We start from the raw sequence: 57,440 nt of genomic DNA, 5'->3' as shown, positions 1-57,440 counted from the left end.
CAGGGCACTTGGACGGGTCGGCCTCCAGTATTCCTGGTAGCTGGTCCTGAATGCGAAGGCGCCACCCGGACGATCGACTTGACGTCCGGGTGGCGCAGATATCGAGAGCGAAGGGAAGGGCGGCCTAGACGATTTCGAGATAGTCCGGGCCGGGCAGCTGCGGAAACGGCGCTGTCGGCAGCGTCTGATACCAGAACGCGACCGAGGCGATGTCGTCCTGCAGCGGAAGATACCTTGCCTCTTTGACGCCGGGCAGCCAGCCCAGTGCCTGGATCGTCACGCGTAGATCAGAGCGGAAGCGTATGGGGTCGGGGATGTGCCAGCGGTACATACCGAAACGCTGCTGCGACTTGTAGACGCCGTCTGGGCGGATCACCTGCGGCAGGCCGGCATAGGGCGTGGTGAATTCCTGGTAGCGCGATTGCCCTTGACCGCCATGCGCGACATGGGGATCGAAATTATAGGCGCCGCAAAAATAGTCCTCGGTGCCGGTGCCGCAGATGGTCGGGAATTCGCCGTCGCCGTCGAGGAAGAACTTGATCTCGCCTTCGCCCCACCAGCCATTGTTGTTGACGCCCCAGGCCATGTAGGTGCCGACATAATGACCCGCGCCCTGGACGCCGTCGAGGATGGTGTAGACCTCCTTGTAAGGCAGCGGATTGGTGCGCCGGAACTGCGCATGGAAATAGCCGCAATCGTCGGGCACGTCGGTCAGCGCATAGTTGATCTGGTAGTAGACGGTGAGGGCCTCCTCGCTGCGGTTCTCCAGCGTGAAGCGCGCGCGCTTGCGGAACGGCATCTCCCAATAACAGTTGAAGGCGCGGCCGGGATTGACGCAGACCGCGAGCGAGGACACTTGCGCGAACTCCTCCCAGCCGCAGGCGAAGAAATCGCCGGCCGGGCATTCGACGCTCGGCAGCGTCTGGTCGTCCCAGTAGACGCGCAGGATCGAATGGCGCAGCCGCCCGCGCGCCAGCGTCATCCAGATCTGCTGGATCGCACCCTGGCCTTCGATGTCGGCGAGCGTGAAGGTCGTTCCCGGCTCGATCACGACATAGGGCGAGACCTTCCAGCCCCGGCCGAGGTCGCGGGCCTGCCGTGCGGCGGCACCGTCGATCGCCATGCCGCCCTTGCCCTTCTCGCCGGTGAAGTTCTCGGGGCTGATCGAGCGCGTCTGCGCGTTCGACAGGCGCGACAGATTGCCGAGATGCAGGCCCAGTCCGGAAAACGCCATGGTATCCTCAACATGAAGTTGGCGACGTTCCGGTATATCGTCCCCGAATTGACCAAAAGATGAAGATGATCGCGTAAGGAGGGGCCTTTGCACGACCGCGCGTCGTCAACCCACGCGATACTCCCTGAATTTCTCGCGCAGCGCGGATTTGAGTACCTTGCCGGTGCCGGTCATCGGGAATTCATCCAGAAACTCGACAGCATCCGGCATCCACCAGCTCGCGATCTTCGGGCGCATGTGGTCGAGCAGCGTCTTGCCGTCGACCGTCGCGCCCTTCTTGCGGACGACGAGAAGCAGGGGACGTTCCTGCCATTTCTCGTGGTTGATCGCGACCACCGCGGCCTGCAGCACGTCGGGATGAGACAGGGCGACGTCCTCAAGCTGGATCGAGGAGATCCATTCGCCGCCGGACTTGATGACGTCCTTGGAACGGTCGGTCAGCGTCACGTGGCCTTGGCTGTCGATCACGGCCATGTCGCCGGTGATCAGCCAGCCGTCGGGGTCGAGGCCTTCCTCGAGCTTCATGTAGCCGGAGGCGACCCACGGGCCACGCGCGCGCAGATGTCCGACGGTCTTGCCGTCGCGCGGCAGCTCAACGCCGCCGTCGTCGACGATGCGTAGCGCAGTGCCGAAACAGGCGCGGCCCGACACCTGGCGCCGGTCGAATTTCTCGATGTCGCTGAGATGCTCCGAGCCGGGCCTCAAGCCCGGCATCGAGCAGCCCAGCGCCTCGGTCATGCCCCAGGCCTGGATATAGTCGATGCCATAGTCGCGCTTGAGCTTCTCGACCATCGCGCGCGGTGGCGCGGAGCCCGACGAGAGCGTCGCGCGCAGGGTGGAGAATTTGTTGCCGGTGCGGCCCAGCCAGTCGAGCAGGATCAGCCAGAAGCTCGGCACGCCCGCCGACAGCGTCACCTTCTCGCCTTCGAGCAGTTCGTAGAGCTTGTCGGGTTCGTAGTTGCGGCCGGGCAGCACCAGCTTGGAGCCGGTATAGGGCGCGGTGAACGGCATGTTCCAGCCGTTGCCGTGGAACAGCGGCGCCATCGGCATCATCACCTCGCGCACGCCTTCGACGTGTCCGGGCAGGAAATCGAAACTGCTGCAGGTCATCGTCTGCAGGATCGCCGCGCGGTGCGAGTAGATCACGCCCTTCGGATTGCCCGTCGTGCCCGAAGTGTAGCAGATGGTGGAGGCCGACTTTTCGTCGAACTCCGGCCAGGCGAAGCCGGCGTCGTTCTCCTTTTCCAGCAGCTCCTCGTAGCAATGCACGTTCGCAAGATTCGTCTCCGGCATCCGCTCGCGCGATGACATGATCACGTAGGCCTCGACCGTCTTGAGCTGCGGCGCGATCGCTTCGACCAGCGGCAGCGTGGCGCGGTCGACGAACAGCAGCCGGTCCTCGGCGTGATTGATGATGTAGACGAGCTGCTCGGGAAACAGCCGAGGATTGACGGTGTGCAGCACATAGCCCATGCCCGGCGCGGCATAGAACATCTCGAAATGACGATGGGTATTCCAGGCCAGCGTGCCGACGCGATCGCCTTGCTTCATGCCGAGCCGCTTGAGCGCCAGCGCCATGCGCTTGATGCGCGGGTGGGCGTCGGCGTAGGTGGTGCGATGGATGTCGCCTTCGATCTCGCGCGCGACGATCTCCGCTTCGCCGTGATAGTCGGCGGCATACTGGATCAGGCCGCTGATCAGAAGCGGCATGTCCATCATCAATCCCTGCATCGTCTCCTCCAGTCCGCCGCGTCGTTGCGCTGCGTATGCTTGTGATTTGCGCGGAAGGTTAGCGGAACGCCACGCGGCGTTCACGCGAAAAACGAGGGGCGCGATTGCGTGGGGCGCTTTTTCGAGGCTAACTGATCCGAGCTGCCGGCGAAGCAGCGTTCGCGGTGGAGGAATCGATGTCAGCGGAAAGACACAAGACCGGTGCGGCCGGCGAATCTAAGGTCGACATTGCCGCACTCCGCGCGCGCTATCGCGACGAGCGCGACCGCCGTCTGCGTGCCGAAGGCAAGGCGCAATATGTCGAAGTAACCGGCGACTTCGGTCGCTATCTCGACGATCCCTGGGCCGATCCCGCATTTGCGCGCGAAGCTGTCAGCGAAGAGACCGAGGTGCTCGTCGTCGGCGGCGGCTTCGGCGGTCTGCTCTGCGGCGCGCGCCTGCGCGAAGCCGGCATCGACGATTTTCGCATGGTGGAAAAGGCCGCGGATTTCGGCGGCACCTGGTACTGGAATCGCTATCCCGGTGCGGCTTGCGACACCGAGAGCTACATCTATCTGCCGCTGCTGGAAGAGACCGGCTACATGCCGGTGCGCAAATATGCGCGGGCGCCCGAGATCTACGAACATTCCCGACGCATCGGCCGTCACTTCGGCCTCTACGAACGTGCGCTGTTTCAGACCGTCATCGCGCGCATGGAATGGCAGGAGACGGAGGGGCGCTGGCTGGTCGAGACCGATCGCGGCGATCGCATCCGCGCGCGCTTCGTCATCCTGGCCGGAGGCCCGCTGAGCCGTCCGAAGCTGCCGGGCATCCCCGGCATCGAGACGTTCAAGGGCCACAGCTTTCACACCAGCCGCTGGGATTACGGCTACACCGGTGGGACCGCCGAAGGCGGTCTCACCGGTCTTGCGGACAAGCGCGTCGGCATCATCGGCACCGGCGCCACCGCCGTGCAATGCGTGCCGCATCTCGGCCGCTCCGCGAAAGAGCTCTACGTCTTCCAGCGTACGCCATCGGCGATCGGCGTCCGCGACGACCGGCCGACGGACCAGAACTGGGCGCAAAGCCTCAAGCCCGGCTGGCAGCGCGAGCGCATGGACAATTTCACCGCCGTCATCTCCGGCGAGCCGTTCGAGCAGGATCTGGTGCAGGACGGCTGGACCGGCTTGCTCGGCGAGATCTTGCTGGCGCCGCGCCGTCAGCCTCAGCCGGTGACCTCGATGGAGGAGGCGTTGAAGGTGATCGAGCAGGCCGACTATCGCAAGATGGAGGAGATCCGCGCCCGCGTCGATGCCGTGGTGAAGGACGATGCGGCCGCGGCGGCGCTAAAACCCTGGTACAAGGCGTTCTGCAAGCGGCCGTGCTTCCACGACGAATATCTCGACACCTTCAATCGCCCCAACGTGCATCTCGTCGACACCAAAGGGCAGGGCGTCGAGCGGATCACCGAGAACGCCGTCGTCGTTGACGGCAAGGCCTATGAGCTCGACTGCCTGATCTATGCCAGCGGCTTCGAGGTGGGCACCGATTATGGCCGGCGCATGGGCTTCGAGGTTTACGGCCGCGGCGGCACGAGTCTGTCGGAACGCTGGCGCGATGGCGTCAAGACGATCCATGGCTTCTACAGCCGCGGCTTCCCGAACTGCTTTCTGATCGTCACCGTGCAGGCCGGCCAGAGCGCCAATTTTCCGCACATCATCGATGAGCAGTCGCAGCACATCGCCTACGTCATCAAGGAGGCGCGCAAGCGCAAAGCGCGAACGCTCGAGCCGACGCTCGCCGCCGAGAACGCCTGGGTCGACGAAGTCGTCAAGGCCGCGCTTGGCCGCCAGACCTATCTGGCCGAATGCACGCCCGGTTATTACAACAATGAAGGCGTGTTCGATCCGATCGCGGCCAGAAACAGCCAATATTGGCGCGGGCCGGTGGCGTTCCTGAGGCTGCTCGACAAGTGGCGCAAGGAGGGCAATCTGGAAGGACTCGAACTGTCGTATGATCACGCCATGGAGTCGGCGCCTTCGTCCGGGTAAGCTCGGGCATCGGATTGCCGCAGACAGAGAGGACGTTGGACATGATCAGGGGCAGGACTGTAGCCGGGGCGGTTTTTGGCGCGATGGCGTTGCTCGGTTGCCTGGCGCCCGCGGCGCACGCCGCCACCTGCGGCAGCTCGCCAGCGGGGTTTGAAGCCTGGAAGCGCGAGTTCAGCGCGGAGGCTCAGGGCAAGGGCGTCGGGCAGACCGCGCTGTCGGCGCTGATGCAGGCCAATTACGCCAGCGCCACGATTGCGGCCGACCGCGGCCAGCGCAGCTTCTCGCTGACGCTCGACCAGTTCCTTGCCAAGCGCGGCGCTACCACCATCGTAGCCAAGGGCCGGCAGCTCAAGCAATCGCAGGCCGCCTTGTTCGCCTCGATCCAGCAACGCTATGGCGTGCCGCCCGGGCCGCTGATCGCGATCTGGGGCATGGAGACCGGTTTCGGCAGCCAGCGCGGCAACCAGAACATGCTGTCGTCGATCGCAACCCTTGCCTATGACTGCCGCCGTCCCGAATTCTTCACCGACCAGCTCTATGCCGCCCTGAAGCTGATCGACCGCGGCACGCTGTCGGGATCAACCCGCGGCTCCATGCATGGCGAGGTCGGCCAGACCCAGTTCATGCCGAAGAACATCCTGGCCTATGGCACCGGCAATCTCGAGGTCGCCGCCAACGCGCTGAACTCGACCGCGAATTTCCTCAAGGCCCATGGCTGGAAGGCGGGAGCGGGTTACCAGCCGGGCGAGCCGAACTTCGTTGCCATCGAGGCCTGGAACGCGGCAGGCGTCTATCAGAAGGCGATCGCGCTGATGGGACGGCAGATCGACGAAGGAGGTGCGGCCGCGTCGCGTTAGCGCTCTTGTTCAGCAAGGCGTGATGCGCCGGCACAAGAAAGTTGTTGCCATCAGGAACCGACGGCACGAGGCTTGCTTGATCAGGGCAGGGCTGGGCATGAGGAGACTCAACATGGCTACCCAGATCGTGATGGACCAGACTGGCGACACGCGCCACGAGTTTGATCCCGACAATGCCGAAGCGCTGGCACGGGCCGAAAAGCGCTTTCGGGAGCTGACCGGAGCCGGCTTCACCGCCGCTTTCCGGACCGGGCCCGGCGAAGTGACCCGTATCAAATCATTCGATCCGACCGCACAGGAAACACTGTTCTATCCCCGTCTGGTCGGCGGCTGATCCGAGCTGCTCATGTTCGCGGCATACTGGTTCCGCACGCCGGCGCGTGCGCGTCTTAATGCGCTGCGCGAACTCTATCGACGCTTCTTCGGCGAGAACACGCCGGATGCGCGGGGCCGCCGCCTTTTGGCCGAATGGCTGTCGCCGGCGCAACGCGCGCAGTTTGAGCAGCATCGCTATTTCGATGTCATCGGCTGCGACACCGGCAGGACCTATCGCATTCACTACGGCACCGCCGCCAACGTCCACGAGACTGACCGCGACGGGCACCCGACGATGGGCTGGTGCTTCGTCCCGTCGGGCTTCCTGGTGCCGGGCGACGTGATGCTGGCGCAAAAGATAGCGCTCGAGACGGATGAAAAGGGCGCACTCGCGCTCGCCAACCGGTTTCCGCCGGCGACACATTCGGAACACTTCTACCGGCGCCCATTCTAGCGCCTGGGATGATCACAAGTGGGTGGTGCGATAGGCGTCCAGCGCATGTGCCGCAAAGATACCGATGCTGCAGAGGACGAGGAGGGCGGAGATCAGCTCGATCATGACTCGTCCTCCCGCAGCGGCTCTGCGACGAGGTTCCGGCAGCAGGAAAAATCATAGATCAGCTCGAGGAGGAATTGCATGGTGGCCGTCCCTGTACTTATTTTGACAACCACTTAACCGGCCATCTGTTTCAGGCGTGTTTCGTCGTTTAGGGAAACGGGTTTCGCGGGGAACTCCGGGGCTGGTTTGTGCGCTGCGGACCCGCTACATCCCGCTTCCAATCCGTCCCTTCGGCCGCGCTCCCCGCGGGCCGCATGTTACGTTGCGAGGCAAGATCATGGCGCAGGTCGAGTGGTTCGACGATCTCACCATCGGAATGCGGTTCAGATCGCCTGAGGTCGAGATCACCGAGGCCGACATCAAGCGCTTCGCGGCCGAATTCGATCCGCAGCCGATGCATCTCGACCATGAGGCCGCCAAGGAGACCCTGTTCAAGGGGCTGGCCGCGTCCGGGTGGCATACCGCTGCGATCGCCATGAACCTCGCGATCCAGGCCCGCCCGTTCGGCCCGCATCCGCTGATCGGCGCCGGCGTCGACGGCCTGCGCTGGACCATCCCGGTGCGACCGAACGACCGCCTGCATCTGGTCGGCGAAGTCATGAGCCTGACGCCGTCGAAATCGAAGCCGCAGGGCGTCGCGCTGGTGAAATGGACGATGTTCAACCAGAACGACGAGGAGGTTTACACCTTCACCCCTATCGCCATCATCCCCAGGCGGATGTAGGGCGGTCGCCGTCGGACCCGGTCAGCCTCCTCAAACCCTTGCGGGCCACCGGCAGAGGTGGTCATCTCCACGTGGGGAACACGCTGGAGGCAAAGATAAAGATGAAGAGAGTCCTTTTCGCCGCTGTGCTGGCCGCGGGCGCCTTGGCCGCCGGGCCAGCGCTCGCGCAACAATCCAGGGTCGGCGACTGGACCATCGAGAAGCGTACGCAGGACACGCATTGCAATGCGAGCCGCGGCTACAAGGACAAGGACGACGAGAACCGCGACTACGTCATCGTCATCACTTATTCCGAGAAAGCCATCGTGATCGTGATGATCTATGGCGGCTGGGAGTGGGACAAGGTCGGCGAGGTCCTGCGCGCCGATGTCGGCACCGATGACGCCGACATCATGAAGAAGGCGAAGTGGGAGGTCATGGACAAGACCACCGTGCGCGGCATCTTCGAATACGACCAGTCGATGATGGATCGCCTCTCGAAGGCCAGGCGCCTGTCGCTCGATTTCGAGGAGGATGACGAGGACAGCATCGAGATGCAGATCCCGCGCGCCGGCGAAGCGCTTGCCGCGCTGAAGTTCTGCGAGGAGAACCGGAAGTAAATTGCCGGTGCCGGCCGTGAGATCGGGAATATCTGGCAGCTCTGACTGATGGCAGTAGCGGGGGCGTGACACATCGCATACAGCGCGCGCGCTGTTCGTATTTATCCTAGTCTTTGGTGAAAACGTCCAAGCCGCACCCTGCGGTTGACGTTACGCAAGGACGATGTTCGATACTCCAGCATCTCGCTGCACTGCATTTTCCTCGTCGAAGGCGACGGTTGAAGGCCCTGTTTCCTTCGCCAACTCCGGATGCGCGCGCCCGCTCTACCATCGGGGTAACACACCGCTCGCATCGTTTCTCCGATGACAATCCTCCAGGCAAATCGATTTTCCTCGCTCGTCGGCGAGATCTACGATGCGGCGGCCGACCCCGCGCTGCGTAGCGGCGTATTGGAGCAGGTTTCGAACTTCGTCGGCGGGTGTGCCGCGACCATCCTGTCCCGTGATGCCGCCAGGCTCTCGATCGAGATTCACCAGCATTTTGGCACCGAATCCCGCTTCCGCCAGCTCTATCGTGACCGCTATGTCGAGCAGGATCCCTTGCTCGATCGTCATCTCGATCTCGCCGCCGAGCAGACGATCGGTGTCACCGACATCATGCCCCACGCGGAGTTTCTGGCGACGAGCTTCTATCGCGAGTGGGTCGAGCCGCAGGAAGCGATCGACCTCGCCACGATCGCGATCGAGAAGTCGGGGGCGCGCACTACGATCCTCCAGGTGCTGCGTCACCGGTCGCGCGGGACGGTCGACGAGCCGATGCGCGAGCGCATGCGGCTGCTCGCGCCGCACATCCAGCGTTCAATGATCATGGGCCGGCAGATCAGGGCACGTTCTCATACCGTGGACGATCTCGCTGATGTCCTCGACGGTCTGAGCACGGCGATCTGCCTGCTCGACGCGGACGGCCGGGTGGTCCATGCCAACGCGGCGTGCCGCGAGCTGTTCGTCGATGGCAGTCTGTTGTCGATGGTCGGCGACAGGATCGTCGCGCGCAACACCCAGACAGACAGGATATTCCGCAGCCTGTTCGAAATTGCCGCAGATGATGGAACTGATGTGCCCGGTCCGCGCCGGATCGAGCTCGTGACATCGGCGGCCGGTCAACACTATCTCCTCTGCGCCTCGCCATTGAAGCGGGAACGGCTCCAGCCGAGAGACAGCACCGCAGCGGTGCTGCTCGTTCAAAAGGCAACGATGGCGCCGTCGCTCGTGCCCGACGCAATTGCCACCGCCTTCAGGCTGACGCCGTCCGAATTGCGCGTGTTGATGGCGATCGTCGAGATTGGCGGCGTTCCCGACATCGCAGCGAAGCTCGGAATCGCCGAGACCACGGTGAAGACGCATCTTGGCCGGCTGTTCGAGAAGACCGGTGCCGGAAGGCAGGCAGATCTCGTGAAGATCGCGGCAGGATTCTCCGCGCCGTTTGCGCAGCGAGCGAGCAGCAACGACGACGCCGTGTGATTCATTTCACAGCGCACGCCGTCGGACGATGCAATCTCAATCCATTGTGATGACCAGGACTATCGGGTCCTCCGAACGTAGGACGCATGCCGCTTGAGACTTTCGTATATGGCGCGGCTTGAAATGAGAAGGGCAGCGTGTGCCACGGAACGGAGCGCACCGGCACCGAACAGGTGCGGGGATGCAACGGCGCATGGCCAGGCTTGCTCGTCGGTTGGAGAAATTGCAGTGAGCGGCAAGGAAGAAGTTTCCATTCTCGACGTTTCGACGGACCATATTCCCGAGGACGAGCGCGTGCCGCTGCTGCGCGAGTTCTACTGCCGCGGCGTGCTGAAAGCCGAGGTCGAGGCGACCGAGGGCAAGCTGTTCGCAGCGAGCCTCATATCTCACGGTGTGCCGGACGCTCAGCTCGTGATCGGCGGGCTGATCGGAGCGCGCGTCATCCGGACCAGGCAACTGGTGATCGACGGCGACGACAGCCTCGGCCTGATGGTCAATCGTTCCGGCGTCGTCCGGATATCCGCGCGAGGGCGAGATCTCCAGCTTCATCCGGGTGATGCGGTCTTGACGAGTGCGGAAGACGTGACGACCTACGAACGGTTCTCGCTGGGAAATTGCCTCTCGCTGCGCGTGCCACGGCGGGTGCTGGCGCCCATGATCGTGGATATCGACGACGCGGTGATGCGCGTCATTCCGGAGCGCGCCGCCGGGCTTCGCCTGCTCGTCGACTATGCGGCGGCCCTGGTGCGGGAGCGCGCGTTCTCGGTGCCTGCACTGCGCCAGCTCGGCGTGACGCATCTGCATGATCTGATGGCGCGCGTTCTCGGCGCAACGGATGACGTGCACGAGGAGGCCGGGCGGCGAGGCGTCAGGGCGGCGCGGCTGCGCAAGGTGAAATCCTTCATCGTCAACAATTGCTGGCAGCAGGATCTTTCGGTCGCAACCGTGGCGCAGGAATTCGGTGTGACCACGCGCTATCTCCAGCGCTTGTTCGAGGCGGACGGCAAGACCTTCTCGTCCTTCCTGACCGAGCAGCGTCTCAAGCGCGCCCATCGCATGCTGCGCGAGCCCGATTTCGCCGGGCGGCCGGTGAGCTCGATCGCCTACGACGTCGGCTTCGGCGATCTCTCCTATTTCAACCGCTGCTTCCGGCGGGCCTATGGCGCGACGCCGAGCGGCGTCAGGAGCGGCGAGGCGTTGTGACCGCGCCCAACTGAATTTCAGCGAAATATCGGTTCAAGCAGGGAATGATTTGACATGATCCTTGATCGCAGACTCATGGCCATGGCGCAGTGCTTTTGCCGCAGTCTCAGTCTTGCAGGCCTTCTATATGGAGCCCCGGCGCTGGCGGGCACGCCCGACGAGATCCGGGTGCCCGGCGAGATTCCGGGTATCGCGCTGCATGCCGAGGGCGCGCAGATCTACGAATGCCAGCCTGATGCGGCCAAGCAACTGGTCTGGCAGCCGCGTGAGCCCGCAGCGACCCTGATGGAGGGCGGCAACTCGGTCGGTCGCCATTATGTGGCGCTGCATTGGGAGGCGGTCGATGCGAGCACGCTGGTCTGGGAGCACAAGGACGGGAGCTCGGTGAAAGCGAGGATCGTCGCGCGCGTTGCGGGCCGCGCCGCGGATGATCTTCCCTGGCTGAAGCTGAAGGTCGTCGCACAGACGGGCAACGGCCTGTTCTACGGGGTCACCCACGTCCAGCGCATCGACACCCAAGGCGGCCTGCTGCGCGGCTCCTGCGAGCAAGCCGGCGCCTATCGCAGCGTACCGTATTCGGCCGACTACGTGTTCTGGCGTGCGGAGTAGTTTGTACCGCCGCCTTCGGGGCGGCGCCGTGAGTGGAGTTTGGAATGCACCGTTTCTTCTTTGATCTGTTGGTCGACAATGTCGTGAAGATCGATCCCGGCGGCATGGTGTTCGAGCAGGCCAAGGCGACGGTCGTCGTCGCCGACGAGATGGCGCGGCATCTGTTCGTCTGGCGCGACGATTTGCGCGATCGCGATGCCTGGATCCGCGTCAGGGATGCCGGCGGACGCGAGATCTACCGCGCCGCGGTCTGGGCGGAGAGCGAGGAGAAGGTCGGCTGGGACCAGGCGTAATCCAATTGGGGGATGAAATTGTCGCGGCTGTGCATCAGTGCAGCACGAAGCGGCTGCCGGTGCGCTCGAAGCGAAGTCGCGGTCGCTTCCGTCCAAGTCGGTGACGAGAGCCCTTTCTACCTTGGCGTTCAGCGAAACCTTCGCTTGAGCGTGCGTCCTCCGATTGGAGGAGCCGCCAACAACCAGCACCCCGCTTGGGGCGGGATGGCGGCGACCGAGGAACTGGAAATGAATGTGACGGCTTTTGGCGGCATTGCACGAACGAGTCTGGCTTGGCGGTCCCGGCGCCTTCTTGCATCGGCGGCTCTTGTTGCGCCGCTGTTGATGATCGAGCGAGCCGAGGCGGCGTGTACGCCGACGGCACCGGTCAGCAACGTGACGGTGGTGTGTGCGAGCGACACCGATAACCAGCAGGGCGGCAATGTCGGCTACGGTTCACAGGATGACGACAACAATACCTACAACGTCAACGCGGGCGTCACGGTCAGGGGAGGCAATTTCGGCTTCAAGACCGGAGCGAACAGCGTCTTCATCAACGCCGGCACGATAACTGGAGTAAGCGCTACGGCCATTCGTGCCGATGATACGAACATCACCAACCTGAACGGCGCGACAATCTCGGGCTTTAATGGCATGACGGTATCGAGCCTTGTCCTCAGTAATGCCGGAACGATTCGCGGTGAGGATCGCAGCATTTCTGTGGCGGGCGATGCGACCATCTCCAACTTCGGCACCGGCGTCATCACGCAGACCTTGGCAACCGGTGGCGCAATTACGTCCGCGGGCCTTGCGACGGTGAACAACGCCGGCGCGATCTCCGGCCACGCGTTCGGCATCAGCGCGAAGAATGTCAACCTGACGAATCTCGCGGGGGGCACCATCAGCGGCGGTATCGCTGTGTTTGCGGACCAATCCGTGATCGTCAGCAACGCAGGACTGATCCAGTCCAACAGCGCATTTGGCGTTGCCATTCAGGGCAATAGCGCAACGGTCGCCAACACCGGCGCGATTACAGGGTGGCGTGGCGTCTCGGGCGATGAGGTCTCCGTCTCCAACTCAGGCACGATATTCGGTGGGTCCACGGGGATATTTGCCAACAATGCGAAGGTCATCAACTCCGGTTCGATCACGAGCGCCGACAGTGGATATGGGATAGTGGCGACGAGCGGGATCGATTTGACTAACTCGGGAACGATCAGTTCCACCGGCGCCTCTTCAGGTGGCCTCCGCATCGGGATCGGTGGAACGATCTTTAATTCAGGGAGAATCGTGGCGGATGGAGCAGCGATAGTCTTTGCTGCCGGCGGCGACAAGGACCTGGCAGTAACGAATACGGCGTCCGGGTCGATCGTCGGAGGCGATGCAATAGTTTCAGGCGGAACCGTGAACATCACCAATCTCGGTACCATTCGCGGGACGCTGGCGGACGGCGTCGGCGTGTTTACGAATGGCGTCAACCTCAACAACAGTGGTTCAATCATCAGCACCATCGGCGTTCAATCCTCGGGCTCGGCAAACATCACCAACTCAGGCACCATTACTGGCACCGGCGGCACCGCGATCAAGCTTTCCAGCAACGCCGACACGCTGACGCTGCTGCCGGGCTCGAAGATCAACGGTGTGGTCGATTTCGGCTTCGGCAATGACGTCGTCAATCTCAATCTCGCCCCGAGCAGCCGGGTGTCGTCGCTGACGACCATCGACATGCCGACCTTCGTCAACTTCAACGGCACCATCAACACCACCTCGTCGGGTGGTGTCTTCAGCGGTCCGTTGGTCGTTGCTGGCTCCACGCTCGCAACTCTCGATCCCACCGCGCTGGCGCAAACCGATCGAACACTGATGGACTTCACCGGCGGCGCCTCTTCGCTGGTGCAGGGCCGTCTGAACGGCGGCGCCGGTCCTGGTGGCAGCAACATGATGGCGATGGCCTATGCGCCTGAGACGGCGCAAGTCGGTCCCTTCGCCAAGGCGCCGCGCAGCCTCTGGACCGATCCGGCGCCGATCACGGTCTGGGTCAACAGCTTTGGCGGTCAGCGCATTCAGGACGAGACGGCGGCAACCTTGCGCGCGACCTCGACGGCGTGGGGCGGCGCGATCGGCATCGACCGCAAGGTGCAGCCGAACTGGCTCGTTGGCGCCTTCCTCGGCGGCGGGCAGGGCGGCCTCTCGGTCGATCTCAATTCGCAATCGGTCGACACCAATTACGTGTTCGCGGGCGTCTACAGCCGCTTCGAATGGGCCTCGCAATTCTTCGACTTCACCTTTCAGGGCGGCAATGCCGACAACAGGTCGCGCCGTCTGGTGCTGAACAGCGCCGCCGCCGGCGGCATGGAAACGGCGACCGCGAATTACAGCGGCTGGTACGTCAGCCCGGAGGTGGCCTACGGCTACAAGCTTGCAATCGGCAACGGCTATCTGCTGACGCCGACGGCGCGGCTGCGCTACGTCGCGGGCCGGTTCGATGGCTACAGCGAGACCGGCTCGGCACAGGGCCTCTCGGTCGGCGGCCGCACGCTGCAGGATTTCGAGGAGCGCGGCGAGGTTGATCTATCGCGGGTGACGAGTCTGGCCGGCGGCGAGCTCAAGGCCAACGTCCATGGCGGCGTCATCGCGCTCCAGCGCGCCGGCGACAGCAATATCAATGCGGTGCTCATTGGCCAGAATCTGTCCTTCGTCACGCCCGGCAGCCGCAGCACCGTCGGCGCCGTCGCCGGCTTCGGCTTCGACTATCGCACCAGCGGCAACGTGTCCGTGTTCGGCGCGGTCGAGGGCATGATGATGTCGGACCAGAGCCGGACAGGTACGGCGAAGGGTGGCGTTCGCGTCGCGTTCTGAGCCGGCACCCAGCCCTGGCGGCTTTGAGCACGACGCTGGCCGGCCGGGCCCCTCCGCCCGGCCGGCGCCTCATCCGATCGGAGGATGTTGCATGCTGCGGTTGTGCTATGTTGGGTGATATTGATCACTCAGGCCAGTGACAGCCATGCACGGACCTCGGAAGCTGCCGGAATTGGTCGAGTCCATCTATGACGCCGGGCTCGATCCCACGCTATGGAACAACGCCGTCGCCGGCATCCGCGATTTCGTCGGCGGGCAGGCCTGCGGCCTGTTTTCGAAGGATTCGATCAGCAAATTCGGCGTCACACACTATTATTGCGGGGCGGACCCGCATTACATCCAGCTCTATTCCGAGACCCACTCGAAGTTCGATCCGCTGAGCGTCCTGCCGCCGCAGGGCGAGATCGTCAGCATCCCCGATCTCGTCAATTTTGACGAATACCGCAGAGGGCGCTTTTACCAGGAATGGATGCAGCCGCAGGGCTGCAGCGATGCGGCCAACGTCGTGCTCGACAAGTCGAATGCGAGCTGCCCCGTGATGATGACGGTGCTGTCGGGCCGGCGCATGGTCGATCCCGCGATGAAGCAGCGACTCTCGCTCATCGTCCCCCACGCCAGCCGCGCGCTGCTGATCAACCGTGCCATCACCTCGCAGCTGACCCTGGCGACGGCGCTGGCGGACGTCCTGGACAATCTGGCCTCCGGCATCTTCCTGCTCGATGCCGCCTGCCGGGTGGTGCATGCGAATTCCGCAGGGCACGCCCTGTTGGCGGCCGACGACGTGGTCCGATCCGTCGCTGGGCAACTCGTGACCAGCAGCACTGAAGCCAATCAGACCCTGCGCGAGGCGTTTACGGCCGGAAGCGACATTGCCCTGCTGGCTGCAAGGGGCCACGCGATTCCGCTGCTGTCGCCCAGCGGCGAGCGCTACGTCGCGCATGTCCTGCCGCTGTCGTCGGTGCTTCGCAATGGCAACGAGCGGGTCGTCGACGCCGCCGGCGCGCTGCTGCTGCGTAGGGTGTCGCTCGGCGGCCAGTCCTATGGCGAGCTGATCGCGCGGACCTTCGACCTGACGCCGGCTGAACTGCGCGTATTCCTGTCGATCGTCGAAGTCGGCGGCGTCCCGGAGACGGCGGCTGCGCTCGGAATCGCGGAAACGACAACGAAAACACATCTGCATCGCGTCTTCGCCAAGACCGGCGTGTCCCGGCAGGCCGATCTCGTCAAGCTCGCCGCGGGATTCTCCAATCCGCTCGTGAACTGACCGGTCAATCACTGCCTCCTTTGAACCTTTTGCTTGCGTGGCAGACTCACAGGAGCCGCAAGGCATGAACGAGATTTCGCAATCTTCGTGTGTGATGATTGGCTGTTCCGATGCCCCGATCTCCAAGACAGTCCGAGTTGATCGAGAGCATCTATGATGCCGGTCTCCACCCGGAGTCGTGGAGCGACGTCATCGTCATGCTCAATGCGTTCATCGGCAGCCGCGCCTGCGGCCTGATTTCGAAGGACCCCGTCAACAAGTCCGGCGCTACGCACTATTACTGCGGTGTCGATCCGGGCTACATCAAGCTCTATGCCGAGACCTACGCCCGGTACGATCCGCTTGCCAGGCTTCCGCGATATGGCGAGGTGCGGAACATCCCCGATCTCGTGAACTACGACGCGTATCGCCGTGGTCGCTTCTATCAGGAATGGTTGCGCCCCCAGGGCAGCGTCGATGTCGCCAACGTGGTGCTGGAGCAGTCGAAGTCACCCAGTCCGATGTTGATGACCGTCATTCCGGGCAGGGACATGCTCGATGCCGAGAAGCGCGCGCGAATGCAGTTCCTCGTTCCGCATGTCAGCAGGGCGCTGCTGATCAACCGGGCGATCGAGCGAAAGCAGCGACGGGCGATCGCACTCGCCGACGTCGTCGATCAGCTGAATGCCGGTGTCATCCTGCTCGACACGGCCTGCCGCATCGTCCACAGCAATCCGGCTGCGGAGACGCTGCTCGGCGCCGATGATGTCCTGCGGTCCGTCGCGGGCCGGCTGGTGGCGAGATCCACTGCGGCAAATGCGGACCTGCGCAATATCTTCCGTGATACAGGAGAGGTTGCCCTCGCCGCAGCGGCGGGGCGGAAGATCTCGCTGATGTCGCATGACGGTTCCCACTACATCGCGCACGTCATCGCACTGCCGTCGCTGTTGCGTGAGGCCGCGGCCGAGCGCACGTCGGCCGTGGGTGCCTTGTTCGTCTGGAAGGCGGAACTCGACGGCCGCTCATGTGCCGATGCCCTCGACCGCACGTTCGAGCTGACGCCTGCGGAGCTCAGGGTCATGCAGTCGATCGTCGACGTCGGCGGCGTGCCGGATACGGCGGTTGCGCTCGGCATCGCCGAGACGACGGTGAAGACGCATCTGCATCGCGTGTTCGCCAAGACCGGCGTCTCGCGTCAGGCCGATCTCGTCAAGCTCGCCGCGGGATTCTCCAATCCGCTCGTGCACTGACGCGCGCGCCAAGGCGCGCGAGGCGAGTCGCTCCAGCTCGCAATAGGTTCAATCAGAAGCATCATTAGAAAGTTATCGCGCGTCGTTCGATCGAATGACGCGATCATTCACGTTCTCTCTTACGAGAGCGTCACACGGCTTCTTGTTCGACGCGTTCGATTGTCGTGTGAAGCAACTCACAGCAAGCGGAAGCGAATCCCAGCAATCTCTCGTACAGGTTGAGAGGAGATTGTCATGCGAACGGCATCATCAGTCCTGTCGGGCAGGTTCCGCGACATCGTCATCCGTATCGGCGCGGCATTCTGCGCGCAGCGCGAGATCGATGCGCAGCGCGCGTTGCAACGCTATCGCGAACTGCTGGAGCAGCCGCACGAAGCGCCGCATGTGAGTGAAATGAGTCCCGTCGCCAGTGAAGAGGATACATCCAGAAATGCCAACCGAGTTGATCCGCGCGAGCGCGCGGCCGGGCAGTCCACGTTCGAACGCGCGTAGCGGCAACATTGTCGCCATCGCGCTGACCGCCGCACTGGTGATGCTTCAACTGGTCGGGCTGGCAATGCTGGAGCGCTCGCACGCGCAATCGGTTCCGCCATCGCTGGTGAAGTCGCCCCAGACGAGTTGCGCCGAGAGCGCCGAAATTTCCCCAACACAGACGCCCTACGATTGAGCGGAGAGACATGGTGCCTGACATCACGACCAGCCTTCTGCTCAGCGTCGCCGTCTTTGCCGGAGCCTTCGTCTCCGGGCTCTCGGGTTTTGCCTTCTCCGCGGTGGCCGGCGCCATTCTGCTCCGCGTGTTTCAGCCGCTGGAGGCGGTACCGCTGATGATGGCGTGCAGCATCGGCGTGCAGGCCACGAATCTGTGGGCGCTTCGGCGCAGCATCCGCTGGGAGGGCAGCCTGCTGCTGATCGTCGGTGGATTGATCGGCGTTCCCATCGCGGTGTCGCTGTTGCAGAGCACGGATACGCATCTGCTGCGCCGCGGCTTCGGCATCATCGTCGCGCTCTATGCCGCCTACATGCTGCTGCGGCCGACGCTGGTCACGGCCGGCGAGGCCGTCGGCCGACACTGGGTGGCGCTGATTGGATTCGGCGGAGGGCTGGTCGGCGGCCTCACCGCTATGCCCGGCGCGATCCCGACGATCTGGTGCGACATGCGCGGCATGCCCAAGAGCGAGCAGCGCGGCCTGGTGCAGCCCTTTATCGCCGCGATGCAGATTTTCGCGATCGCGCTTCTGGTCGGACACCAGGACCTGTCGTCGAAGGTCTTCGTCGACCTCGCGATCAGCCTGCCGGCGCTGTTCGCTGGCTCCGCGCTCGGCGTGATCGCCTTTCACCGGGTCAACGAGACGGTCTTTCGCAAGACCGTGCTCGTCCTGTTGTTGCTGTCGGGGATTTCCCTGATCTGACGGCCTGCTCTAATGACCAGCGCCCCCGTGATGAAGTCCCTGGACCGGCGCCGCGCTGATGTCGCTGCCGTGATGCACCAGAGGCTTGTTGCCGGTGACGGTCCGCAGCAGCACGTAGAACACCGGCGTCAGGAACAGGCCGAACACGGTGACGCCGATCATGCCGGAGAACACGGCGACGCCCATGGCGCGTCGCATCTCCGAGCCTGCGCCGGTCGAGAGCACCAGCGGCAGCACGCCCATGATGAACGCCATCGACGTCATCAGGATCGGGCGTAGCCGCAGGCGGCTCGCCTCGATCGCGGCCCGGATCGGCGTGCGCCCGGCGAATTCGAGCTCGCGTGCGAATTCGACGATCAGGATCGCGTTCTTGGCGGAGAGGCCGACCAGCACGATCAAGCCGATCTGGGTGAAGACGTTGTTGTCGCCCTTCGAGATCCAGACGCCGAACATCGCAGCCAACAATCCCATCGGCACGATCATGATGATCGACAACGGCAAGGTCAGGCTCTCGTAGAGCGCTGCCAGAACCAGGAACACCAGGAGGATCGCCAGAGGGAATACCCAGAGGCCGGAATTGCCGGCGATGAACTCCTGATAGGTCAGGTCGGTCCATTCGAAAGCAAAGCCGGGCGGCAACGTCTCCGCCGCGATCCGCGTCGCGACTTCCTGCGCCTGGCCGGAGGAGAAACCGGGGGCCGCCGCCGCGTTGATGTCGGAGGACAGGAAGCCGTTGTAGCGGATCGCCCGCTCAGGACCCGCGCTCTGCCGGATCGTGAGCAGCGCCGACAATGGCACCATGTCGCCCGAGGACGAGCGCACCTTCAAGTGCCTGATGTCGTCGGCGCGGGCGCGGAACGGCGCGTCGGCCTGGACATAGACGGAGTAGGTGCGGCCAAACTTGTTGAAGTCGTTGACGTAGTAGGAGCCGAGATAGATCTGAAGCGTGTTGAACACCTCCGTCACGGGGACGCCGAGTTGCAGCGCTTTGGTGCGGTCGATGTCGGCGAACAGCTGGGGCACGTTGACCTGGAAGCTCGAGAACACGCCGGCGATTTCCGGTGCCTTCTGCATCGCCGCCGTAAATGCCTTGGTCGCCTCGTTCAGCGCCTCATAGCCGAGACCGGCCCGATCCTCGATCTGAAGCTTGAAGCCTCCGATGGTGCCGAGGCCGTTGACCGGCGGCGGCGGGAACATGGCGATGAAGGCTTCCTGGATGCCGGCGTACTTCTTGTTGAGGTCGGCGGCGATGGCATTTCCGCTCAGGGCCGGACCCTTGCGCTCGTCGAACGGCTTCAGCGTCGAGAACACGATGCCGGCGTTGGAGGAGTTGGTGAAGCCGGCGATCGACAGGCCCGGAAAGGCAACGGAGCTCTCGACACCGGGCTGGGTCAGCGCGATGTCGCTCATCTTGCGGATCACCTCTTCGGTACGGTCGAGCGCGGCTCCATCGGGCAGCCGCGAGAAGCCGACCAGATATTGCTTGTCCTGGCCCGGCACGAAACCGCTCGGCACCTGCTGGAACAGCAGGGCGGTGAGGCCGACCAGCACCACATAGAGACCCATCACCGCCGCCTTGCCCGAGATCACCTTGGTGACGGTGCCGCTGTAATTCTCCGACGAGCGCGTGAACGCCTTGTTGAATCCGCGGAAGAACCAGCCAAGGCTCTTCTCCATGATGATCGTCAGCCTGTCCTTCGGCTCATTGTGTCCTTTGAGCAGCAGCGCCGACAGCGCCGGCGACAAGGTCAGCGAGTTGACGGCGGAGATCACGGTCGAGATCGCGATCGTCAGCGCGAACTGCTTGTAGAACTGCCCGGTGAGGCCGGAGATGAAGGCGAGCGGCACGAACACCGCGATCAGGACCATCGCGATGGCGATGATCGGTCCGGAGACTTCGCGCATGGCCTGATAGGTGGCGTCGCGCGGCGACAGCCCGCCCTCGATGTTGCGCTCGACGTTCTCGACCACGACGATCGCGTCGTCGACGACGATGCCGATCGCAAGCACCAGGCCGAACAGGCTGAGCGCGTTGATGGAGAAGCCGAACAGATGCATCACGGCGAAGGTGCCGACGATCGACACCGGCACGGCCAGCAGCGGAATGATCGACGCCCGCCAGGTCTGCAGGAACAGGATCACGACCAGCACCACCAGCGCGATCGCCTCCAGCAGCGTATGGATGACGGCCTCGATCGAGGAACGCACGAACTGGGTGGGATCGTAGACGATCTGGTAGGACACGCCTTCCGGCATGTTCTTCTTGATCTCGGCCATGGTGGCGCGAACGTGGTCGGAAATCTCGAGCGCATTGGAGCCCGGCGCCTGGAAGATCGGAATCGCCACCGCCTGCTTGTTGTCGAGCAGCGAGCGGAGGCCGTATTCGGAAGCCCCGAGCTCGATGCGTGCGACGTCGCGCAGCCGCACCACTTCGCCACGCGTGCCGGTCTTGACGACGATGTCGCCGAACTGGTCCTCGTTCGCAAGCCGCCCTTCCGCGTTGACGGACATTTGCAGGTCGATACCCCTGACGTTCGGGGAGGAGCCGACCACGCCGGCGGCCGCCTCGACGTTCTGCGCCTGGATCGATTTGACGATGTCGCTCGCGGTCAGGCCGTGCTCGGCCGCCTTCTGCGGATCGACCCAGACCCGCATCGAATAGTCGCCGGCGCCGTAAAGCTGGACATCGCCGACGCCGTCGATCCGCGCCAGCCGGTCCTTGACGTTGAGCACCGCGTAGTTGCGCAAATACGTCATGTCGTAGCGGCCGTTCGGCGACAACAGATGCACGACCATGGTGAGGTCGGGCGAGGACTTCTTGGTGATGATGCCGAGCTGGCGCACCACGGCCGGCAGGCGTGGCTCGGCCTGCTGCACGCGGTTCTGCACCAGCTGGGTCGCCTTGTCGGGATCGGTGCCGAGGCGGAACGTCACCGTCAGCGTCATCGCGCCGTCGGTGGTTGCCTGGCTCGACATGTACAACATGCCTTCGACGCCGTTGATCTGCTCCTCGATCGGCGTCGCCACCGTCTCGGCAATCACCTTCGGATTGGCGCCGGGATAGGTCGCGCGCACCAGCACCGAGGGCGGCACCACGTCGGGATATTCCGAGATCGGCATCGCGAATAGCGAGATCAGCCCCGCGAGGAAGATCAGGACCGACAGCACCCCGGCGAAAATCGGACGATCAATGAAGAATTTCGAGAGATTCATGGCTTCGCCCCTGGGCAATATCTTGGTCGTCTCCACACAGCTCCGCTGTCATTCCGGGGCGCGCAGAGCGCGAACCCGGAATCCAGAAGTGATGTGCTCGGAGTTTCGAGACTTGATCATTCCGGGCGCGGCCCGGAATGAAGTAACTAACGTTGCACCACGTCCTGGTTGCTATGGTTCGATGCCTGCTGCGGCCCGCGCGCACCCATCGCGGCGATCTCCGTCTTGAGGAGCGCGCCTGGACGGACGCGCTGCAGGCCGTTGACCACGATGCGGTCGCCGGGCTTCAGGCCCGCGGTGACGATGCGAAGGCCATCGACCGAACCGCCGAGCGTGATCGGCCGGTAGACTGCGCGGCTGTCGTCACCGACCCCCATCACGAACTTCTTGTCCTGGTCGGTGCCGATCGCGCGCTCGTCGATCATCACCAGCGACTGCTGCTTCGGCTGGCCCATGCGCACGCGGGCGAACTGGCCGGGGATGAGACGCCCGTCTTCATTCCTGAACACGGCGCGGACGCGGATGGTGCCGCTCTGGCCGTTGACCTGGTTGTCGATGAGCTGGATGTGGCCCTTGGCCGAAAGACCGCCTGACGTCGCCATCTCGACCGGGATCTGGTCGAGCTTGCCGCGCTGGCCGGAGGCATCCGCGATCGAGTTCAGCGCGCGCAGCACAACCTCTTCATCGGCGTCGAACGAGGCGTAGATCGGGTTGACCGAGACCAGCGAGGTCAGCACCGGGGAACCGGTGCCGGCGGCGACGAGATTGCCGACGGTGATCTCGAACTTGCCGACGCGGCCATCCACCGGCGCGCGCACCTCGGTGTAGTCGAGGTTGAGCTTTGCGGTCTGGAGCGTTGCTTCGGCGGCCTTCACGTTGGCGATCGCTTCGCGATTGGCGTTGTCGCGCTGGTCGTAGTCGCGCCGCGTGACCACGGCATTGCCGACCAGCTGCGCGCCACGCTCGAGCTCGCTCTGCGTGAACACCACGCGGGCCTTGGCGGCCTCGAGCTGGGCGTTGGCCTTGTCGACCTCTGCCGCGTAAGGCGCCGGATCGATCTTGAACAGCACGTCGCCGGCCTTCACCAGCGCGCCTTCGGTGAAGTTGGTCGCAAGGATCGCGCCCGCGACGCGCGGTCGAAGCTCGACCCGGTTGATGGCCTCGAGCCGGCCGGAGAAATCGTCCCACAGCACGGTCTGCTTTGGCTCGATCAGCGCGACTGTGACGGGGACGGCCTGCTCGGCCGCGGCGGCCGTTGCAGTGGCCTGCGCGGAACGAAAATAATGGCCGGTCGCGATCGAGCCGGCCACGGCGAGGGCGCCTACGACCGCGACGCCGCCAAGAAGGCGGCGGAAACGGCCGGTGCGGGGGGAGTTTTGCGAGGGATGCATTTGCGCGCTCCAGATATGTAGTGTTCACTACAGATGTGGAGCTGGATGTCGCAGTGCAAGATACTTATGTACCATTCACTAAGAAAATTGTAGCCGCTTACCGCAAGAATGGGAAGGCGGAAGAGAAAAGAAAGACAGAACAAATAGATAGGATCAGGCGTTAGATTGAGGAACGCCGCCGATTCCGAGGAGAACAGGCACATGGGCATGGGACGCCCCCGCGAATTCGACGCCGAAACGGCGTTGGACCAGGCGATGGAAGTGTTTTGGCGCCATGGCTATGAGGGCGCCACCATTGCCCAGCTCACCGAGGCCATGGGCATCAATCCGCCCAGCCTCTATGCCTGTTTCGGCAACAAGGAAGGCCTGCTCAAGGCCGCGCTCGACCGCTACACCAAACTGCGCAATGTCTGGATGAACGAGGTGGTGGCGGCTCCGACTGCACGCGATGTCGCCGAACGAATGCTGATGGGCATCGCCGAGAAACAGACCGATCCCGCCAATCCGCCCGGCTGCCTGCTCGTGCAGGGCGGCATCGCCTGCGGCAGCGGCTCCGAGAACGTCCCCTTCGAGCTCGCGGCCCGCCGCGCCGAAAATGAAGCCCAGCTCCGCGACCGTTTCGTTCGCGCCAAGGCCGAAGGCGATCTCAAGCCGACCTCCGATCCCGCCGCGCTTGCGCGCTACGTCTCCGCGGTGTCGGTCGGCATGGGCGTGATGGCGTCCTCGGGCTCGGATCGCGAGGCCTTGCGCCAAGTGGCGAGCGTTGCCGTGCAGGCGGTCGAGGCGCAGTCGACCGACCGAACCTGACGGCTGGCGGCCGTTGTCATTTTGAGGATTGGAGCGACGACGGCGGCACGAAGCCGCCATACTCGCGTTCGATCAGTCCGGCCAGGGCCATCGTCGTGCGATCTTCGAGATAAGGCCCGATGATCTGGACGCCGATCGGCAGGCCTGTCGGCGTGCGCTCGATCGGAACGGCGGTTGCCGGCAGACCGCAAGTCGAGGCGGGATCGGCCCAGATGAAGCAGGCATCGGAGTAGTTGTAGAGCTTTCCGTCGATGTCGAGCTGCCGCGCATCGAACGGCTCGGAATGGTCGTGCGGGAAGGCCGGTACGGCGGCAGCCGGGTAGATCACCGCGTCGAACTCGCGGAAGAAGAGCTGCCACCGCTGCTGCAACTGCAAGCGGGCCGCATCCATCGCAAGCCACTCGCGATGGATCATCCCCCAGCCGCGGGCGCGCTCGGCCTGCAGGCTGCGATCGTCGGGCGAGAGAGCTGCGGCAACGCCTTGTGCCTCGGCGAGGGCGGCCGGTGTCAGGCGCGGGCTGCGCGCTGCGTTCAACAGCTTCATGTAGAGCCGCGCTGACTCGGCGAGATCGGGCAGCGATGTGCTTGAGCGCGCGACCCGTGCGCCTGTTCGTTCGAGCCGTTCCGCCAGCCGTCCGATCGCAGAACGCACGGCATCACCCGTCGGCATCAGCGGATGGGTATCGATGACGAGGATCCTGAAATCCCTGAGATGGTCATGGCGCGAGGTGGGCAGTGCAAGGCGATAGCCGATCCCGTCGCGCGTCTCGTCGGGGCCGGCGATCACGTCGAGCGCCAGCGCAAGGTCCGCGGCAGTGCGCGCCATCGGTCCGACGACAGCGAGATCGCCCTGGCCGGGGACAGGCGGTGCCGGCGGCAGGCTGTATCCGCGCAGTGGGACCAGACCGTGGCTCGGCTTGTGTCCAAACACACCGCAGAAATGCGCCGGCACCCGGATCGAGCCGCCGATATCCGAGCCGATCGAGAGCGGACCGAAACCGGCGGCCAGCGCCGCCCCCGATCCGCCCGAGGAGCCGCCGGGCGATCGGTCGAGATCCCACGGATTGTTCGTTGTCCCGTAAATCTCGTTGTAGCTCTGGAAATCCCGCAAGCCGATCGGGATGTTGGTCTTGCCGATGATGACGGCGCCCGCCGCCTTCAACCGCGAGACGACGAGAGCATCTTCCGCCGGTTGAAAATCCCTGAAGTGTAGAAAGCCCCACGTGGTCGGCAGGCCGGCCACGTTGAACGGCTCTTTCATGGTGACGGGGATGCCCAGCAGCGGCAGCCGCTCGCTACGGCCAAGCGCGGCATCGGCGGCGCGCGCGGCGTCCCTGGCGCGATCGAAATCGCGAACGATGATCGCGTTGATCGGTCCGTCCAGTGCCTCGATACGCGCGATCGTGTGTTCGAGCAATTCCGACGCCGACACCTTGCGCGCGCGCAGGGCGCTCAGCAGTGCGCTGATCGAGCCGTAGTTCAAGTCAGCGGCCTCTGCGGTCATCACGAACTCCATTGTGTCTCATCGCGGTGTCGAGCCTATCCCCGTTGCCGATTGCTGGGGGCGCCGAACGTGCGATTTTGAAAGGGGATCAGGAGGCGGTGCAGCGGGCACCAGACCTGCTTGCCGACTGGGGCGCGTCATCCGAAGTGGCGATGGCTTCCGAACGGTTAATGGCCCGGAGCGGCGGCGAGCTCCCGATCGGCGATCATGCAATTCTGCGCCTGTTTTGCCCGACGTGTCAAACGTGCCCGGAGCGCTGGGCTTGCACCACGTGGGGCGAAATACTTCAATGATTTGTACTGTGCATGGGGTTGTTTTCGCATCTTTTGTCGGAGCGTCGTCACGCCGCAGGGTTCGCAGCGTGAGCCGCCTGCATTGAGCGGAGATCCCTAAGGGTTTTTACACACAGTTCTGGCACGTTGCCGCGCGTCAAGACCTGCAATCCGCATCGTCGCGTCTCAACGCGTGCACGAAAAGACGGGGTGGGCACTGAGGGGGCGTTGCTTTATGACTGCACTTGCTTCGGACGCCGGTTGCGCGAAGCGCGGGATCGTGCCGATCCTGCTGTGCGTCGTGCCGTTCAGCCAGATCCCTCTCGACGCCTATACGCCCGGCCTGCCGCAGATGGTGGTGGACCTCGCCACCGATTCAGCGTCGATGCAGAACACCGTCACCGCTTACATGCTCGGCATGAGTCTGGCGCTGGTGCCGGTCGGAATCGCCTCCGACACGCTCGGCCGCCGCAGCGTCCTGCTCGCGGGCCTGACGGTGCTCATCGCGATGAGCATTGCCTGCGCGCTCGCCACCAGCGCCTCGCTGCTGCTGGCGTTGCGGTTCCTGCAGGGCATCGGCGGCTGCACCTGCCTCGTGGTGGCCTATGCGGTCGCGGCTGACTGTTTTCGCGGGCGTGAGCTCACCGCGATCTCCGGCCTGTTGGGTGCGGCCTGGGGGCTCGCGCCCGTGCTGGCTCCGGCGGCCGGGGGCTTCATTGTCGAACTGACGTCCTGGCGCGGCGTCTTCATCATCATCGCCATCGCCGCAGCCATCGTCGCCGCGGTGGTCGTGCTGTTTCTGCCCGAAACTCTGCCCGCCGAGCGGCGCGCACCGTTCGATCCGTATCGCACGGCAGGCATTTTGCGCGAGGCGCTGATGCGACCGGGCTTCCTGGCCTTCGTGCTGGTGTTTGCCGCGGCGGCAAGTGCACAGCTGGCATTCGGCGTTGTCGCGCCGTTCTTCTACCAGACCGGTCTCGGCCATTCGGCGGCCATCTACGGCCTCGTCGCGCTCGGCCTTGGTGGTGTGAACCTCGCCGGCGAGCTCGGCTGCGCGCATTTCGCGCGCTTCATGCTGGCCCGCGTGATGGGCCTTGGCGCCTTCGCGCTGTTTCTCGCCGGGGCTGCGGTCTTGACTGCGACCGGCATGATCCTGGGTCTCGACTTTGCGTCGATCACGATCGGCGGCGCGCTGGTGCTCGGCGGCTGCGGCGTGCTGTGTCCGATGATGTACGGCATGGCGCTCGGCTTGTTCGAGCGCGACCACGGCTTGATCGGCGGTCTCATCAGCGCGCTCTGCTATCTCGCGGTGAGCGGTGCCATGGCGATCGCGGCGGTGCTGCCTGAAGCGACGCAGGCGCCGATCGGCTGGCTCTATCTCGGCCTCTGCGCCGTCGCCGGCGCGCTGCTCGCCATCTCGCTGCCTGCGCCACGCCGCGCGACACAGACTTGAGGAAGGAATCAATCATGACCACCGTCGGTATTCGCGGCACGTTCTTCGACTTCGTCGACGATCCCTGGAGGCACGTCGGCAACGAGCAGGCCGCCGCGCGCTTTCATCAGGACGGCCTCATGATCGTCACTGACGGCGTCATCAAGGCGTTCGGTCCTTATGACAAGATCTCCGCTGCGCATCCGGGCGTGCAGATCACCCACATCAAGGACCGCATCATCGTCCCGGGCTTCATCGACGGTCACATCCATCTGCCGCAGACCCGGGTGCTAGGTGCCTATGGCGAGCAGCTGCTGCCATGGCTGCAAATGTGGATCTATCCCGAAGAGCTCAAATACAAGGATCGCAACTATGCGCGCGAGGGCGTGAAGCGCTTCCTCGACGCGCTGCTGGCGTCCGGAACCACCACCTGCCAGGCGTTCACGAGCTCCTCGCCGGTCTCGACCGAAGAATTGTTCGAGGAAGCCGCCCGCCGCAACATGCGCGTGATCGCGGGCCTCACCGGCATCGATCGCAACGCGCCGGCCGACTATGTCGACACGCCCGAGAATTTCTATCGCGACAGCAAGCGGCTGATCGCGCAGTATCACAACAAGGGCCGCAACCTCTACGCCATCACGCCGCGCTTCGCCTTCGGCGCCTCGCCTGAGCTGCTCAAGGCGTGTCAGCGCCTCAAGCACGAGCATCCGGACTGCTGGGTCAACACCCATATCTCCGAAAATCCGGCCGAGTGCAGTGGCGTGCTCGTCGAGCATCCGGATTGCCAGGACTACCTCGGCGTCTACGAGAAGTTCGGCCTGGTCGGCCCGAAGTTCTCGGGCGGCCACGGCGTCTATCTCTCCAACAACGAGTTCCGCCGCATGTCGAAGCAGGGCGCGGCGGTGGTGTTCTGCCCGTGCTCGAACCTGTTCCTCGGCAGCGGCCTGTTCCGGCTCGGCCGCGCCACCGATCCGGAGCACCGCGTGAAAATGTCGTTCGGCACCGATGTCGGCGGCGGCAATCGCTTCTCGATGATCCATGTGCTCGATGACGCCTACAAGGTCGGCATGTGCAACAACACCCTGCTCGACGGCAGCATCGATCCCGTGCGCAAGGACCTCGCCGAAGCCGAGCGCAACAAGCTTTCGCCCTATCGCGGCTTCTGGTCGATCACGCTCGGCGGTGCCGAGGGCCTCTACATCGACGACAAGCTCGGTAATTTCGAGCCGGGCAAGGAAGCCGATTTCGTCGCGCTCGATCCGAACGGCGGCCCGGCAGCGCAGCCCTGGCACCAGTCGCTGATCGCCGACGGCGCCGGCCCGCGCACGATGGACGAGGCCGCGAGCATGCTGTTTGCCGTCATGATGGTCGGCGACGATCGCTGCGTCGACGAGACCTGGGTGATGGGCAAGCGCCTCTACAAGAAAGGCTGAAGCGGACGCGATGAACGGATCACCGGATAGAGCCGGCCAGCCAGTCGCGCTCGTCATCCAGCGCCGCATCGCGGACGAGGGCTTTGCCGCGTTCGCGCGCTGGAACGGCGAGGTCGGCGAGGTGCTCAAGGCATGGCCCGGCTTCCTCAGCCAGGAAGTCGTGCCGCCGCAGCCGCCGGCGCATGTCGACTGGGTGACGATCCTGCGTTTCGCGAGCCCGGCGGCCGCGCGGGCGTGGCTTCAGAGCGAGGTGCGGGCACGGCTGGTCGCTGAGGTGCAGCGCTTCTTCGTCGGTTCGGAGGATGTCCATATCCTGCCGGACACCGGCGTTCAGCGCGACAGCGCGGTCTCCGCCGTCATCTCCTTCAAGGTTCCTGACGGGCTCGAGGACGCGTTCCTGAAATGGCAGCAGCGCATCCAGGCCGCGGAGGCCGAGTTCAAGGGATTCCTGCGCCACAAGATCGAGCGGCCGATCCCGGGCCTGCACGACGAATGGATCATCATCCTGTCGTTCGACAGCGATGCCAATCTCAATGCGTGGCTCGACTCGCCCTTGCGGCAGACCCTGCTGAGGGACGGTGCGCGCTTCAACGCCGGCATGAGCGTGAAGCGGGCGAGCTATGGCTTCAATTTCTGGTTCCCGGCCGGCAAGACGCAGGCTCCCGAGCAGGGACCGGCCCTGATCTGGAAGAGCAACCTGATCGTCCTGCTGGTGCTCTATCCCGTGGTCTTCCTCTGGGGCTTTTTTGTCAGTGCTCCGTTGATCGACAGCCACGGCGTGCCGGTCTGGCTGTCGCTGTTCGTCGGCAATCTCGTCAGCACCCAGTTGCTCGGCTGGTGGCTGGTGCCCGCTGCTTTCAGGGCGCTCGACTGGTGGATTGCGCCGAAGGCGGCGTTCGGCCGTCAGATCGCGGGATACGCGCTGCTCGCCGCGCTCTACGCGGGATCGATGGGCCTGTACGCGCTGCTGATCGCGTGGCATTGGGGACGGTGAGGCCCGCTCAGGTGCCGCCGGATGCGTGATCATGTTCGCCCTGACATTTCTCGGGACCTCGGCCAGCGTTCCCTCGGCAGAACGAAACCATCCGGCCCTCCTCGTTGAAGCCGCAGGCAAGCGCATCCTGGTCGATTGCGGCGAGGGCACGCAACGCCAGTTGCTGCGGAGCGGCGCCGGCTTTGGGCGACTTGATCGCATCCTGCTGACCCATGGTCACCTCGATCACGTGCTCGGCATCCCCGGCCTGTTTTCAACACTGGGCCTGCGGCGGAGCGCCGAAGTGATGACCATTCACGCCGGCGCTGGCACGCTGGATGTCGTCGCCCGCATGCTCGCGGGCCTGTGGGGCGCGGGCAGGGCGCCGATCCCGGTTGAGTTCGTTCCGTTGACTAAAGGACAGGTCGTCGACGCCGGGGAGTTTACCGTCGACTGCTTTGCTGTCCGCCACCGCGACACCGACAGCTTTGGCTTCGTGTTCCAGAGCCCCGCACGTCGCCATCTCCTGTCCGACCGCCTCGCGGTGCTCGGCGTCCCTGACGGTCCGATGCGCGGAGAGCTGGCTGCAGGGCGGCCGATCGTGATCGCAGGTCGAACGATCGATCCGGAGGACGTGCTGGGGCCGCCGCGCGGCGGCAGGAAGCTCGTCGTGATCGGCGACACCGAGACCAGCGATGGGCTGTCCAGATATGTCGCCGGCGCCGATCTGCTGGTGATCGAGGCGACGTTCCTCGATCGCGACGCGTCGACCGCGCGGGACTACGGTCATCTCACGGCAACCGAGGCCGCCTCGTTTGCTGCGGCAAACAGCGTCAAACAGCTCGTGCTGGTCCATATGTCGGGACGCTATCAGGATGACGAGGTCCTGGCCGAGGCGGCAAGGATCTTTCCGCACACGCGGATCGCCGCCGACTTCGACCACATCGTGATCTAGTCGAGGTCCATGGCGCGCGCGTTAGCCTTACCGGTCAAGGTTGACGGGACATCGTGCTCACACGGGGGCGCCGATCGCGATAGTTTGGGTGCCTGAACAGTAACCCATGTTTTGAGAGCCCAATGTCTCGTTCCGTTGAATTGATCGTCGAAGGATATGTGCGGCTGAACGATCGCGATGCGCTCCACGAGATCCTGACGCATCGGCAGGACCTGCTGCGGCAACTGGTATCGGTGACCGGCGTCGATCCGAGGCAGGCCATCGCGCAGGTCAGCGAGGAGATCACCATCATCGAAGCCGGGCTCGCGACGCTCGCGCCGGAATAAGCGCGTCCCCAGGCCCACAGTCGGGTCAACAGCTCCGTGCACCGCAGCGCTTGCCAGCCCCGGGACGAGCGGGTAGAACGCTGGCACGCCTGAGCCGTGATTTGCGCCCAAACGCGCTTCCGGCCACAGCCGGACAGATCGATAAGTCATTGAATTTGTTCGGCTATTCCGTTGGGGAATGGTGTAACGGTAGCACAACAGACTCTGACTCTGTTTGTCTTGGTTCGAATCCAGGTTCCCCAGCCAATTCCGGGCGCTCCTCCAGGCTCAAATTGACCTCGTGGCCGGCGACCAGGCCCCGGCTCGGCGGGCGCAACTCGCGGCGGTTTGCCTCACCTGAAATGCGCATGTGCCGGTCGGATCGCCGTCGGCCGCTTCGTCCTTGGGGCGTGTACCCTCAAGGAGATCCGTGATGCCCTATGTCGATGGCTTCGTGCTCGCCGTGCCCAGGGACAAGATCGAGGCCTACAAGGTGCTGGCGCGAAAGGCCTGCGCGGTGTGGATGGCGCACGGCGCACTCGACTACGTCGAATGTATCGGTGACGACGTGCCCTATGGCGAACTGACGTCGTTCCCGCGCGCGGTGATCGCGAAGGAGGATGAGGTCGTGGTGTTCTCCTGGATCGTCTACCGCGATCGGCAGACCCGCGATGCCGTCAACAAGAAGGTGATGGCGGACCCGCAGTTCCATGGCGCCGACATGCCCTTCGACGGCAAGCGGATGGTCTATGGCGGCTTCACCACGCTGCTGCAGGCGAGCGACGTCGTCGGTTGACGGGGCATCTGTTTCGCTCGTGTCCCGGACGCGCTGCAGCGCACCGCTGAAGTAGCGCTGCACTGCGTCCGGGGCCCGAGACCTGAGTCTTCGCGCGCAACTGCATCATCCTCGTCATTGCAGACACAGCTTCGCATCCTCGCGGCGTGTTTCGCCCAGCTTTGCCTGGTCGTCTCACCCTCAAATGAAGGAGGGCGCAGGGAAGACCGGGTGCCGGCCGGGCACCCACGGTCCACTGTGCGAAAGGTGGCAACAAGAATTTGCACAGCGGCATACAGGTGAAGCCAAACATCCGGCCTTCCCTGCGCAGTGGTTTTACGGCTTATGTCGCGCTCTCCTCGGGGAGCGATGCACTATTGCCCCCGTCGCCTTGCAGATGGCTGATGCGCGCACCGGTTGGCCGCTTCATCACCGCAAGACTTGGCGCACAGACCCCGGGCGTCAGGACCACACGATTTTGCCGTACGCAGATCACACCGGTCGTGCGTGCGATGTGCGTCGCTCACGGTTTCCCGCCCTGCGATCACCGTCGCACCAGTGTGGCCCACGTCCACCGCCGTCCGGCCCGCGTTCGTGACGATCGCGATACGCCCCTCTTCCTTGGGCCGGAGTGCGCGCAATATCCGCCTATTCCGAAATTCTGTAAAGGCGAATATTTTTGGTGGCGCGGGTTGACCGGTGTCTTGGGTGTTTTGCCCGTCGGGCAACGCAAGATCTCGTAGCCGTCGCAGTTGTCCTTCGTCCACCAGGCGACGCCAGATTGAACCACCGCACATGGCGCCGCGTTCGCTGCTTCCTTATGCAGCATTGCGCAAGTCCGTTTCACCTTGCCGGTATCCGGATGGCATGCCATCCTAGGGTCAGCCAGGCATAAACAAGCGGAAGCGGGCGCCAGCCACAGCTTCCAAAAAACCTTGGTCGGGGAAACCCTTTGGGAGGTCTGATTTCATGAATTTGAAGCACGTCACCGGGCTGCTTTGCGCGGCCGCGATGTCCCTTGCACTCGGCCCAAACGCGGACGCGCAAGACAAGGTCGTCAAGATCGGCGTGATCCTGCCGATGTCCGGCGGCACCGCCTCGATCGGCGCGCATGCCAAGGCGGCGCTCGATGTCGCCACCGATATCATCAACAACGCGCATCTCGAACTCGGCAATTTCCCGCTGGCGAAGAACGCAGGCCTCGCCGGCCTCGGCGGTGCCAAGGTCGAAGTGATCATCGCCGACAACCAGGGCAATCCGGCAACCGGCCAGAACCAGGCGCTGCGTCTGATCACGGAAGATAAAGTGGCCGCATTGTTCGGCTCCTATCAGTCCGGAGTCACGCTGACCACGAGCGCGATCGCCGAGAAATACGGCGTTCCCTTCCTGAACTCCGAATCGGTCGCCGCCAATCTCACCGAGCGCGGCTTCAAATGGTTCTTCCGCACCACGCCGATCGCCACCGACTTCGCCAGGATCTATGTCGACTTCCTCGCCGACATCAAGGCGCGGGGCGCCAAGACCGACAGCGTCGCGCTGGTTCACGACAACACCGAATACGGCTCCTCGGTCGCGAACACGATTGCCGGCGCTTTCAAGGAGAAAGGCCAGCCGATCGCGCTCGACGTCGCTTATCCCGTCAACGCGACCGACGTCCAGGGGCAGGTGCTCCAGCTCAAGGACAAGAAGCCGGACGTCGTCATCATGATCAGCTACACCTCGGACGCGATCCTGTTCGCCAAGACCATGCAGTCGCTGGACTACAAGCCGGCAGTGCTGCTGGCCGACGATGCCGGCTACTCCGATCCTTCCTTCACCAAGGCAGTTGGCAAGATCTCGCAGGGCGTCTTCAACCGCTCGTCCTGGGTCGTCGGCCCGTCGGGTTCAGCATCCGCTGTTATCGCCGACATGTACAAGAAGAAGAGCGGCGAGGAGATGGACGACACGGTCGCCCGGCAGATGCAGGGCTTCTTCGTGCTGGCCGAAGCGATTGACCGCGCCGGGTCGATCGAACCTGCCAAGATCCAGGCCGCGCTGAAGGCGACAGACCTGAAGCCCGAGCAACTGATGATCGGCTACAAGGGCGTGAAGTTCGACGACAAGGGCCAGAACGTCCTCGCCTCCGGCGCTATCATCCAGCTCCAGGATGGCGAGAACTACGTCTCGGTGTGGCCGAAGACCAACGCCGAAAAGGCGCCGATGCTGCCCTACAAGGGCTGGTGAGGTTGCTTGAGGGCGGGACCGCGCGTCCCGCCTTTTCCTTACGTGATTTGATCAGAGCAACGCAGCTCATGTCCTTTGTCCTCGTGCAGGTGATCGTCGGCGGGCTTCTGCTTGGCGCCGTCTACGCCCTGTTTTCCTCGGGCCTCACGCTGGTGTGGGGCATGATGAACATCGTCAATTTCGCGCATGGCGATTTCGTCATGCTCGGCATGTACGTCGCCTATGTCGTCTACACCCTGGTGGGGGGAGGGCCGCTCCTCGGCGCACCGCTGGCGACGCTGGTGCTCGCGACCGTCGGCGTCGTGGTCTATTTCGCCCTGATCCGCGACATCATGAAGGGGCCGATGCTGGCCCAGATCCTCGGCACCTTCGGGCTCGCGCTGCTGCTGCGCTATTCGGTGTTCTGGTGGTTCGGCGCCAACTTCCTGTCGATGCCGCCGAACATCGTCGGCGGCACCTACGCGTTCGCCGGCCTGCGCATCGAGGCCTCGCGGCTGCTGGCCGGCGTGGTCGCGCTGCTGGTAACATTGGGCCTGCATCTGCTCCTGACGCGCACCTCGCTCGGCTCGAAGATGCTGGCGGTGGCGGAGGATCAGACCGCGGCGCAGCTGATGGGCATCCGGCCCGACACCATGCAGGCGATCGCCTGGGGCATCGCGGCCGGCGCCACCGGTCTTGCCGGCGCTCTGATCGCGAACTTCTTCTACATCGTACCGACGGTCGGCGAGACGCTCGGCATCGTCGCCTTTGTCACGGTCTCGCTCGGCGGTTTCGGCAGCGTGCCGGGCGCACTCGTGGCGGGCCTGTTGATCGGGGTGATCGAGTCGCTGTCCGGCTATCTGATCGGCGCGGTCTACAAGGACATCGTCGTCTATGTCCTGTTCCTGCTCTTCCTCTGGTTCCGGCCGCAAGGCTTGATGGGTAAATCCTGATGGGGAAGCTGTAATGCGGCGCCTGATCTGGCTCTCAGTCGTCGCTGCCTGTGCGATCGCCTATCCGCTGCTGATGTCCTCGCCGTTCCAGCAGCGCCTCGGTGCGCTGGTGCTGCTCTATGCCATCGCGGCCTCTGCCTGGAATATCGTCGGCGGCTATGCCGGACAGGTGTCGGTCGGCCATGTCGTGTTCTTCGGCTGCGGCGCCTATGCCGCGATGGCCTCCTACGCCAAATTCGGTCTGTCGCCGCTGTTCGGCATCCCCGGCGGCATCGTGCTGGCGGTCGGGCTCGCCGCGATCATCGGCGTGCCGACGCTGCGGCTGTCAGGTCACTATTTCAGCATGGCGACCATCGCGGTGGCCGAGACGGTGCGGTTGATTGTGACCAATACCGAATGGTTAGGCGCAGCTGTTGGCCTCTCTGGTCCGACCGTTCCGCGCAACGTCTTCGATCTCTCGTTCCTGTCGTCGCTGCCGTACTACTATCTCTTTCTCGCGGTGCTCGTGATCACGTTGCTCGTCACCTGGTGGATGACCAACAGCCGGATGGGATTTTACCTGCGCGCGATCAAGGATTCCGAGCGGGCCGCGCGTTCGCTGGGCGCGCCGGCAGCACGCACGAAACTCTACGCCTACATGCTGAGCGCGGCGCTCACGAGTGTCGCCGGCGCGCTCTATGCGATGATGTTCGGCTTCGTCGATCCCGAGTCCGGGCTCGGCATCCTGATCTCGGTGAAAATCCTGATCATGGCGGCGCTGGGCGGGGCAGGGCTGCTGTTTGGGCCCTTGGTGGGAGCCGCGATCCTGGTGCCGCTGGAGGAGATCTCCAACAGCTGGCTCGGCGGCAAGGGCGCCGGGCTGACCTTCGTGCTTTATGGCGCGATCATCGTGCTGATCGCGCGCTTCCAGCCGGGGGGCTTGCTCGCTCTGTTCACGCGCCGCAGCAAACCGAATACCGACACGGGAGCCGGCCATGCTCCTTGAGGCACGCGGGATCACGAAGGCGTTCGGCAGCTTCAAGGCGGTGGACAATGCCTCCGCGACGCTGGAGCAGGGCGACATTCTCGGTCTGATCGGGCCGAACGGCGCCGGAAAATCCACCTTCTTCAACTGCCTCACCGGCGACCTCCAGGCGACTTCGGGCCGCGTGCTGTTCGAAGGGAAAGACATCACCGACTTCACGCCGGAGCAGCGCGCCGGCCTCGGGCTTGCCCGCACCTTCCAAGTGCCGCAGACTTTCGAGGGCATGACGGTTCTGGAGAACGTCATGATCGGCGCGTTCCTCCGCACCTCGCATCGCAAGGAGGCCGAGACGAAGGCCCGCGCCGTGCTCGAGCGTGTCGGCATGATCAGGCTCGCGGATGCGCCGGCGCGCTCGCTCGGCACGCCCGGCCGCAAGCGGCTGGAGATCGCGCGCGCGCTGGCGACCGAGCCGAAAGTGCTGCTGCTCGACGAGGCCATGGCGGGGCTCAACGCGCATGAAGTAAAGCTCGCGATCGATCTCGTTCGTGACATTCACCGCTCCGGCATCACGCTCGTGATCGTCGAGCACATCATGGAAGTGATCATGTCGCTGGCGAGCCGCGTGATGGTGTTCCACCAGGGCAAGGAGATCGCCCGCGGCAGCCCGCGCGACGTTACCTCCAACCCGGCCGTGATCGAGGCCTATCTCGGCAAGCGCGCGGCCAAAGCGGCCGCGGGCCATACGCCGGTCGAACTGATGGGCGGGCCCGACCTATGAGCGGAGCGCTGCTGCGGATCGAGCACCTCGAGGTGCGCTATGGCGACCTCATCGGCGTCTCCGACGTGTCGCTGGAGGTGCCGGAGGGCAGCGTCGTCGCGCTGCTCGGCTCCAATGGCGGCGGCAAGACCACGACGCTGAATGCGATCGCCGGGCTCATTCCCGTGCATTCGGGATCGATCAGCTTTCGCGGCGAGGACATCGCCGGGCAAAAGGCGTTCACGATCGTGCGCAAGGGACTGGCGCTGTCGCCGGAGGGCTGGCGGCTGTTCGTGCAGCAGAGCGTCGAGAACAATTTGATTCTTGGCGCCACGCCGCTGCACGACAAATCGCGCCAGGCAGTATTGCTCGAACGGGTCTACGAGTTCTTCCCGCGCCTGAAGGAGCGACGCAACCAGCGCGCCGGCACAATGTCCGGCGGCGAGCGGCAGATGCTCGCGGTCGGCCGCGCGCTGATGAGTGATCCAAAGCTGCTGATGCTGGACGAGCCCTCGCTCGGCCTCGCGCCGGCGGTGGTCGAGTCCATGTACGAAACCTTTGGCCGTCTGCATCGCGAGGGCCTGACCATCCTGCTCGCCGAGCAGTCGATCGAGCTGGCGCTGGAAGTCTCCGACTTTGCGACGGTGTTGCAGGTCGGCAAGAGCGTGCTGTCCGGCACGGCCGCGGCGCTCGCGGAGGATCCGCAAGTGCAGAAGGCCTACCTCGGGGTGGGGTGACCGGCCTCCGCCTGAAGCAGCAGCAGCAGCAGGCAGCCGGCGAGCCGCGTCTCCATCTCTTTCGCCGAAAGCGACAGCGGGCCGGGATCGTTGAGGATCGCATTCACCAGCGTGCCCAGCACGACCTGAAAGCCGAAGGCGATGGCGCGGGTCTTGGCGGCCTTGCGGCCCTTGCGCATGGCCGGGAGCAGGAGAGGGGTGGCGCGCATCGTGGTTGCTTTCGCGAGCGCCTTGAACGGCGACCATGTGTCCGGGCGAGTGTCATCGTGCTGAAGCGCGGCGCGGAGCACGCCCTCGTGGTTGCGCATCCAGGCGATGATGCCGCTGACGATGATCGTGCAGAGCGTGTCGAGAGCCGTGTCAGATGACGGCCGCCTGATCTCCTGGAGCCGCTGCTCGCCGTCGCGTGCGGCTAGCGCCATCAGCGCGTTGAAATAGGCCTCCTTGCTCTCGAAACGGCTGTAGAAGGCGCCGACAGTGGCGCCCACTTCAGTGCAGAGCGCCTCGATCGAGAGTTCGGCAAGGCTGCGCGTCCGCAGCATGTCGGCGCCGGCGCGGAGCAGCGCCAGCGTAGTCTCGCGGCTGCGCTTCTGCCGCGACGGGGCGACACCCGGGAGGTCGAAGTCGCGAGGCTCGTCCGGCGTTGGTCGCATCCGTGCTTGCATCCGGCTTAAATCATAATCATAATTCGGATTATAATTTAGGTGGGACTGGGCCCCGGGTCAACCGTGGCGGCTCACGCCACCAAATAGGGGAGGATCGGATGAGCGCAGGCAACGGCACGCCGTTTCGCGGCACCGTCGGCAAGACGATTGCAGAGTCAAAGCCCTGGTGGCCGGAAGCGGCGAGGCCGCCCAAGGGCGCGCCGAACATTCTGGTCGTGCTGTTCGACGACGTCGGCTTCTCCGATTTCGGCTGCTACGGCTCGGCGATCAGGACGCCGACCATCGACAGGCTCGCCGCGGAAGGCTTGCGCTACAGCGGTTTCCACACCACGGCGATGTGCTCGACGACGCGTGCGGCGCTGCTCACCGGCCGCAATCATCATTCGGTCGGCGTCGGGTGCCTCGCCAATTTCGATTCCGGTTATCCCGGCTACCGCGGCAAGATCGCGCGCGAGGCGGGGACGCTCGCGGAGATGCTGCGCGTGCACGGCTATCGCAACTATATGGTCGGCAAATGGCATGTCACGCCGCTGACCGAGAGCGGCGCCACCGGTCCGTTCGACGGCTGGCCGCTGGGGCGCGGCTTCGATCGCTTCTATGGCTTCCTGGATGCGGAGACCGACCAATATGCGCCGGAGCTCGTCTCGGACAACACGCATATCGATCCGCCGGGCAGCTACGCCGACGGCTATCATCTGACCGAGGATCTGATCGACCAGTCGATCCGCTTCATCGGCGATCATGTCGCCGATCGCCCTGATGTTCCCTGGCTGACCTGGGTCGCGCTCGGCGCCTGCCATGCGCCGCACCAGGCGCCGATGGATATCATCCGCAGCTATGATGCCGCCTTTGCGCATGGCTGGGACGTCGAGCGCGAGCAGCGGCTCGCGCGGCAGAAGGCGATGGGGCTGGTGCCTCAGGACACGCGGATGCCGGCGCGCAATGACGGGGTGAAGGCCTGGGAGGAGCATTCGGCCGACGAGCGCCGGATTTTCACGCGCCTGCAGGCGGCTTTCGCCGGCATGCTCGACCATTCCGACCGGCATCTGGCGCGGCTGATCGCGTTCCTGGAGACGGCCGGCATCCGCGACAACACCGTCATCATCGTGATGTCCGACAACGGCGCGAGCCAGGAGGGCGGACCGCTCGGCTTCGTCAACGCGATGGGGCCGTTCAACTTCAAGCCGGAGCCGCTCGCGGAGAAGCTTGCCCGGATCGACGACATCGGCGGGCCCGACACGCACAGCAATTTTCCGCATGGCTGGGCCATGGCCTCGAACACGCCGCTGCGGCGCTACAAGCAGAACACCCATGGCGGCGGCATCCGCGATCCCTTCGTGATCAACTGGCCGAGGAAGATCACAGGTCGAGGCGAGCTGCGGCACCAGTTCGTCCATGCCTGCGACCTCACGCCGACGCTGCTGGACTTGATCGGCATCGCGGCGCCCGCCGAGATCGCGGGCTGCCGGCAGATGCCGCTGGAAGGCGAGAGCTTTGCGCGCTCGATCGCGGACGCGTCAGCGCCCTCGAAAAGCTCGCCGCAATATTTCGAGATGTTCGGCCATCGCGGTCTCTGGCACGGCGGGTGGAAGGCCGTCGCGTTCCATCCGTCGGGCACGCCGTTCGAGAGCGACAAATGGGAGCTGTTCCATCTCGACGAGGACTTCTCCGAGACCAATGACCTTGCGGCGAAAGAGCCGGAGCGTCTGGCCGCGATGATCGCGAAATGGTGGGCGGAGGCCGAGACGCGCAACGTGCTGCCGCTCGACGACCGCTTCGGGCCGCGCTTTGCCGAAAACGCCGCGCGCTTCCACGGTGCGCGGCATCATTTCGTCTTCCACGCCGGCATGGGCCATGTGCCGACCGACGTCGCCCCCGACGTGCGCAGCCGCAGCTACACGATCGAGGCGCATGTCGAGATCGGCGGGACGGGCGCGGACGGCGTGCTGATCTCGCATGGCGATGCGACGTCGGGCTACAGCCTCTACGTCAGGGACGGCCATCTGGTGCACGATCTCAACATCGGCGGCAACCATCAGATCGTTCGGTCGGACCGGAAAGTGCCGTCAGCTGCGCGGCGGCTTGGCGTGCATGTCGAGCGCCTCGTGCGCAAGGAGGCTCCGGCGAAGGGCTCGCGCACCGGCGTCACCGAGTACACGCTGCTGATCGACGGCGAGCCGGCGGGATCGCTGCAGACCCAGCTCGGCTTCCACACGCTGATCTCGTGGTCTGGCCTCGACATCGGCCGCGATCGCGGCAGCCCGGTGTCGCATTACGAGGCGCCGTTCGAATTTGACGGACGACTGCTGCGCGTCACCGTCACCATGCACAACGACCAGAAGCTCGACGGCGAGGCCGTCGGCAACGCACAGATGGCGCGGCAGTAGAGACGAAGGGCGTTACTTGATCTTGTCGTAGGCGGCCGCGAAATCGCCCAGCGGCATCGGGATCGCGATGGTCTCCTTGGCCATGTTCTGGAAGGAGACCTTCAACTGCTTGCCTGACTTCAGGCTCGCGAGCAGGTCCGGGGCAATCGGCGTCGAGGCGTAGCAGCCGCGGTTCTCGCAGGTCTGGATCTGGAGGTCGACCGTCTTGCCCTCGTCGACCTGAAGCTTGGCGCCCACGGGCAGGTTGAGGCCGAGCGGCAATTGCAGCAGCGCCACCGGCGTGCGGGTGTCGGGCGCGATGCGGATGTTGATCAGGACGATGGTCTGGCCGGTCTTGGTCAGCACCGCGTTCTGCTCGATCGCGCATTCGAGCGGCGCGTCGCGGCTGGCGCTGGTGCAACGTGCAACCCAGCCGGCCTGCTGCGCCGGAGCACCGTCAGCCTGCGGCTGCGTCGGAGCTGGTGCGGGCTGTGCGGCAGGCGCCGCATTCTTCCTGGCGCCGCCCTGCTGGGCATATGCCGCGCTCGTCGATAACAGCAGTGCAGCGGCAAGGGCGACAAGTCGGGATTGCATGGGCATGGCGAAACCGCGTTGGCGTGACCGGGGGCCTCGCTGTAGCGTCGCGGCCGCCGCGGTGCAAGCCTACTCGGCGGCTTCCTTGACGGTGCCGTGCTCGGCCGTTTCATGGCCTTCGCCGTCACCCGAACGGCCCCAGCCCGAGAACCAGTTGTTGAGCTCGTCGAGATAGAGATAGACGACTGGCGTCGTGAACAGCGTCAGCGCCTGGCTGACGATCAGGCCGCCGACCATGGCGTAGCCGAGCGGCTGGCGGATCTCGGCGCCGGTGCCGTGACCGAGCATCAGCGGCACGCCGCCGAGCAGGGCTGCCATCGTCGTCATCATGATGGGTCGGAAGCGCAGCAGCGCGGCCTGGCGGATCGATTGCTCCGGCGTCTTGTGCTCGTCGCGTTCGGCGGCGATGGCGAAGTCGACCATCATGATGCCGTTCTTCTTCACGATGCCGATCAGCAAGATGACTCCGATCAAGGCAATGAGGCTGAACTCGAAGCCGGCCGCCATCAGGATCGCGAGCGCGCCGACGCCGGCCGAGGGCAGGGTCGACAGAATCGTGATCGGATGGATGTAGCTCTCGTAGAGAATGCCGAGGATCAGATAGACCACGACCAGCGCGGCGAGGATCAGCAGCGGCACGGTGCCGAGCGACTGCTGGAACGCCTGCGCGGTACCCTGGAAGCTCGAATTGAGCGTCGGCGGCGCGCCGAGATCGGCCATCGCCTTCTGCACCGCCGCCGTGGCCTGACCCAGCGCGACGCCCTGCGCGAGGTTGAAGCTGATGGTGATCGCCGGGAACTGGCCCTGGTGGCTGATCGAGAGCGGGCGGACCGGATCGGTGCTCCAGGTCGCGAATGTCGACAGCGGGACCTGGTCGCCGGTCAGCGGCGAGCGCAGATAGAGCTTGTTCAGGCTCTCGAGGCTGCCCTGCATCTCCGGCAAAATCTCGAGGATCACCTTGTAGGTGTTGAGCTGGGTGAAATATTGCGTGACCTGTCGCTGTCCGAAAGCGTCATACAGCGTGTCGTCGATCAACTGCGGCTGGATGCCGTAGCGCGCCGCGGTGTCGCGGTTGATCTTGAGCTGGACCGTGGTGCCCTGGGTCTGCTGGTCGGTGGCGACATCGCGCAGCTCCGGCAGCGTCGCCATCTTGGCGAGGATCTTTGGCGCCCAGTCGTTGAGTTCGGCGAGATCGGCGTCCTGCAAGGTGAATTCGAATTGCGTGCGGGTCGGACGGCCGCCGAGCCGGACGTCCTGTGCGGCCTGCATGTAGAGGCGGGCGCCCTCGATCTTGTCGAATTGCGGGCGCAGTCTTGTGATGATCTGCTGGGCCGAGGCGTCGCGTTTGTCGCGCGGTTTGAGCGTGATGAAAAGGTTACCGTTGTTGCCGGCGCGGCCGCTGCCGCCGATAGACATGGCAACGCTGGCAACGTCCGGGTCGGCCAGGATGACCTTGCCGAGCTGTTCCTGACGCCTCACCATTTCCTTGAACGAGATATCCTGGGAGGCTTCGGAGGTCGCGGTGATCAAGCCGACGTCCTGCTGCGGGAAGAAGCCCTTCGGGATCAGGATGAACAGGTAGACCGACAGCCCGAGCGTGAGGAAGAAGATCGTAAGCGTGGTACGACGCCAGGCCAGCGCAAGGTCGAGCACATGTTCGTAGCCGCGCAGCATCGCATCGAAACCGCGTTCGCTCCACTGGTAGAACTTGCCGTGGGTCACCTCGCCATGGGCGCGCAGGAAGCGCGAGGCCATCATCGGGGTCAGCGTCAGCGACACGAACATCGAGACGAAGATCGTCATCGCCAGCACGACGGCGAATTCGCGGAACAGGCGCCCGATGATGCCACCCATTAGCAGCAGCGGGATCAGCACCGCGACCAGCGAGATGCTGATCGAGACGATGGTGAAGCCGATTTCCTTGGAGCCCTTGAAGGCCGCCGCCATCGGCGTTTCGCCTTCCTCGATGTAGCGCGTGATGTTTTCCAGCATCACGATGGCGTCGTCGACGACGAATCCGACCGCGATCGTGAGCGCCATCAGCGACAGATTGTCGAGCGAATAACCCCAGACCCACATCAGGGCGCACGCGCCCAATAGCGCCAGCGGAACCGTGATGGTGGGAATCACTGTCGCCCAGAAGCTGCGCAGGAAGATAAAGATGACCATGACCACGAGGGCAATGGTCAGCAGCAGCGTGAACTGGACGTCCTCGACCGCGGCCCGGATGGTCGTTGTGCGGTCGCTGATCACCTCGATCTTGATCGCGGGCGGGATCGCGGCGACGAGCCGGGGCAGGGTTGCCTTGATCCGGTCGACGGTATCGATGACATTGGCGCCCGGCTGCTTGAAGATCACCAGGAACACGCCGCGCTTGCCGTTGGCCCAGGCCGCCTGCTTGGCGTCTTCAGCGCCGCTGACCGCCTGGCCGATGTCGCGGATGCGCAAGGGACCGCCGTTGCGATACGCGATGATGACGTCGTTCCAGTCCTTGGACTGGGTGAGCTGGTCGTTGGCGTAGATCGTGTAGGCGCGCTTCGGCCCGTCGATGTTGCCCTTGGGGCTGTCGACCGTAGTGATGGCGATCTGGCTGCGCACGTCCTCGAGCGACAGGCCCTTGGCGACGAGCTTCGCCGGGTCGATCTGGATGCGGATGGAGGGTTTCTGCTGGCCGCCGATGAAGACTTGCGCGACGCCCGAGAGCTGGCTGATCTGCTGGGCGAGCTGGGCATCGACCGCGTCACTGACGCTGGTCAGAGGCAGCGTCTCTGATGTCGCCGACAGCAGCAGGATCGGGGCGTCGGCCGGGTTGACCTTGCGGTAGGTCGGTGGTGACGGCAGATTCTTTGGCAGTTGGCCGCTGGCGGCGTTGATGGCGCCCTGCACGTCGTTGGCGGCGCCGTCGATGCTGCGGTTGAGGTCGAACTGGATGGTGATCGACGCGGTGCCGAGATAGCTCGTCGACGTCATCTGGGCGATGCCGGGGATCTGGGCGAATTGCCGCTCCAGCGGCTGCGCCACCGACGAAGCCATCGTCTCGGGACTGCCGCCAGGCAAATTAGCGGTGATCTGAATGGTCGGGAAGTCCACCTGCGGCAGCGGCGCGACCGGCAGCAGGGGGTAGGCGACGAGACCGACGAAGAGAATGCCGGCCATCAGCAGCGAAGTGCCGATGGGATAACGGATGAAAGGTGCCGAAATCCCGCCCGCGTTCATTCCTGTCGTACCTTGTTCTGGCTTGGATCCGAACTCGCCACGGCCGTCGAGACGAGGCTCCCGGGCTGCACCTTGAACTGGCCGCCGGTGATCACCTGCTGCCCCGGGGTCAGCCCTTCATCGACGACTGAACGACCGTCGATGGCGTAGCTGACCTTGATCTTGTGCACTTCGGCCTTGTTGTCCTGATTGACCGTGTAGGCATAGAGGCCGTTGGTCGAATGCTGGACCGCGTCATCCGGAACCACGATCGCGTCCTTCAGAGTGCGCACCAGAAGGCGGGTCGAAACCGACTGGCCCGGCCACAGCGCGTGGTCCTTGTTGTCGAACACCGCCTTGAGCCGAATAGTCCCGCTGGTGGTGTCGACCTGGTTGTTGATGACCGCAAGCTTGCCTTCGGCAAGCGTCTTCTTCCCGTCGGTCGTGAACGCGATCACCTTCAACGCGCCGGCCTTCTGGCCCTCGCTGATATAGGGCAACTGGTCTTCCGGCGCGGTGAAGATCACCGAGATCGGCTCGACTTGCGAGATCGTGACGATGCCGGTCTGGGTCGAGGCGTTGACGATGTTGCCGACGTCGACCAGGCGCAGGCCCGCGACGCCGGTGATCGGCGCCTTGATCTGGGTATAGTCGAGCTGGGTCTGCGCGTTGGAGATGGCGGCCTCGTCGGCGGCGATCTGCGCGGTGAGCTGGGCGACGGTGGAGCGCTGGGTGTCGACCCGCTGTGCAGTGGCGAATTCGCCGAGCTTCGTGGCGCGCTGCAGCTCGAGATTGGCGTTGGCCAGACTCGCTTCGTCCTGGGCCTTCTTGGCCTTGGCCTGGTCGAGCGCGGCTTGATAGGGGCGGGGATCGATCGAGGCCAGAAGCTCGCCTTCCTTGGCGATCCGGCCTTCAGTGAAGGCGATCTTGTCGATCTGTCCGTCGACGCGACTCCGGACTTGCACGGTGTTGAAGCCCGCAACCGTGCCGAGGCCGGTCAGATAGACCGGGAAGTCGACCTTCTGGACCGGTGAAACGCTGACGGGGACGGCGGACGGGCGCGGCGGTCCCTTCTGGGCGGTCTGGGATTTTCCGCTCTCGGGCGAGCCGTATTTCTTCCAACCAAAGTAGCCAGCGGAGGCCACAGCCGCGATGATCAGAATCCAGAGGACCGGCCGTGATGTCTTCATATCGGCTCGCATGCCCAAAGTTATGAATTATGGGCCAATCATAGGGTTCCAGCACGCTTGTATAATACACGCCAAGTTCGAGTGTAAACAGCACTATCGCCTGAGAATCCTAAACAATTGGAAAGCTTTGCACTGCCTGGGCAGCCCTTTGGCGAAGCGGTGTGCAGTGCTGCATTTTCCCGTGAGGAACGATCAACGGGCAAAGCTTGTGCAATGCTCGGAACCGGTGTGGGCGGGCATGTCGCGTCGTCGGCAAAGCCTGCTCCGACAGTGAGTGCGCCGGCTCGCGCGAGAACGGTTCTAAACCGTCGAGGTGGCGTTTCGGTTGTCAGGAAAATCTGCATCGGTCATATCGGCCCCGCCACAACGGGAGCGCAGGATGGACGAGCTGAACGGCAAGCTGATCGCGTGTCAGATTCTGATCACGGGTCTGATCGCGCGCGTCGCCAACGAGCAGCGCGATCCCTTGCGCTTTCTCACTGAATTCCGCGACGAGATCAAAGCCGTCGTTGGCGGCGTCAATATCGCCGGCATGGACAATTCCGATCGCGTGCGCGCGGTCGCGCAGAAGACCGTCGACGAATTGTTCTCGCTGATGAAGCCGCCGAGCAGCGATTGACGTCGCGCACGACGCTGGTTTTCGCTGCGTTTTTCCCGTTCGATTTAGAACGACTCCAATCTCGGTTTAGAACCGTTTCAAACTACAGTTTAGAATCGTTTTGATCTGGACTTATTCAAGGGTTCTCGCGGCGTGCTCGCATTGACCCGCTATTTTGCCGCCGATACCAACAGCTTCATCGTTCGTCGAAGTGAATGAACGAACAGGAATATGGGGCGTGTTGAAATGGGGCAGGTGTTGGCACCGAGATCGTTGCGTTCGGTCGCAGCGTTCGACTTGATGGATGAAAAGTGGTCGGCAGGTTCCGGCAAGACGGTGTCGGCAGTCGCGAGCTTGATCGCGGTGGCGTCGGTGTCGAGTGGCGCGCAGGCGCAGCAATCGAACCTGCCGCCGGTGACGGTCGATGCTCCCGTCGAGCGTCCGCGCCCGACAGCCTCGAAGCCGACCGCAGATCAGGTCCGTGCGCGTAATGCTCTGCGCCGCGCCGCACAGCGCCAGCAGGCCCAGCAGCAGGCCGCCGCCGTCACACCGGGCGCCGCCGGCGCCGTGGATCGCAATCCCTATGCCGATCCGGCGGCGCCCTACAAGGTCGACCACGTCCAGGCCTCCGGCAAGTTTCCGGAGCCGATGCTGAACACGCCGAAGACCATCACCGTGCTCAGCAAGGAGGTGCTCCAGGACAAGAACGCCACCACGCTGAAGGAGATCGGGCGCTCGACCGCCGGCGTGACGCTGGGATCGGGCGAGGGCGGCAACGCGTTCGGCGACCGCTTCTTCATCCGCGGCTTCGACGCGCGCAACGACGTGTTCATCGACGGCATCCGCGATCCCGCCGTTTCCATCCGCGAGAACTTCTTCACCGAGCAGATCGAGATTCTGCGCGGGCCGGCATCGTCCTATGCCGGCCGCGGCACCGCCGGCGGCGCCATCAACATCGTCACGAAGCAGGCGGGCGACACCAACTTCAAGCGGATGGATACCGAGTTCGGCACCGACAGGACCAAGCGCGTCACGCTCGACGTCAACCAGGTCATCGATCCGACCTTCTCGGTGCGCGCGGGCGGCCTGTTCCAGGATGCAAACGTCGCCGGGCGCGACTACGTGACCGACAATCGCTGGGGCTCGTTCATCTCGACCAAATACACCCCGACCACCGATCTGAAGATCACGACGAACTACGTCCATACCGACCTCAGCGGCCTGCCAGATTTCGGCGTGCCCTACTACAAGCAGGGCAACGTGCCGGTGACCTCGGCCGGCATTCCGCGTGGCAACTGGTACGGTTTCCTCAATCGCGACTTCCAGACCGCGCGGCAGGATTTCGGTACCGGCACGATCGAGTACAAGGTCAACGAGGCCATCACGCTGAGCAGCAAGGTGCGCGGCGAGCACTCGCTGCTCAACTATATCGGCACGCTGCCGCAGAACCCGAATACGACCAGCCCCAATCCGCTGCTATGGACCACGACGGCGAGCGCGCAGAGCCGCTACCAGAACGTGGACGTGTGGGCCAACCAGAACGAGGCGACGTTCAAGCTCGACACCGGCGGCGTGAAGCACACGGCGGTGTTCGGCGTCGAATATTCGAACGAGAACATCTCGATCGACCGTTACACCGGCCTGTCGTCGGAACTGTTCGGCGGCGGCTCAACCAGCAGCGGGGCGGTGACGGGAGTCAATCTCTATTCGCCGCAGTACACCAACATTCCCTTCAGCAACACGCCGTCGCTGGTTGGAAACCCGACGCGTTACGGCGTCAACACCAGCAGCGTCTATGTCATGGACACCGCGAACTGGCAGGACACCATCATCGTCAACGGCGGCATTCGCTATGACGGCTACAGCCAGAGCGCATCGACGAACTCGGCCTACCTGAAGCAGAACGCCGATCTGGTGAACTACAACGTCGGCATGGTCTACAAGCCGATGTCGATCGGCAGCATCTATGCGGCCTACGCGACCTCGGCCAATCCGTTCGGGTCGGAGCTGGACGCGACCGGCACCGACTACGGCGGCGTTCCCGCCAACTCGACCATCCTGCTCGGGCCCGAGCGCAACAAGGCGGCCGAACTCGGCACCAAATGGGAGCTGGCAGACCGCCACCTGCTGGTCAGTGCCGCGCTGTTCCAGACCACGAAGGACAACGCCCGCGAGACCGTCAGCGGTCTGCTCACCTCTGGCGCGGCCTACCGCATCCAGGGTATCGACATCGAGGCCGAGGGCAAGATCACGGACCGCTGGAGCATCTTCGGCGGCCTGGTGCTGATGCAGTCGAAGGTCACGCAGAGCGGCGTTGCCTCCAACCTCGGCCTGCAGCTTGCCAACGTGGCGCACCAGTCGTTCAGCATGCTGACCAAGTACAAGTTCGACGGCGGCTGGGAGCTTGGCGGGCAGGCGGTGTACCGCTCCAAGGTCTATGGCGGCACGTTCGCGGCCAATACCGGCAACGAACTGCCGAGCTACTGGCGCTTCGACGCGTTCGTCGAGAAGAAGATCGACGCGAACTGGACCATGAAGTTCTATGCGCAGAACCTGACCAACAAGCTGTACTACGATACGCTCTATCGCAGTGCAGTACCGTTCGTCGCGGTCGCGCCGGGACGGGCGTTCTATCTCGTAACGACAGCGAAGTTCTGATCATGCTGACGTGCCTGCCTGGCGTCCTGAGCAAAGATGATGTGGCGGATTTCCGCCGCATCATGGACGCCAGCGATTGGGAAGACGGCCGCTCGACTGCGGGGGCGCAGTCGGCCATGGTCAAACGCAACGAGCAATTGCCGCCGGATGGTGAGGTCGCGCGCAAGCTCGGCAACCGCATCATCTCGGCGCTGACGTCCAACCCGCGCTTTATCGCGGCGGCGATACCGCTCCAGATCTTCCCGCCGCTGTTCAACCGCTACGCCGCGAGCGGCGGCCACCATTTCGGCCTGCACGTCGACAATGCGATCCGCGGCGACCGCCTGACCGGCCTTCGCATCCGCACGGACCTGTCTGTCACGCTGTTCCTCGCCGAGCCGGAGGAATACGACGGTGGCGAACTTGTGATCGAGGACACCTACGGTTCGCACGAAGTCAAGTTGCCAGCGGGCGACTGCGTGCTCTATCCCTCAACCAGCCTGCATCTCGTAACGCCGGTAACGAGGGGAGCGCGGGTTGCGTCTTTCTTCTGGCTTCAGAGCATGATACGGGACGATCAAGCCCGGAGCATGATCTTTGACCTCGACACCGCGATTCAGGCGCTGGTGGAACGGCTCGGGCGCGACGATCCCGAAACGGTCAAATTGACGGGTATCTATCACAACCTCATTCGCCACTGGGCCGAAGTATGAAGATCATGTCCTTCCGAGCAAGCCTTGCCGCAGCCGTGATGCTGGCGGCCGCCTGGCTCGCATTCCCTGTTTCTGCCCAGCAACAAACCGCGCCTGCGGCAGCGCCGTCATCGGCAGCGGCCGGTCCGGCGACGGTGCCTTCGACCCCAGCGCCGGCGGCTGTTGCCCCGGCGGCGGCCACGCCGGGAACTCCCCCGACTGCCTCCGCACCGGCCGACGCTGTGCCGGGCGAGCCGGGCGGCCGTTCGGTGAAGTCGACCGCCCCCACCATGAAGGAATTGTCGCCCTGGGTGATGTTCATGTCGGCCGACATCATCGTGAAGGCGGTGATGATCGGGCTCGCGTTCGCGTCGCTGACGACATGGGCCGTCCTCATCGCCAAATCGATCGAGCTGTCGGTTGCCTCCGCCAAGCTTCGTTCGGCATTGAAGAAAGTTTCGGAAGCGCGCTCGCTGGCGGAAGCGCAGATGGCGCTCGGCGCCAAGCAGGGGGTGTTGCCGTCCTTCCTCGCGTCCGCGCTGCGTGAGGCGCGGATGTCGGCAGGCATCTCCAGCGATGCCGGCATCAAGGAGCGCGCAGCTTCGAGCTTCTCCGAGATCGTGCGCGCCGAGGGTCGGCGCATCCGGATCGGCATGGGCGTGCTGGCGACCATCGGCTCCACGTCGCCCTTCGTCGGGCTGTTCGGCACGGTCTGGGGCATCATGAACAGCTTCATCGGCATCTCGAAGTCGCAGACCACCAACCTTGCCGTAGTCGCGCCGGGCATCGCCGAGGCGTTGCTCGCCACCGCGATCGGCCTGGTCGCCGCGATCCCCGCCGTCATCATCTACAACCACTTCTCGCGCGTGACGAAGGGCTATCTCGAGCTCGTGAGCCGCGCCTCGGGTGCGGCTGCGCGCCTGCTGTCGCGCGATCTCGACCGCAGTCACGGCAGCGTGCATTCGCGCGCGGCGGAGTGAGCCATGGCCGTTTCGATCACGGACAACGATGACGACGACGATTTCAACGAAACGCATGACATCAACGTCACGCCTTTCATCGACGTCATGCTGGTGCTGCTGATCATCTTCATGGTCGCAGCTCCGTTGTCGACGGTCGACCTGCCGATCGATCTGCCGACGTCGACATCGACGCCGCAAAAGAAGCCCGACAAGCCGACCTATGTCAGCATCAAGCCGGATCTTTCGGTCGCGATCGGGGAGAATTTCGTCAAGCGCGTCGACCTCGTCAGTGCGCTCGACAACACGCCGGACATGAGCAGGGACAAGTACATCTTCCTGCGCGCCGATCGTGCCGTGCCGTACGGCGAGCTGATGGCCGTGCTGGAGTTCCTGAACAAGGGAGGCTATTCCAAGGTTAAGCTGGTGACGCTGGAAGGTGTCCCGGGGGCAGCGCCGCAGGGCGCGCCGGCGGAAGCACCGAAGCCGTGACGAAGGCCCGACGCCGATGTCCGATTACGAACTGAAACCGTCTCGCAAGCTGTGGGTGTTCGCCGCAGTAGGGGCGCTCGCGCTTCATCTTGGCGGGGCCGCGCTGGCGCTGGCCTATCTGCGCAACGAAGAACCGGATTTCATCGCGGATCCGCAGGGCATCGAGGTTGGACTCGAGGCCATGTCGCCCAATGGCGAACCCAGCGAATTGCCGCCCGGGCCTGACTCGAACGAGTCGGTGGCCTCGCCCGAGCTGACCCAGCAGAAGGCCGAGCTCAAGGAGAGCAGCCTTCCCAAGGACGTCCCGATGGAGGTCGAGGAGGCCGACCGGGCCGTGACGATGAACGAGACCAGGAAGCCGGTCGAGGAGGAAACCAAGGAATCGGTTGTCCCCACGGCCGCCTCGGTGGCTTCACCCGCCGCCGAAGCGACGGCGATGCCGACTTCCGATGCGGAAAAGAAGAGCGACCGATCGGTGCGCATTCGCCAGGGCTGGGAAAAGGACCTGGTCGCGCATCTCGACCGGCACAAGCGCTATCCCAAGGGCCTGTTCAAGGCGGCTGAGCTATCGGTTCGGATGACGCTCGACCGGCTTGGCCACGTGGTCGAGGTTGCCATCGAGAAGGGCTCGGGCGATGCGGCGTTCGACGAGGCCGCCATCGGAATGGTCAGGCGCTCCGATCCCGTCCCGACCCCGCCAGCGCTGGTCGCCGACGAAGGGCTGACCTTCGTCTTGCCGGTGCTGTTCAGGAAGAACGAGAAGGGCGCCAAGGCCGAGGCCGCAGCGCGGCCGTCTTCTCAACGCCAGTAGAGCCGGATCGCGACGTAGACCACGACCAGGCAGGCGAAGATCAGCGCCACCGGGAGCGGCCGTTTCTGGGTTCCGCCGAACGTGGCCGACACGAAAGAGGCTGCGGTCTTCTTCGGCTTCGGCGTCGGTCGCCGGAAAGCGGTAACATTGTCCGCCGCCGGTTCGGCCGCGCGAGTCTGGACGTCGGGCGCGGTTCCCGCGCCGCCCATCTCGGCATAATAGGCCTTGTAGATCGCGCCGATGGTGGCCTCACCGGCTTCGCCCTCGCTCATCTGCGCCAGCAGGTTCTTGTAGCTCGCGAGGAACTCCTGGGCCTCCGGAGGCAGAGCGGACGACCCGTTCAGCTTGGCCATCATCTTCCAGGTGGCGAAATCGGCGCGGGCACGGGTGTCGGCGCGTCGCGCGATCAGCATATCGGCAGCTTTGACCAAGTCGGCCTCTGGCCCTTCGGCTTGTGTGTTCGGGTGTCGCTGTTCAACTACGCATTGCCGGTCAGAAAGAGAACAGCCTGAATCACATAACCGGTCAACGTTCGCAGTATTGCTGAAATAACATCAAGATTTAGACCTAACTGCGAGCCCACGAGCGGCAGCAGGATCAGGAGGCCGATCAGGATCAGCATCCCGAACGGCTCGAGCCGGGCCAGCGGCAGCGCGAGCGGCCGCGGCAGCAGCCCGACCGCGACGCGGCCGCCATCGAGCGGGGGGATCGGCATCATGTTGAAGACGGCCAGGACCGCGTTGATGAGCAGCGCGTTCTTGAGGTTGTCGAAGATCCACTGCGCAGAGCCGGCCGGTGCCAAGGGCAGGGCGTGGAGGGCAAGAGCCGCCGCGAGCGCCAGCAGGATGTTCGTGGCGGGCCCGGCCAATGCCACCCAGACCATGTCGAGCCGGGGGTTGTTAAGCTTGCGGAAATTCACCGGCACCGGCTTGGCGTAGCCGAATAGGAACGGCGAATGCGCGAACAGCAGCATCGCCGGCAGGATCACGGTACCGAACGGGTCGATGTGCTTGATTGGATTGAAGCTGACGCGGCCGAGCTGCGCGGCGGTGTTGTCCCCGAGACGGTCCGCGACAAAGGCGTGCGCGGCCTCGTGAAAGGTGATCGCGAGTACCAGCGGCAGCACCCACACGGAGAGTTCATATAAGGAAATGTTCACGGCTCGTCCGTCCCGGTTCGCTTGCGGCCTTGCAGCCAACCCGGCCGATCCGGTGGTGGGGGCAACCCGTCAGCTATGGATATGGGACACCGGTTCCGAAATCCCAAGCTGTAAATGATCCGCCAGCAGCGCCGCCGGCTGTGACAGGTTGCGCGCACGGTGGAGGCGGATGTCCGCCGCCGGCAGCGAAGGCAGGCCATTCGCGAGGACGCGTAGGCGAGGGGGCAGGATACCGGCCTTCACGACCGTGATCGCGAGGCCCTGCGCCGCGATCGCCTCCACCGCTGCGAGCGTCCGGCTGACAAAGGCCAGCCGCCAGGGCCGGCCGGCGGCATCGAGGGCCTCCGCGGCCCATTGCCGGAACAGGCAACCCGGCGGGTAGAGCGCGACGGGCAACACGTCGTGCTGCATGCCGGCTGGATACGACTCGGCCGCGGCCCAGACCGCTTGCTCGCTCCGTAGCAACTCGCCGCCACCGCGTCCCTTCGGGTGCATGGCGATGACGAGATCATAGGCCTCGCCGAGTCGCGCCGGCATGGTCGCGGTCAGTCCGGTCTCGATCTCGACCTGGATCTCCGGATGGTTTTGGGCAAAGCGCGCCAGCAAGGGCGGAATGACGATCGTGCCGTAATCGTCCATCACGCCGAGACGGACGACGGTTTCGTACTTGCGCGCGCGGAGCGCATCGACCGCCTCGGCATTGAGGTCGAGCAGCCGCCTGGCATAGATGAGGAGCTCATCACCTGCCGCGGTCAGTGCCACGCCGGCCCTGGTGCGCTGAAACAGCTTTGTCCCGAGCCGTTGCTCCAAACGCCTGATCTGAACGCTCACCGCCGATTGGGTTCGGTTGAGCATCGCGGCCGCGCGCGTGAACGAGTGATGCTCGGAGACGGCAAGGAAGGCCTTCAGCAGATCGGGATCGAGAACAGGTGCGGTCATGATGAAAACTTATCCCAGCATGACGGAAATTCCATTCCCTGTTTGGGCGAGCCTCGTATGCTGCTTTCAAAGCATCAACGGGAGGACTTGTGGGCGAAATCTCCGGCGTTCTGGCCGCCGTGCTGTCGAGCGGCCTCGGTGGCACCTCGATTGGCGCGACGCGCTATCTCGTCAGCAGTCTCGATCCGCTGGCGATCGGCTCGTTCCGGTTCGGCATCGGCTTTCTGCTGCTGTTGCCGCTGACGCTGTTGCGCGGCGACCGCTGGCCGGGGCGAGGGGACTGGGCCGCTGCGATCGGGCTCGGCATCCTGTTCTTCGCGCTGTTCCCAATGCTGTTCAATGCCGCGCTGATCTTCACGACCGCCGCGCGCGGCGCGCTCGCTTTGTCGACACTGCCGCTGTTGTCGCTGGTGATCGGGGCCGCGCTCGGCGCTGAAGCCCTGACCTGGCGCAAATCGATCGGTGTGGTGATCGCGACGTTGGGCGTTGCCATTGCGCTGCTCTCCGACCTGGCCTCGGCACCAGCTGGCGCCTGGCGTGGCGATCTCTTGATGATGGCGGCGGCACTTTGCATGGCGCTCTACGGCATCTGGTCAAAACCGTTGATCGGCCGCTCCAGCCCGATTGCCTTCACGACGATGAGCATGGCGGCGGGCGCGGTTTGCCTCATCCTGCTCTCATATGTTCGCGGCAGCTTTGCGCCGATTTCCGGCTTCGGCCTACCGCAATGGCTGGCGGCTCTCTATCTCGGCGCGTTCGGCGCGGCGCTGACCTTCTATCTCTGGGCCTTCGCGCTGGAGCGGACGACGCCGACGCGCGTTGCGATCTCGGTGACGGTCAACCCAATCACGGCCTCGCTGGTCGGGGCCTGGCTGCTGAACGAACCGCTGCGCTGGAATCTGGCGGTCGGCATCATCGCAGTGTTCGCCGGGATCTGGATCGCGACGACAACAGGCCGAAGTGCACAGCCAGCGAGCGCGTCCGTTTCGACCCAGGCCTGACGTCAGGTAGGGATCGTCCCCGCATATTGTGTCAGGCCGTCATCGAGCTTCAGCCAGGCCAGTTTCTCCGAGACCCAGATATGCTCGGTCGGCGCGAAGGCGTTGCGGTCATCGAAGGTCGTGAGCGAAACGCCCGCCAGCGTGCCGTTGCGCCGCCAGGAGAACATGCGGGTGCCGCAGCGCTTGCAGAACACGCGGTCGATGGCTTCGGCCGAGGCATAGCGCGCTGTCTCGCCCTCGACGGTGAGGGCGCGCTGGTCGAACTGGGCGCGGGCGAAGTAGGGCGAGCCCATCGCCTTCTGGCACAAGCGGCAATGGCAGATGCGGACGTTGAGCGGCTCGCCCTCCGCCTTGAACCGCACCGCGCCGCACAGGCATCCACCTTCCCGGGTCATGGTGTCCTCAATAGGTTGCGCGTCCGCCCGAAATGTCGAACACGGCGCCGGTCGAGAACGCGCAGTCTTCCGATGCAAGCCAGCTCACCATCGCGGCCAGTTCCTCCACCAGTACGAAGCGGCCTTTCGGGATCTTCGACAGCATGAAGTCGATATGCTGCTGCGTCATCTGGTCGAAGATCGCGGTCTTCGCCGCCGCTGGCGTCACGGCGTTGACGAGAATGTCGTGGGCCGCGAGCTCCTTGCCGAGCGACTTCGTCAGCGCGATCAGGCCGGCCTTGGAGGCCGAGTAGTGCGCGGCGTTGGGATTGCCTTCCTTGCCGGCGATCGAGGCAATGTTCACGATCCGCCCGTATTTCTGCGCGAGCATCGCGGGCACGATCGCCTTGCAGACGATGAAGGGACCGTCGAGGTTGATGCGCAGCACCTTGCGCCATTCCTCCAGATCGGTCTCCCAGACCGGCTTGTTGACGCCGGCGATGCCGGCATTGTTGACGAGGATGTCGATCTTGCCGAAGGCGGCGAGCGTGGCATCGCGGGCCTGCTCGACGGCCGCGGTGTCGGTGACGTCGACTTTGAAGACCTTGGTCTCGCCCCCAATCTCCTTTGCTGTCTTCTCGGCCAAGCCCGAGTCAAAATCCCAGATCGCGACCCTGGCGCCGGAGGCGACGAAGCGCTCGGTGATGGCACGGCCAAAGCCCTGCGCGCCGCCGGTGACGATTGCGACGCGGCCGTTGAGATCGATCTTGTTCATGCTGGCAGCCTCTGGCGTCAGAGCATGTAGCCGCCGTCGACGACGAGGTCGACGCCGGTGGTGAAGGCGCTTTCGTCGCTGCCGAGATAGACCGCCATGGATGCGATCTCGTCGGCGGTGCCGAGCCGGCCCATCTTCTGGCGGGAGATGAACATGTCCTTGCCCTGCGGGCCCTGCGCTGCGGCGCGGTCGAGCATCGAGGGGGTCTCGACGGTGCCGGGGCAGATACTGTTGCAGCGGATGCCCTTGGTGATGAAGTCGAGCGCGACCGCGCGGGTCAGCAGCGACACCGCGGCCTTCGACGCGCTGTAGACGTAACGGTTCGCCGGCGGCCGCAGCGCGGCGCAGGACGAGATGTTGACGATGCTGCCGCCGCCACCCGCGAGCATGTCGGGCAGGAACGCCCTGATGGTCCGGTGCATCGACTTGACGTTGAGGTCGAACGAGAAGTCGAAATCCTCCTCCGAGCACTCCAGGATGGTGCCGTGATGCACGAAGCCGGCCGCGTTGAGCAGGATGTCGATCTTGCCGACGCGCTTGGCGAAGGCGTTGACGTCGGCGGTGTTGCGGACGTCGAGCTTTGCGACCTCGGCGATGCCTTCCTTGGTCAGGCCCGCGATGCCGCTCTCGTTGATGTCGGTGGCAATCACGGTGGCGCCCTCACGCGCAAACGCGATGGCGCATGCGCGCCCGATGCCGGCCGCTGCAGCCGTGACGACGGCGCGTTTTCCTTTGAGGCGGTCTGCCATTTTGTTTTTCTCCTCTGAATTTCTTGCGGTCATTCCGGGGCGCGCCTCCTGGCGCGAGCCCGGAATCCATTATGCGACGGGTTCTAAGGTCTGATGGATTCCGGGCTCGCGACTTCGTCGCGCCCCGGAATGACAGTGCTAGTGATTGTCCCGCGCCACGCCGAACGTGCCGGCGACGTTCTGGTAGCGCGTGGCGAGCTCCATGCAGGCGCCGGTCGATTGCTGACCCACCGTGTTGCGATAGATCTCCTGCCACGGCGTCTGGTTCGGTGGATACTTGAAGCCGCCGCTGGCCTTGAGCTCGGCGTGGCGCTTCTTCAGCTCCTCGTCCGAGATCAGGATGTTGGCGCTGCCCTTGTTGAGGTCGATGCGCACCTTGTCGCCGGTCTTGAGGATCGCAAGGCCGCCATTGGCGGCAGCTTCCGGCGAGGCGTTCAGGATCGAGGGCGAGCCCGAGGTGCCAGACTGGCGGCCGTCGCCGATGCAGGGTAGCGCGAGAATGCCGCGTTTGATCAGCGCCGCCGGCGGCTGCATGTTCACGACCTCGGCGCCGCCGGGATAGCCGATCGGTCCGGTGCCGCGGACGAACAGCATGCAATGCTCGTCGATGTCGAGCGAAGCGTCGTCGATCCGCGCGTGATAATCCTCCGGTCCCTCGAACACGATGGCGCGGCCCTCGAAGGCATTCAGGTCCTTCGGGTTGCTGAGATAGCGGTCGCGGAATTCCTTGGAGATCACGCTGGTCTTCATGATCGCGGAATCGAACAGATTGCCCTTCAGCACCAGGAAGCCGGCGTCCTTCACCAGCGGCTTGTCATAGGCCCAGATCACGTCGTTGTCGGGCATCGGCGCGTCCTTGCAGTTCTCGCCGATGCCGCGGCCATTCACCGTGACCGCATCCTCATGGATGCGCTTGTGCTTCATCAACTCGCGCACCACGGCCGGCACGCCGCCGGCGCGGTGGAATTCCTCGCCGAGATAGAAGCCGGCCGGCTGCATGTTGACCAGCAGCGGCACGTCGTGGCCGACCTTCTGCCAGTCGTCGATCGACAGCTCGACGCCGATGTGGCGGGCCAGCGCGTTGATGTGGATCGGCGCGTTGGTCGAGCCGCCGATCGCCGAGTTGATGACGATGCAGTTCTCGAACGCCTTGCGGGTCAGGATGTCCGAGGGCTTGAGGTCTTCCCACACCATCTCGACGGCGCGTTTTCCCGTC

General features: G+C 64.4%; 52 protein-coding genes and 1 tRNA gene (2 of these 53 only partly in view). 37 read left to right on the top strand and 16 right to left on the bottom strand.

Features of this window, described 5'->3' with window-relative positions; all coding sequences use genetic code 11:
* Positions 1-40 carry the 3' end of a porin gene (locus WHZ77_RS20375; RefSeq protein WP_375309573.1) on the top strand. 494 nt of this gene lie to the left of the window's left edge, so only the last 40 of its 534 coding nucleotides appear in the window; the start codon falls outside the window, past its left edge; it ends in the stop codon at positions 38-40.
* An 84-nt stretch (positions 41-124) separates the two neighbouring features.
* On the opposite strand, the gene WHZ77_RS20370 is transcribed toward WHZ77_RS20375, so the two are convergent.
* Together WHZ77_RS20370 and WHZ77_RS20365 are read right to left on the bottom strand one after the other, a co-directional pair.
* The gene (locus WHZ77_RS20370; RefSeq protein ID WP_375309572.1) at positions 125-1,234 is read right to left on the bottom strand and encodes a glycoside hydrolase family 172 protein; all 1,110 of its coding nucleotides are present in this window, start codon (positions 1,232-1,234) and stop codon (positions 125-127) included.
* A 105-nt stretch (positions 1,235-1,339) separates the two neighbouring features.
* On the bottom strand, positions 1,340-2,965 hold the full coding sequence (locus WHZ77_RS20365; RefSeq protein WP_375309571.1) for a long-chain fatty acid--CoA ligase: 1,626 nt from the start codon (positions 2,963-2,965) through the stop codon (positions 1,340-1,342).
* A 176-nt stretch (positions 2,966-3,141) separates the two neighbouring features.
* Between WHZ77_RS20365 and WHZ77_RS20360 the strand changes: the two genes are divergently transcribed.
* The 15 genes from WHZ77_RS20360 (at position 3,142) to WHZ77_RS20290 (ending at position 18,355) form a co-directional block, all read left to right on the top strand.
* Positions 3,142-4,995 carry a flavin-containing monooxygenase gene (locus WHZ77_RS20360; protein ID WP_375309570.1) on the top strand — a complete coding sequence of 618 codons (1,854 nt, stop codon included), beginning with the start codon at positions 3,142-3,144 and terminating at the stop codon, positions 4,993-4,995.
* Between the two features lie 41 nt (positions 4,996-5,036).
* A complete protein-coding gene (locus tag WHZ77_RS20355; protein WP_375309569.1) occupies positions 5,037-5,852 on the top strand; it encodes a lytic transglycosylase domain-containing protein in 816 nt (271 codons plus the stop codon).
* A gap of 112 nt (positions 5,853-5,964) precedes the next feature.
* Positions 5,965-6,186 carry a hypothetical protein gene (locus WHZ77_RS20350; RefSeq protein WP_375309568.1) on the top strand — a complete coding sequence of 74 codons (222 nt, stop codon included), beginning with the start codon at positions 5,965-5,967 and terminating at the stop codon, positions 6,184-6,186.
* A 12-nt stretch (positions 6,187-6,198) separates the two neighbouring features.
* Positions 6,199-6,621, top strand: coding sequence for a hypothetical protein (locus WHZ77_RS20345; protein WP_375309567.1), 423 nt, complete (start codon positions 6,199-6,201; stop codon positions 6,619-6,621).
* A gap of 382 nt (positions 6,622-7,003) precedes the next feature.
* Entirely contained in the window at positions 7,004-7,450 is a 447-nt protein-coding gene (locus tag WHZ77_RS20340) for a MaoC family dehydratase (protein ID WP_375309566.1), read from the top strand.
* A gap of 101 nt (positions 7,451-7,551) precedes the next feature.
* Positions 7,552-8,049, top strand: a complete 498-nt coding sequence (locus tag WHZ77_RS20335; RefSeq protein ID WP_375309565.1) for a hypothetical protein — start codon at positions 7,552-7,554, stop codon at positions 8,047-8,049.
* 303 nt (positions 8,050-8,352) lie between these two features.
* The gene (locus WHZ77_RS20330) at positions 8,353-9,510 is read left to right on the top strand and encodes a LuxR C-terminal-related transcriptional regulator (RefSeq protein WP_375309564.1); all 1,158 of its coding nucleotides are present in this window, start codon (positions 8,353-8,355) and stop codon (positions 9,508-9,510) included.
* A 228-nt stretch (positions 9,511-9,738) separates the two neighbouring features.
* A complete protein-coding gene (locus tag WHZ77_RS20325) occupies positions 9,739-10,713 on the top strand; it encodes an AraC family transcriptional regulator (protein ID WP_375309563.1) in 975 nt (324 codons plus the stop codon).
* Between the two features lie 54 nt (positions 10,714-10,767).
* Positions 10,768-11,322: a DUF3455 domain-containing protein gene (locus WHZ77_RS20320; RefSeq protein WP_375309562.1), complete on the top strand. Its 555-nt coding sequence runs from the start codon at positions 10,768-10,770 to the stop codon at positions 11,320-11,322.
* A gap of 44 nt (positions 11,323-11,366) precedes the next feature.
* A complete protein-coding gene (locus WHZ77_RS20315) occupies positions 11,367-11,615 on the top strand; it encodes a DUF6894 family protein (RefSeq protein WP_015686843.1) in 249 nt (82 codons plus the stop codon).
* A gap of 324 nt (positions 11,616-11,939) precedes the next feature.
* A complete protein-coding gene (locus tag WHZ77_RS20310) occupies positions 11,940-14,453 on the top strand; it encodes an autotransporter domain-containing protein (protein WP_375309561.1) in 2,514 nt (837 codons plus the stop codon).
* Between the two features lie 145 nt (positions 14,454-14,598).
* Positions 14,599-15,717, top strand: coding sequence for a helix-turn-helix transcriptional regulator (locus WHZ77_RS20305; protein WP_375309560.1), 1,119 nt, complete (start codon positions 14,599-14,601; stop codon positions 15,715-15,717).
* Positions 15,718-15,827: 110 nt separating this feature from the next.
* The gene (locus WHZ77_RS20300) at positions 15,828-16,946 is read left to right on the top strand and encodes a helix-turn-helix transcriptional regulator (RefSeq protein WP_375309559.1); all 1,119 of its coding nucleotides are present in this window, start codon (positions 15,828-15,830) and stop codon (positions 16,944-16,946) included.
* Between the two features lie 234 nt (positions 16,947-17,180).
* The gene (locus tag WHZ77_RS20295; protein ID WP_375309558.1) at positions 17,181-17,438 is read left to right on the top strand and encodes a hypothetical protein; all 258 of its coding nucleotides are present in this window, start codon (positions 17,181-17,183) and stop codon (positions 17,436-17,438) included.
* A gap of 188 nt (positions 17,439-17,626) precedes the next feature.
* Complete coding sequence (locus WHZ77_RS20290; RefSeq protein ID WP_375314771.1) at positions 17,627-18,355, top strand: sulfite exporter TauE/SafE family protein; 729 nt, start codon at positions 17,627-17,629, stop codon at positions 18,353-18,355.
* Between the two features lie 9 nt (positions 18,356-18,364).
* Here the strand turns inward: WHZ77_RS20290 and WHZ77_RS20285 are convergent, their stop codons facing one another.
* Positions 18,365-21,568, bottom strand: a complete 3,204-nt coding sequence (locus WHZ77_RS20285) for an efflux RND transporter permease subunit (RefSeq protein ID WP_375309557.1) — start codon at positions 21,566-21,568, stop codon at positions 18,365-18,367.
* Positions 21,569-21,714: 146 nt separating this feature from the next.
* Positions 21,715-22,959, bottom strand: coding sequence for an efflux RND transporter periplasmic adaptor subunit (locus WHZ77_RS20280; RefSeq protein WP_375309556.1), 1,245 nt, complete (start codon positions 22,957-22,959; stop codon positions 21,715-21,717).
* Positions 22,960-23,160: 201 nt separating this feature from the next.
* Here WHZ77_RS20280 and WHZ77_RS20275 point away from each other — a divergent pair, with 201 nt between their 5' ends.
* Entirely contained in the window at positions 23,161-23,766 is a 606-nt protein-coding gene (locus tag WHZ77_RS20275; protein ID WP_375309555.1) for a TetR/AcrR family transcriptional regulator, read from the top strand.
* A 16-nt stretch (positions 23,767-23,782) separates the two neighbouring features.
* On the opposite strand, the gene WHZ77_RS20270 is transcribed toward WHZ77_RS20275, so the two are convergent.
* Positions 23,783-25,270, bottom strand: coding sequence for an amidase (locus WHZ77_RS20270; RefSeq protein ID WP_375309554.1), 1,488 nt, complete (start codon positions 25,268-25,270; stop codon positions 23,783-23,785).
* Positions 25,271-25,777: 507 nt separating this feature from the next.
* Between WHZ77_RS20270 and WHZ77_RS20265 the strand changes: the two genes are divergently transcribed.
* The 12 genes from WHZ77_RS20265 to WHZ77_RS20210 all read left to right on the top strand — a co-directional run bounded on the left by WHZ77_RS20265 (position 25,778) and on the right by WHZ77_RS20210 (position 37,028).
* Positions 25,778-26,995, top strand: a complete 1,218-nt coding sequence (locus tag WHZ77_RS20265) for a multidrug effflux MFS transporter (RefSeq protein WP_375309553.1) — start codon at positions 25,778-25,780, stop codon at positions 26,993-26,995.
* 14 nt (positions 26,996-27,009) lie between these two features.
* A complete protein-coding gene (gene guaD / locus WHZ77_RS20260) occupies positions 27,010-28,407 on the top strand; it encodes a guanine deaminase (protein WP_375309552.1) in 1,398 nt (465 codons plus the stop codon).
* A gap of 10 nt (positions 28,408-28,417) precedes the next feature.
* Positions 28,418-29,401, top strand: coding sequence for an antibiotic biosynthesis monooxygenase (locus tag WHZ77_RS20255; RefSeq protein WP_375309551.1), 984 nt, complete (start codon positions 28,418-28,420; stop codon positions 29,399-29,401).
* Between the two features lie 31 nt (positions 29,402-29,432).
* Positions 29,433-30,335, top strand: a complete 903-nt coding sequence (gene rnz / locus WHZ77_RS20250; protein ID WP_375309550.1) for a ribonuclease Z — start codon at positions 29,433-29,435, stop codon at positions 30,333-30,335.
* Positions 30,336-30,457: 122 nt separating this feature from the next.
* Entirely contained in the window at positions 30,458-30,661 is a 204-nt protein-coding gene (locus WHZ77_RS20245; protein WP_375309549.1) for a hypothetical protein, read from the top strand.
* Between the two features lie 172 nt (positions 30,662-30,833).
* A tRNA-Gln gene (locus WHZ77_RS20240) sits at positions 30,834-30,907 on the top strand.
* Between the two features lie 166 nt (positions 30,908-31,073).
* Positions 31,074-31,436 carry a DUF1428 domain-containing protein gene (locus WHZ77_RS20235; protein ID WP_375309548.1) on the top strand — a complete coding sequence of 121 codons (363 nt, stop codon included), beginning with the start codon at positions 31,074-31,076 and terminating at the stop codon, positions 31,434-31,436.
* A 948-nt stretch (positions 31,437-32,384) separates the two neighbouring features.
* Entirely contained in the window at positions 32,385-33,638 is a 1,254-nt protein-coding gene (locus tag WHZ77_RS20230) for an ABC transporter substrate-binding protein (protein WP_375309547.1), read from the top strand.
* 68 nt (positions 33,639-33,706) lie between these two features.
* Positions 33,707-34,570, top strand: a complete 864-nt coding sequence (locus tag WHZ77_RS20225) for a branched-chain amino acid ABC transporter permease (RefSeq protein WP_375309546.1) — start codon at positions 33,707-33,709, stop codon at positions 34,568-34,570.
* 13 nt (positions 34,571-34,583) lie between these two features.
* A complete protein-coding gene (locus WHZ77_RS20220) occupies positions 34,584-35,555 on the top strand; it encodes a branched-chain amino acid ABC transporter permease (protein ID WP_375309545.1) in 972 nt (323 codons plus the stop codon).
* On the top strand, positions 35,545-36,312 hold the full coding sequence (locus WHZ77_RS20215) for an ABC transporter ATP-binding protein (RefSeq protein ID WP_375309544.1): 768 nt from the start codon (positions 35,545-35,547) through the stop codon (positions 36,310-36,312). The genes WHZ77_RS20220 and WHZ77_RS20215 overlap by 11 nt, the downstream gene beginning before the upstream one ends.
* On the top strand, positions 36,309-37,028 hold the full coding sequence (locus WHZ77_RS20210; protein WP_375309543.1) for an ABC transporter ATP-binding protein: 720 nt from the start codon (positions 36,309-36,311) through the stop codon (positions 37,026-37,028). The genes WHZ77_RS20215 and WHZ77_RS20210 overlap by 4 nt, the downstream gene beginning before the upstream one ends.
* Here the strand turns inward: WHZ77_RS20210 and WHZ77_RS20205 are convergent.
* Positions 37,010-37,681 carry a TetR/AcrR family transcriptional regulator gene (locus tag WHZ77_RS20205; RefSeq protein WP_375309542.1) on the bottom strand — a complete coding sequence of 224 codons (672 nt, stop codon included), beginning with the start codon at positions 37,679-37,681 and terminating at the stop codon, positions 37,010-37,012. The two genes, WHZ77_RS20210 and WHZ77_RS20205, sit on opposite strands and share 19 nt — an antisense overlap.
* Before the next feature lie 110 nt (positions 37,682-37,791).
* On the opposite strand from WHZ77_RS20205, the gene WHZ77_RS20200 reads away from it, so the two are divergent.
* Positions 37,792-40,080: an arylsulfatase gene (locus WHZ77_RS20200; protein ID WP_375309541.1), complete on the top strand. Its 2,289-nt coding sequence runs from the start codon at positions 37,792-37,794 to the stop codon at positions 40,078-40,080.
* Between the two features lie 12 nt (positions 40,081-40,092).
* Here the strand turns inward: WHZ77_RS20200 and WHZ77_RS20195 are convergent, their stop codons facing one another.
* The 3 genes from WHZ77_RS20195 to WHZ77_RS20185 all read right to left on the bottom strand — a co-directional run bounded on the left by WHZ77_RS20195 (position 40,093) and on the right by WHZ77_RS20185 (position 45,038).
* Positions 40,093-40,659, bottom strand: coding sequence for an invasion associated locus B family protein (locus tag WHZ77_RS20195; RefSeq protein WP_375309540.1), 567 nt, complete (start codon positions 40,657-40,659; stop codon positions 40,093-40,095).
* A gap of 63 nt (positions 40,660-40,722) precedes the next feature.
* Entirely contained in the window at positions 40,723-43,869 is a 3,147-nt protein-coding gene (locus WHZ77_RS20190; protein WP_375309539.1) for an efflux RND transporter permease subunit, read from the bottom strand.
* Entirely contained in the window at positions 43,866-45,038 is a 1,173-nt protein-coding gene (locus tag WHZ77_RS20185) for an efflux RND transporter periplasmic adaptor subunit (protein WP_375309538.1), read from the bottom strand. Before WHZ77_RS20185 ends, WHZ77_RS20190 begins: the two co-directional genes overlap by 4 nt.
* A 379-nt stretch (positions 45,039-45,417) precedes the next feature.
* On the opposite strand from WHZ77_RS20185, the gene WHZ77_RS20180 reads away from it, so the two are divergent.
* The 6 genes from WHZ77_RS20180 (at position 45,418) to WHZ77_RS20155 (ending at position 51,227) form a co-directional block, all read left to right on the top strand.
* Positions 45,418-45,657, top strand: coding sequence for a hypothetical protein (locus WHZ77_RS20180; protein ID WP_375309537.1), 240 nt, complete (start codon positions 45,418-45,420; stop codon positions 45,655-45,657).
* Positions 45,658-45,882: 225 nt separating this feature from the next.
* Entirely contained in the window at positions 45,883-48,294 is a 2,412-nt protein-coding gene (locus WHZ77_RS20175) for a TonB-dependent receptor (RefSeq protein WP_375309536.1), read from the top strand.
* 2 nt (positions 48,295-48,296) lie between these two features.
* Positions 48,297-48,986 (top strand): Fe2+-dependent dioxygenase, encoded by a 690-nt coding sequence (locus WHZ77_RS20170; RefSeq protein WP_015686806.1) that lies wholly within the window; start codon positions 48,297-48,299, stop codon positions 48,984-48,986.
* Complete coding sequence (gene exbB, locus WHZ77_RS20165; RefSeq protein WP_375309535.1) at positions 48,983-49,945, top strand: tonB-system energizer ExbB; 963 nt, start codon at positions 48,983-48,985, stop codon at positions 49,943-49,945. The genes WHZ77_RS20170 and exbB overlap by 4 nt, the downstream gene beginning before the upstream one ends.
* Positions 49,946-49,948: 3 nt before the next feature.
* On the top strand, positions 49,949-50,416 hold the full coding sequence (gene exbD, locus WHZ77_RS20160) for a TonB system transport protein ExbD (RefSeq protein WP_151642213.1): 468 nt from the start codon (positions 49,949-49,951) through the stop codon (positions 50,414-50,416).
* Positions 50,417-50,432: 16 nt separating this feature from the next.
* Positions 50,433-51,227: a TonB family protein gene (locus WHZ77_RS20155; RefSeq protein WP_375309534.1), complete on the top strand. Its 795-nt coding sequence runs from the start codon at positions 50,433-50,435 to the stop codon at positions 51,225-51,227.
* Here the strand turns inward: WHZ77_RS20155 and WHZ77_RS20150 are convergent.
* From WHZ77_RS20150 to WHZ77_RS20140, 3 genes are all read right to left on the bottom strand, one after another.
* A complete protein-coding gene (locus WHZ77_RS20150; RefSeq protein WP_375314770.1) occupies positions 51,215-51,640 on the bottom strand; it encodes a hypothetical protein in 426 nt (141 codons plus the stop codon). The genes WHZ77_RS20155 and WHZ77_RS20150 overlap by 13 nt on opposite strands.
* Positions 51,641-51,705: 65 nt before the next feature.
* Positions 51,706-52,386: a site-2 protease family protein gene (locus tag WHZ77_RS20145; RefSeq protein ID WP_375309533.1), complete on the bottom strand. Its 681-nt coding sequence runs from the start codon at positions 52,384-52,386 to the stop codon at positions 51,706-51,708.
* 69 nt (positions 52,387-52,455) lie between these two features.
* A complete protein-coding gene (locus WHZ77_RS20140) occupies positions 52,456-53,325 on the bottom strand; it encodes a LysR family transcriptional regulator (RefSeq protein WP_375309532.1) in 870 nt (289 codons plus the stop codon).
* Positions 53,326-53,414: 89 nt separating this feature from the next.
* Between WHZ77_RS20140 and WHZ77_RS20135 the strand changes: the two genes are divergently transcribed.
* Positions 53,415-54,326, top strand: coding sequence for a DMT family transporter (locus tag WHZ77_RS20135; RefSeq protein WP_375309531.1), 912 nt, complete (start codon positions 53,415-53,417; stop codon positions 54,324-54,326).
* A 2-nt stretch (positions 54,327-54,328) separates the two neighbouring features.
* On the opposite strand, the gene WHZ77_RS20130 is transcribed toward WHZ77_RS20135, so the two are convergent.
* The 4 genes from WHZ77_RS20130 to WHZ77_RS20115 form a co-directional block, all read right to left on the bottom strand.
* The gene (locus WHZ77_RS20130) at positions 54,329-54,721 is read right to left on the bottom strand and encodes a GFA family protein (RefSeq protein ID WP_375309530.1); all 393 of its coding nucleotides are present in this window, start codon (positions 54,719-54,721) and stop codon (positions 54,329-54,331) included.
* 7 nt (positions 54,722-54,728) lie between these two features.
* Positions 54,729-55,475, bottom strand: a complete 747-nt coding sequence (locus tag WHZ77_RS20125) for an SDR family NAD(P)-dependent oxidoreductase (protein WP_375309529.1) — start codon at positions 55,473-55,475, stop codon at positions 54,729-54,731.
* A 17-nt stretch (positions 55,476-55,492) separates the two neighbouring features.
* On the bottom strand, positions 55,493-56,224 hold the full coding sequence (locus tag WHZ77_RS20120) for an SDR family oxidoreductase (RefSeq protein ID WP_375309528.1): 732 nt from the start codon (positions 56,222-56,224) through the stop codon (positions 55,493-55,495).
* Positions 56,225-56,362: 138 nt separating this feature from the next.
* Positions 56,363-57,440, bottom strand: the 3' portion of a protein-coding gene (locus tag WHZ77_RS20115) for an IlvD/Edd family dehydratase (RefSeq protein WP_375309527.1). The gene runs 752 nt beyond the window's last position; 1,078 of the gene's 1,830 nt are visible here — the last part of the coding sequence; the start codon falls outside the window, past its right edge — the gene reads right to left on this strand; the stop codon is at positions 56,363-56,365.

The organism is Bradyrhizobium sp. A5 (assembly GCF_042076515.1).
In the GTDB taxonomy this organism is placed as follows: Bacteria; Pseudomonadota; Alphaproteobacteria; order Rhizobiales; family Xanthobacteraceae; genus Bradyrhizobium; species Bradyrhizobium cosmicum.
The sequence above is the reverse complement of the archived record's forward strand: the minus strand, read 5'-3'. Positions and strand labels throughout refer to the sequence as shown.

Coding starts and splice junctions, on each gene's coding strand:
- WHZ77_RS20265 (WP_375309553.1), top strand. CDS start 25,778: ATGACTGCACTTGCTTCGGACGCCGGTTGCGCGAAGCGCGGGATCGTG.
- WHZ77_RS20355 (WP_375309569.1), top strand. CDS start 5,037: ATGATCAGGGGCAGGACTGTAGCCGGGGCGGTTTTTGGCGCGATGGCG.
- WHZ77_RS20360 (WP_375309570.1), top strand. CDS start 3,142: ATGTCAGCGGAAAGACACAAGACCGGTGCGGCCGGCGAATCTAAGGTC.
- WHZ77_RS20295 (WP_375309558.1), top strand. CDS start 17,181: ATGCGAACGGCATCATCAGTCCTGTCGGGCAGGTTCCGCGACATCGTC.
- WHZ77_RS20210 (WP_375309543.1), top strand. CDS start 36,309: ATGAGCGGAGCGCTGCTGCGGATCGAGCACCTCGAGGTGCGCTATGGC.
- WHZ77_RS20175 (WP_375309536.1), top strand. CDS start 45,883: ATGGGGCAGGTGTTGGCACCGAGATCGTTGCGTTCGGTCGCAGCGTTC.
- WHZ77_RS20335 (WP_375309565.1), top strand. CDS start 7,552: ATGAAGAGAGTCCTTTTCGCCGCTGTGCTGGCCGCGGGCGCCTTGGCC.
- exbB (WP_375309535.1), top strand. CDS start 48,983: ATGAAGATCATGTCCTTCCGAGCAAGCCTTGCCGCAGCCGTGATGCTG.
- WHZ77_RS20305 (WP_375309560.1), top strand. CDS start 14,599: ATGCACGGACCTCGGAAGCTGCCGGAATTGGTCGAGTCCATCTATGAC.
- guaD (WP_375309552.1), top strand. CDS start 27,010: ATGACCACCGTCGGTATTCGCGGCACGTTCTTCGACTTCGTCGACGAT.
- WHZ77_RS20300 (WP_375309559.1), top strand. CDS start 15,828: ATGCCCCGATCTCCAAGACAGTCCGAGTTGATCGAGAGCATCTATGAT.
- WHZ77_RS20330 (WP_375309564.1), top strand. CDS start 8,353: ATGACAATCCTCCAGGCAAATCGATTTTCCTCGCTCGTCGGCGAGATC.
- WHZ77_RS20155 (WP_375309534.1), top strand. CDS start 50,433: ATGTCCGATTACGAACTGAAACCGTCTCGCAAGCTGTGGGTGTTCGCC.
- WHZ77_RS20150 (WP_375314770.1), bottom strand. CDS start 51,640: ATGCTGATCGCGCGACGCGCCGACACCCGTGCCCGCGCCGATTTCGCC.
- WHZ77_RS20185 (WP_375309538.1), bottom strand. CDS start 45,038: ATGAAGACATCACGGCCGGTCCTCTGGATTCTGATCATCGCGGCTGTG.
- WHZ77_RS20215 (WP_375309544.1), top strand. CDS start 35,545: ATGCTCCTTGAGGCACGCGGGATCACGAAGGCGTTCGGCAGCTTCAAG.
- WHZ77_RS20365 (WP_375309571.1), bottom strand. CDS start 2,965: ATGCAGGGATTGATGATGGACATGCCGCTTCTGATCAGCGGCCTGATC.
- WHZ77_RS20235 (WP_375309548.1), top strand. CDS start 31,074: ATGCCCTATGTCGATGGCTTCGTGCTCGCCGTGCCCAGGGACAAGATC.
- WHZ77_RS20315 (WP_015686843.1), top strand. CDS start 11,367: ATGCACCGTTTCTTCTTTGATCTGTTGGTCGACAATGTCGTGAAGATC.
- WHZ77_RS20340 (WP_375309566.1), top strand. CDS start 7,004: ATGGCGCAGGTCGAGTGGTTCGACGATCTCACCATCGGAATGCGGTTC.
- WHZ77_RS20205 (WP_375309542.1), bottom strand. CDS start 37,681: ATGCGACCAACGCCGGACGAGCCTCGCGACTTCGACCTCCCGGGTGTC.
- WHZ77_RS20225 (WP_375309546.1), top strand. CDS start 33,707: ATGTCCTTTGTCCTCGTGCAGGTGATCGTCGGCGGGCTTCTGCTTGGC.
- WHZ77_RS20350 (WP_375309568.1), top strand. CDS start 5,965: ATGGCTACCCAGATCGTGATGGACCAGACTGGCGACACGCGCCACGAG.
- rnz (WP_375309550.1), top strand. CDS start 29,433: ATGTTCGCCCTGACATTTCTCGGGACCTCGGCCAGCGTTCCCTCGGCA.
- WHZ77_RS20285 (WP_375309557.1), bottom strand. CDS start 21,568: ATGAATCTCTCGAAATTCTTCATTGATCGTCCGATTTTCGCCGGGGTG.
- WHZ77_RS20320 (WP_375309562.1), top strand. CDS start 10,768: ATGATCCTTGATCGCAGACTCATGGCCATGGCGCAGTGCTTTTGCCGC.
- WHZ77_RS20370 (WP_375309572.1), bottom strand. CDS start 1,234: ATGGCGTTTTCCGGACTGGGCCTGCATCTCGGCAATCTGTCGCGCCTG.
- WHZ77_RS20275 (WP_375309555.1), top strand. CDS start 23,161: ATGGGCATGGGACGCCCCCGCGAATTCGACGCCGAAACGGCGTTGGAC.
- WHZ77_RS20120 (WP_375309528.1), bottom strand. CDS start 56,224: ATGGCAGACCGCCTCAAAGGAAAACGCGCCGTCGTCACGGCTGCAGCG.
- WHZ77_RS20245 (WP_375309549.1), top strand. CDS start 30,458: ATGTCTCGTTCCGTTGAATTGATCGTCGAAGGATATGTGCGGCTGAAC.
- WHZ77_RS20190 (WP_375309539.1), bottom strand. CDS start 43,869: ATGAACGCGGGCGGGATTTCGGCACCTTTCATCCGTTATCCCATCGGC.
- WHZ77_RS20130 (WP_375309530.1), bottom strand. CDS start 54,721: ATGACCCGGGAAGGTGGATGCCTGTGCGGCGCGGTGCGGTTCAAGGCG.
- WHZ77_RS20170 (WP_015686806.1), top strand. CDS start 48,297: ATGCTGACGTGCCTGCCTGGCGTCCTGAGCAAAGATGATGTGGCGGAT.
- WHZ77_RS20140 (WP_375309532.1), bottom strand. CDS start 53,325: ATGACCGCACCTGTTCTCGATCCCGATCTGCTGAAGGCCTTCCTTGCC.
- WHZ77_RS20125 (WP_375309529.1), bottom strand. CDS start 55,475: ATGAACAAGATCGATCTCAACGGCCGCGTCGCAATCGTCACCGGCGGC.
- WHZ77_RS20220 (WP_375309545.1), top strand. CDS start 34,584: ATGCGGCGCCTGATCTGGCTCTCAGTCGTCGCTGCCTGTGCGATCGCC.
- WHZ77_RS20310 (WP_375309561.1), top strand. CDS start 11,940: ATGATCGAGCGAGCCGAGGCGGCGTGTACGCCGACGGCACCGGTCAGC.
- WHZ77_RS20195 (WP_375309540.1), bottom strand. CDS start 40,659: ATGCCCATGCAATCCCGACTTGTCGCCCTTGCCGCTGCACTGCTGTTA.
- WHZ77_RS20200 (WP_375309541.1), top strand. CDS start 37,792: ATGAGCGCAGGCAACGGCACGCCGTTTCGCGGCACCGTCGGCAAGACG.
- WHZ77_RS20255 (WP_375309551.1), top strand. CDS start 28,418: ATGAACGGATCACCGGATAGAGCCGGCCAGCCAGTCGCGCTCGTCATC.
- WHZ77_RS20230 (WP_375309547.1), top strand. CDS start 32,385: ATGAATTTGAAGCACGTCACCGGGCTGCTTTGCGCGGCCGCGATGTCC.
- WHZ77_RS20180 (WP_375309537.1), top strand. CDS start 45,418: ATGGACGAGCTGAACGGCAAGCTGATCGCGTGTCAGATTCTGATCACG.
- WHZ77_RS20270 (WP_375309554.1), bottom strand. CDS start 25,270: ATGACCGCAGAGGCCGCTGACTTGAACTACGGCTCGATCAGCGCACTG.
- exbD (WP_151642213.1), top strand. CDS start 49,949: ATGGCCGTTTCGATCACGGACAACGATGACGACGACGATTTCAACGAA.
- WHZ77_RS20345 (WP_375309567.1), top strand. CDS start 6,199: ATGTTCGCGGCATACTGGTTCCGCACGCCGGCGCGTGCGCGTCTTAAT.
- WHZ77_RS20280 (WP_375309556.1), bottom strand. CDS start 22,959: ATGCATCCCTCGCAAAACTCCCCCCGCACCGGCCGTTTCCGCCGCCTT.